Below are 57,509 nucleotides of genomic sequence, written 5' to 3' on the forward strand. Positions count from 1 at the left end.
TTCTCGGCGCCGAAACCGAAGGCATGATTGGCTACATCATCGAACAGGAACTGGGCAACCTGCTGGACTTCGAAGTACCGTTTGCCACCCTGCTGACCCAAGTCGAAGTCGACGCCAACGACCCGGCTTTCCAAAACCCGACCAAGCCCATCGGCCCGGTTTACAGCAAGGCCGAGGCCGAAAAACTCGCCGCCGAAAAAGGCTGGGCGATTGCCCCGGACGGCGACAAATTCCGTCGCGTAGTCGCCAGCCCCAGGCCAAAACGTATTTTTGAAATCCGCCCGATAAAGTGGCTGCTGGAAAAGGGCAGCATCGTGATTTGCGCGGGGGGCGGCGGTATCCCGACCCTGTATGGTGCCAGCGGCAAACTGCAAGGCGTGGAAGCAGTGATCGACAAGGACCTGTGCTCGGCTCTGCTGGCCGAACAGCTGGAAAGCGATCTGCTGGTCATCGCCACCGATGTCAACGCTGCCTACATCGACTTTGGCAAACCGAGCCAAAAGGCCATCGCTCAGGCACACCCCGACGAAATGGAAAAACTCGGCTTTGCAGCAGGCTCCATGGGACCCAAGGTTCAGGCGGCTTGCGAGTTCGCCCGCCACACCGGAAAAGTCGCGGTGATCGGCTCACTGTCGGACATCGAGGCCATCGTTCAGGGCACCGCAGGCACTCGCATCAGCACAGCGAAACCTGGCATCAGCTACCAATAAAGAACGCCGGGACCGGCCTGAGGCCGTTCCTGCTTTACCGTCTTTTTGAAGGAGAGATAACAATGGCTACCTTTGAACCCGGACATCTGCACATCGAACGCCACGCACTCAACAAGTACGATGTGAGTTACAACATATGCATCGACTATGAAGTCCAGCAGGATCCACAGGAAGGTAAAGGCATCCTGTTCAATATGCACGGCACTATCCAGGGCCATGAGATGGAAGAGAAATTCTTCCTGCCCAAGGATCAAGCCTACAATTTTGGTAGAAACGTCACGCGAATCGCAGAGAAGTACGGCATACCGAAGATGTACAGCGCCATCGGTTCAATGCACAAAAATTACGACTCGATGTTCGAGGATGTCAGGGCACAGCTGGGTATGAAGTCGGGGGACCCGGTGAAACCCGAGCATCTGGAATAACCTGATTGTTCTGTGCTTAAAGTACCGCGTCAGCATGGCAATGGTGCCAGTCAATGGGTTTGCCGACTGGCTTGTCGTGCTCATTGACTGTTGGCGAGATGCTAATGCTTGAATGACCCCAGCGATTTCAATCGATCAGCTCTTGAGCGGTGCTCGCCAGTTGAGTTCCCACCCGGGTTTTCAACGCATCGATAAAGCGAGTGATCTTCGCGTCGACAAACTGGCGAGAGGTGTAGACCGCATAAACGTTTCGCTCGAACGTATGATAGTCAGGCAGAACCCGCACCAGCCTCCCAGAGCGTAAATCGTCGATGGCCGTGAACCCGGCCAGCAAACCAATCCCCGCCCCCTCCCTTATGGCAACCGCCATCGCGTCCATGTCATTTACGCTGAACCCTGGTCCTGTAGGGAAAAATGTTGCGTCACCTGACTTGCTCTTGAGTTGCCACTCATCTCGGACATAATCCACGGTTCCCAGCAGCAGGCACTGATGGCCACAGAGTTCTTCTGGCGTCTCGGGCGCCCCATGTCGTGCAAGATAGTCTGGAGACGCCGCCAGTATGCAATGGCTAACGCCTATCTTCTGACTGACATACGCTGAATCCGGCAGCGTTCGTGCAATCAGGATGGAAACATCCAACTGGTCTTCCAGCAGGTTCGGCATGCGTTGCGAGAGCATCAAATCCACGGTCACGTCGGGGAATTGCTTGCGGTACTCCAGCGCCGCGCCGGTTACCAGTTGCCGAGCCAGTCCCGGTACGCAGTGCACGCGTAAGGTCCCTCTGGGTTTCAAGGCCGCATTGCTCGCTTCCGCTTCCGCATTTTCAAGATCAGCCAGAATTTTGATGCACCGTTCATAAAACCGACGACCCACGTCGGTTACCGAAAGCCTCCGAGTGGAGCGCTGCAACAGCCGGGCGTCGAGGCCTTTTTCAAGAGCGGAAACAGCCCGCGATACATTCCCTACCGTGGAGTCCAGATGGTTTGCCACGGCAGTAAAGCTACCCATCTCTACAACCTTTATGAACACCGACATGTTTGAAAGTTTGTCCATCCTGATCGACCTGTAGTCCTGTATTTCACTGGAATATGCCGGATGCTACACCCTGCCCTGTGAGCTCGATATTACCTCTGCGCACAACAATGATTCCCCTTTAGCCGACTAAATCAGAAGGCTGACCTTCCATAGACTGGGTTCCACGGATCGCCTGAATACGCCCGACAGCGCAGCCATCAGGCGCCGAGCTTCAACCGAATCCCTGACATCAAACTAAAGGTCAATCATGAATACTTCCTACGATTCGCTTTATCTTTTCATTGGTGGTGAATGGATTAGTGCCGAAGGGCGCGCTAGCGCCCCTGTCGTCAACCCGGCAACCGGCCGTGAAATCGGTCGAGTCCCGCTTGCTACCGCCGAAGACCTTGATCAGGCGCTGGAAACAGCTCGACTGAGCTTCGAGGAATGGCGTCAGACTACACCTGACAAGCGGGCGAAGATTCTCAAACGGGCCGCCGATCTGATCCTGCAACGAGCCCCAGACATTGCGGCCCAGATGACACTGGAAGAAGGCAAGCCGCTGGGTGAAAGCATGGATGAAGTGACCCGTGCAGCCGAGTACTTCGAGTGGTTCGCCGAAAGCGCTCGCCGTATCGATGGCCGTGTCGTACCAGCGAATCGCCCAGGCGTACTACAACTGGTAAAACGCCAGGCCATAGGTCCTGTAGCGGCATTCACGCCCTGGAACTTCCCGGCTATTACCCCGGCGCGAAAACTCTCGGCAGCTCTGGCCGCAGGTTGCAGCGTGATCCTCAAGCCCGGCGAAGAAAGTCCGGCCACTGCACTGGCCCTGGCACGCGCGCTCGACGATGCAGGATTACCTAAAGGGGTGCTGCAAGTGGTCTTCGGCATCCCGGATCAAGTGTCCAGCCATCTGATAGCCTCCCCGGTCATTCGCAAAGTGACCTTCACCGGTTCAGTGCCCATCGGCAAGCTGCTGTCCGCCCGCGCTGCCGAAGGCGTCAAGCCCATCACCCTCGAACTGGGTGGCCACGGCCCGGTGCTGGTGTTCGAGGACGCTGACGTGAAAAAGGCCGCGGTGGAGGGAGTCGCCAACCGGTTTCGCGGCACAGGTCAGGTGTGCATCTCTTCAACCCGATTCCTGATTCAGCGCGGCGCTTATCAAACGTTCGTCGACCACTTCGTCGCTGCGACTGGAGCCCTGAAAATCGGCAACGGGTTGCATCCGCAAACGCAGGTAGGACCGCTCGCCAATCCACGACAACTGGCGAAGATGGAAGAGTTGGTAGCCGATGCTGTACAGAAAGGCGCACGGGTATTGAGCGGTGGCGAAGCCTTGCCGGGTGAGGGTTTTTTCTTCCAGCCGACAGTGCTGGCGGATGTGCCCATGGATGCCAGGGTTATGCATGAAGAACCCTTTGGGCCCATCGCGCTGCTGATGCCGTTCGACGAACTGGCTGATGGCTTGAAAGAAGCCAACCGTCTGCCCTACGGCCTCTCCGCCTACGCCTTTACCTCCAGCGCGAGAACGGCTATCGACGTCGCTGACGGGTTGGAGGCCGGGATGATCGGAATCAATCAATACCGCATCGTCGCCACTGAGCTCCCGTTCGGCGGGATGAAAGAAAGCGGTCATGGCTCGGAAGGCGGCGTTGAAGGCATTGAGCATTACCTCACCCACAAATTCATCAGCCAGATCTGAGGAGACAGTCCCATGTCCACTATCAACTTCAGCAGCCCTCGTGAAGCTGCGCGAGCATTCACACCCAAGATATCGCAGTTCGTCGATTCAACGCTGTATCCGCAGGTCTGGAACGACCCTGCGTTGTCTCCTCGCGACCGTAGCCTGATCACCTTGGCCGCCTTGATTGCCGGTGGTCACTCCCATGAGTTGCCTGCACATCTGCGGCGGGCAGTCGGTAATGGGCTAAGCCATGATGAGATTGCGGCTGCGATCACTCACTTGGCGTTTTACGTGGGTTTCCCCGGCGCCATTACCGCCTCCGCTATTGCCAACGCTACGCTGATCGAACCGGAGCAGAACTGATATGAAAGCCATCAACATCAAAGCATTTGGCGCGGCAGACGTACTGGAGCTGGCAGACATTTCCAATCCCGAAGTACGTCCCACGGACCTGCTGGTCCGTGTGTATGCGGCGGGCGTGAACCGTGCGGACCTGACCCACCGGACCGGTGGTTATGGTCACCCGAACTTCGGCGACTCGACGGTTATTGGTTTGGAAATCGCGGGGGAGGTTATTGAAAGAGGTAGTGCGGTAATCGGCTTTGAGGTGGGAGATCGAGTCATGGGTGTTGTCGGAGGTGGCGCCTATGCCGAACTGGCACGAATCGACTACCGCATGGCCATGCATATTCCTGCGCAACTCGACTACGTACATGCAGCTGCCATTCCTGAAGTATTCGTCACTGCTCATGAAGCCATGATGCATCTGGCCCGGCTGAAATCCGGCGACTCGGTGCTGATACACGCCGCTGCGGGCGGTGTGGGTTCTGCCGCTGTGCAACTGGCATATGCAACAGGCGCAACGGTGTACGCGACAACCGAAGGCAGCAAGCTTTCTCGCGTAGAGCACTTGGGTGCGGCAATTGCCATTGACTATAAAACACAGGACTTCGCTGAGGTCATTGCCGATAAAACCAATGGTCGGGGCGTCGATGTAGTTATCGACTTTGTCGGCCAGCCATACTTCGCACGCAATATCGCATCGCTTGCTCACGGTGGCCGCATGGTACAGGTCGGTATTCTGGGGGGTGGCGGCAAGGTGACTGTGGAGCTGGAGCAGATCCTCTATCGCCACTTGCAAATTATCGGCACGGTCATGAAGTCTCGCACGCAGCCGGAGAAGCACGACATGATCAGGCGTTTTCGTGAGCATTGGCTTGATCGCTTCGATGGCGGTGGGAGCCTGGAACCGGTGGTCGATAGTACTTTCCCACTCTCCCGTGCCGCTGATGCTCATCGCCGGATGGAGTCTTCGCAGAACGTTGGCAAAATCATCTTGACGATGCAGCCCGAAGATCTGGTTTAGACGGCACAGTGTTGTAGTTGATTCATATAGAAAGGTGCCTCGCGGGCACCTTTCCAGTGGTGCTGCGTGCCGACAGTATTTATCCAGCCTGATAAGCGGCGCTCGCCAGCTACTCTTCAACTCTTCCCGCTCGAATTTCGCCCAAGAGGCACATCACGTGCTCACCGCCCAAGCCGATTTGGTATCTCGAAAGGCGGCGACGCCAGGGACTTTCGCCACAACCACGAGTTGCTATTAACGGGTTGTTGAATTCAATCGTTGATAACTTTCGGGGCACGTTTGTTTGGCGATGTCCTCCGCACAGGGTTAGACCAGTGCGAACTTACTGGTTAATCGTTGTGCACCCAGCTCAGCCGCAGAAAATAAATAAGGATGCATGGCGGAAATCCAGACTGTTTGAAGACGTCACTACTGGTTGGTCGGTGCCCTGGATGGTGCAAAGCAAAATTGACATTTATCAAGAAACGGCCCCCCAGACGAGCTAGCATCTTGCGATAACACACACTGGAATTAAAATCGGAATTCATAGCCTGGCGAATATCCCTACGTTGCACATCCCATTGTACGGATGGAGAGGATCTGGTTGATCATTGCCTGCCGTGTATGAAGCTATGTCAACGAGTTAGCTGCGTCCTGATTATCTGACGGATTCAAGTTGTCATTGCTGTATTTACTGAACTCAAAGGTCACGAACAGAGTAAGTCTCTCGCTTTACGCCCGAGCATCCCTGTTGCTGATTATCGAAGTGGATGAAGCGTTGCAGCCGTAATAGCTAATACAGCTCTTTGGGGCGGCACCGAAGATTGCGACCGACGACTGGAACATCTATTTCAAATGCACACAGGGCATCTGCGCCTCAGGGTGAAAGGCGGGCATCAGAAATCGATATTTAAGATCAGCGACTGACACCGCAATCAACCCATGGGGTTGTTTATGAGTATCCGATCAGGCATACGCTTGCCCAAAACATCAGCTCTCTTGACCATGGTATTGGCCACCGCAAGCCTGCTTTGGGGGTGTGGAAAAGAACCCGCTTCAACCCCGCCCTCGTCCACCGATGTGACGGTAATGACGGTGACTGCCCGCAACACGCCGGTCACGTTTGAGTTTGTTGCCCAAACCCAGAGTTCACGGGAAGTCGAAATCCGCGCGCGAGTGGCAGGGTTTCTGGAAAAACGGATGTACACAGAAGGCTCGCTGGTAAAAGCCGGGCAGGTCTTGTTTCAGATGGATCGTCGTCCCTTTGAAGCGGCGCTGTCATCCGCACAGGGTCAGCTGGCTCAGCAGCAAGCCCGCTGGGAAGTCGCCAAAGCAACACTTGCCCGAGTGCGTCCGCTGGCACAACAGAATGCAGTCAGCAAAATGGACCTCGACAACGCGGTCGGCGACGAGCGACAGACACAGGCTGCCGTACTCGCAGCACAAGGCCAGGTCCGTACTGAGCAGTTGAATCTGGGCTACACCACCATCACCTCTCCGCTGACTGGCCTATCAAGCTTTGCAAAAAAGCAAGAAGGCAGCTATCTGACGCCAGGAGAATCTGGCCTCCTGACGACGGTGGCGCAGATGGACCCGATCTACGTCAACTTCAGCCTCTCTGAGAACGAAACGCTGAAGTACCGCAGCGAAATCGCTGCAGGCCAACTGGAATTTCCGGCTAACCAGAACTTCGAGGTCGAAGTGGTGCTGGCGGACGGGTCGATCATGCCCGACAGAGGTCGCGTTGACTTCACCGCGCCCTCCTTCAGCTCGCAAACCGGCACATTTTTAGTCCGTGCGGTGGTAGCCAATCCTCAAGGCAAGCTGCGTCCTGGCCAGTTCGTTCGCGCGCTCGCGATTGGCGCGTCGAGACCCAATGCGATCCTGGTTCCGCAACGCGCAGTCCTTGAAGGCCCGCGAAGCCATTACGTCTGGGTCCTGGACGCCGATGCAAAGCCTGAGCAACGCATGGTCGAAGTGGGTGACTGGAACAATCAGGACTGGTTCATCACCAAGGGGTTGCAGGTCGGTGAGCGAGTTGTAGTTGACGGGGCCCTTCGCGTCTTCCCCGGCGCCAAACTGAACATCGTTGACAGTGCAGCCGCGCAACCCGCTGCTGATGCCGACTCCACAGGGCAGCCAGCGACAGCAGCGCTGCCAGCTACCGCCACCCCGAATGATGGGGCAGGAACAGACAGTCGGCGGCAGCCATGAGCATCTCTCACTACTGCATAGACCGCCCCATCTTCGCGTCAGTGATTTCCATCGTCCTCACCCTGGCGGGTGCTGTCGCGATGTTTAACATGCCTGTGGCGCAATACCCTGATATCACCCCGCCGCAAATCACCGTGTCGGCCACTTATCCCGGTGCCGATGCGCAAGTGGTGGCAAATAATGTAGCCGCGCCTATCGAGCAGCAAGTGAACGGGGCGGACAACATGATCTACATGAACTCATCAAGCTCGGCGACGGGCAACATGACGCTCAATGTGTTCTTCGAAATCGGTACCGACCCGTCTCTGGCCCAGGTAGATGTGCAAAACCGTGTCAACCTGGCGCTGCCGCAACTGCCCTCCTCCGTGCAGTCTCAAGGGGTTCAGGTACAGAAAAAGTCCTCCGCCTTCATGATGGTCATCGCCGTTTACTCTCCCAGTGAACGCTACGACGCCACCTATATCGCCAACTACGCCAACGTTTATTTGCTCGATGCCATCAAGCGCATACCGGGGGCCAACCAGGCCAGTATTTTTGGGACGCCAGACTACGCCATGCGCATCTGGTTGAAGCCGGACCGAATGGCTCAATTAGGCATCACTGCCGCTGACGTGCAGAAAGCGGTCGCCAACCAGAACCAACAGTTTGCGGTGGGGCGAATCGGTCAATCGCCAACAGGCAAATCAGTCGAACAATCCTTTGCCGTCACCACTAAAGGTCGTCTTACCGAACCCTCAGAGTTTGAAAACATTATCTTGCGGGCCAGTGGTGAGGGTGCAGCGATTGTTCATCTCAAGGACATCGGACGAGCCGAACTGGGGCAAAAAGATTACTCGCTGCGTAGTACTTATCAAGGAAAGCCCGCGACCTTGATGGCGGTTTATCAGCAACCCGGCGCCAATGCTTTGGATGTATCCAATGCGGTGACGGAGACTCTGGCACAGATGAAAAAAACTTTTCCGGAGGGCATCGAATATAAGGTGGTGATGGATACCACTGCATTTACCAGAGCTTCGATCAGCGAAGTAGTGCGAACCTTCTTCGAGGCTCTGGTACTGGTGGTGATCGTGGTTTACGCGTTTTTGCAAAGTCTTCGCGCAACGCTTATTCCGGTATTGGCAGTGCCCGTTTCCATCGTCGGTACATTCATTGGGATGACTGCGCTGGGCTTCTCGGTGAACATGCTGACGCTGTTCGGCATGGTGCTGGCGATCGGTATCGTGGTCGATGATGCGATCGTGGTAGTCGAGAATGTCGAGCGCAATATGCACGTTCACAAGATGAACCCGAAGGACGCAGCAAAGCGCGCCATGGACGAAGTGGCGGGCCCCGTCGTTGCCATCGTGCTGGTGCTCTGCGCGGTCTTCGTCCCGGTCGCTTTCATGGGGGGCATTACCGGACAACTCTATAAACAGTTTGCTATCACCATCGCCATGTCCGTCGTGCTGTCCGGCGTCGTAGCGCTGACGTTATCACCCGCCCTGGCGGCCCTTTTGCTGAAACCTCATGTCGGGGAAAAGCGCCGCTTCTTCCGTTGGTTCGATCGAAGCTTCGAACGTTTGACCGACAGTTATTCCCGCGCAGCGGCCTTCATGATCAAGCGCTTCGTCCTCGCGCTAGTGCTTTTTTTCGGCATGCTTGTGCTGACTGTATTGATCATGCAACGGATACCTGCAGCCTTCCTGCCGCCTGAGGATCAAGGTTACCTGCTAGGCGCGATCATCATGCCGGACGCCGCAAGCCTGGACCGAACGGCGCTAGTCGGCAAAGTCGCCAGTGACTACTTCATGAACAACGAGGCTGTGGAGGGGGTGGCCATTGTCAACGGATACAGCCTGCTGGATAGCCAGAACAAGAACAACGCCAGTGCGTTTTTTGTTGGGCTCAAAGATTTTGAGGAACGTTACCAAGGCGCAGAATCCATAAAGACCCAGAGTGCACCAGCCGTTATCCGCGCAGCCGCCCACGCATTTTCGCAAGTCCAGGAAGGCATCATCCTGCCCATCAATCCCCCTTCCATTCCCGGGCTGGGTACCACCGGCGGGATGGAGCTTTGGGTTCAGAGCAAGGGAGACGCCAGCATCGGCCAACTGGCTGAAGTCGTGAGCGCTTTCAAAGCCAAGGCCGAACAGCGCCCGGAAATTGGCAGCATGACCAGCACCTTCAATGCGTTTTCCAGGCAGTTGCTCGCTGACATTGATCGGGAAAAGGCCGAGACGCTGGGTGTGCCTGTGGAGGATGTGTACAGCACTATGCAGACGATGTTCGGCTCGCTTTACGTGTCCCAGTTCAATAAGTTCAGCCGCCTGTGGCAAGTAATTCTTCAGGCTGAGCCCGCGTATCGCCTGAGAGTCGATGACCTGCAAGAGGTCTATGTGCGCAGCAGCACACAGCAGATGGTCCCACTCAAGGCGTTGCTCACCACCCGCTACATCACCGGCCCGGATCTGTTGACGCGCTTCAACAACTTCCCGGCGGTCAAGATGACAGCCAATGCCGCGCCAGGGTTCAGCTCTGGACAAGCCCTCAAAGCCCTGGACGAGATTGCGACGCAGACGATGACTGGCGACTACGCGATAGCCTGGAGCGGTGAAGCATTCGAAGAACAAAAGAGCGGCTCTACCTCGACCACGGTTTTCGCTTTTGGTCTGGTCATGGTGTTTCTGATCCTGGCGGCTCAGTATGAAAAATGGTCGCTGCCGGTCGGTGTACTACTGGCGGTCCCTTTCGCACTGTTTGGCGCCTTACTGGCCATATTTTTGCGCGGGCTGGAAAACGACGTGTACTTCCAGATCGGCCTCACAATGCTGGTTGCGCTGGCGGCGAAGAACGCCATTCTGATCTTCGAGTTCGCCGTATTGAACCGCGAGGCAGGCCTGTCCATTTTTGACGCCGCCATGACGGCCGCCAGGGAGCGTTTACGTCCCATCGTCATGACCTCTTTGGCATTCATTCTGGGTTGCGTCCCGCTGGCGATCGCTGTGGGGGCCTCTGAGAATAGCCGTCACTCCATCGGGACCGGCGTGATTGGCGGGATGCTTGCGGCAACGGTCATCGCCATATTCTTCATCCCCCTCTTCTATTACCTGGTCGAGCGCATCTCGGAAAAAAGCGTGACCGGCAAAAAGGTCGTGCAGCCTGCCGACCCTGGTGTCGGCCAGGGCGTGGCGCCACAGCAAAGCGAGGGGGAATGACGTGCTCAGACCCTTGCTGTTATTGCTGCTTGCTTTCGCTCTCGGGAGCTGCACCGTCGGGCCCGATTATGAGCGCGCCAATGTCGAGGTACCCGCGACATTCCGGTATGCGGACCGCGAGGCAATGGAGGTGTCCAACACCTTATGGTGGGAGCAGTTCCAGGATCCGGTGTTGAACGCCTTGATTCTCACCGCACTCCACGAAAACAAGGATGTGAAGATTGCCGCCGCCCGCGTCGAGGAATACATGGGGCGCTTCACTGAAAACCACTCACGACGGCTTCCCCAGATTGGCGGCGGGGTTGACGCCGAGCGTTCCAAAGCCCCGGAGAACAGCGGTCCGACGCCACTGGGATCTGGGGTCAATCCGATCTACGAGAATTACCAGGCCGTTCTCGGGGTGAGTTGGGAGCTGGATATATGGGGACGTTTACGCCGTCTCGACGAGGCCGCACATGCAGAGCTTCTGGCATCTGAAGAGGGTCGCCGGGCCGTCATTTTGAGCCTGGTGTCGTCGGTCGCCAGCAGCTACGTCAACTTGCGCAATCTTGACAGGCAACTGGAAATTGCACGGGCCACCGTCAAGCTGCGCAGCGACTCCTATGACATTTTCAAAATGCGCTACACCGCCAGCATCGTCTCCGAAATGGAGTTGGCGCAGAGTCAATCCGAGTATGAGCGGTCCCTGGCTACCGTCCCCAGGCTTGAGTCGCTGGTAGCCCAGCAGGAAAACGCACTCGCGGTACTGCTGGGGCGCAATCCCGGGCCGTTGCGGCGTGGACAGCCCCTCGGACAATTAAGCCCGCCATCAATCCCCAAAGGATTGCCGTCAAGCATTCTGGAGCAGCGGCCGGATCTGCGCCAGGCCGAACTCAACCTGATTGCCGCCAATGCACGGATTGGTGCGGCCAAAGCCCTCTACTTTCCGACGATCTCCCTGACCGGTCTGGTGGGGTCCGTCAGCGGTCAGCTTTCCGATCTCTTTAGCGGGCCGGCCCAGACATGGTCGTATGCCGCAGCAGCCAACTTCCCGATTTTCACCGCCGGCGGGATCGCCGGGCAGGTGCAACAGGCCAACGCGATCCAGCGACAATCGTTGCTGGCCTACCAGCAAGCCATTCAGGCTGCGTTCAAGGACGTGGAGAACGCCCTGATTGCGTCGCAGAAGTCTCGTGAACAGCTGGCTACTCAGGCACGTCAGATAGACGCATTGCGAACCTACTCCCGACTTGCGAGCCTGCGCTACGAGAATGGTTACACCAGCTACATCGAAGTGTTGGACGCCGAGCGTAACCTCTTCGAGGCGGAACTGAACTTCGCCAATACTCAGGGCGCCGTCCTTGGCACGATGATCGATCTGTACAAAGCCACCGGGGGCGGCTGGGTGGAGCAGGCAGAGAACCTGACCCGGCTTGAACCGGCCTCGTCGGGCAGGACAAAGCCATGAACGCTGCGCAGAAGATACTGATTGGATGCCCTGAATGCGACCTTCTGCAATATGCCCCGCCGCTGCCCATTCAAGGAATAGTCCGTTGCTGTCGCTGTGGCGCTTTGCTGTTTCGCCTACATCCTCAAGGGCTGGAGCGCGCCCTGGCTTTCTACCTGGGCACCCTGATCCTGTTCGTGATTGCCAACGTGTTTCCCATCGTCGGCCTCACGATAAACGGCGAGTACATCCAGACCACATTGATCGGCGCGGCAAAGGTCATGTACAGCGCCGACATGGTGCTGGTCGCAGGGCTCGTGCTGGTGACGACTTTCGCCGCCCCGCTGATGCAAATACTGACCATGATCTACCTGCTGCTGCCGGCCTATTGCCGACGTAGACCGCCCCATGCGCAGCTGATTTTCCGCAGCCTGATCATGGTCAGGCCGTGGGGCATGGTCGAGGTATTTGTAGTGGGCGTCCTGGTCTCGCTGGTCAAGCTCGCCCATCTCGCGACCGTCATACCAGGGGTCGCCCTGTGGGCTTTTGCCGGGGTCATGCTCCTGATGGCGGCGGCAGTTTCCTCGTTCGACGCTCGCGAGCTGTGGGCGCGCCTGGAGTCATTTCAATGACCGGGCCAAACACCGCAGCCCGTTTCGGCCTGGTGACCTGCCACGGCTGCGGGCTATTACTCAAAGCGCGCCGGTTAGAGGGGGCTCACTGCTCCCGATGCGGTTGCCGGGTTCATCGCAGAAAACCCAACAGTCTGATGTCCTGCTGGGCATTCGCCATCGCTGCGATGATCCTTTATGTACCCGCCAACACGCTGCCGATCATGGAAACCAGCTCTCTGTTCGGGTCCCAGGACGACACCATCATGAGCGGGGTTGTGTATCTGTGGCGCTCAGGGTCTTGGTATCTGGCGCTGGTGGTGTTCATCGCGAGCATCCTGGTGCCGATGGCCAAGCTGTTGGCGCTGATCGTTCTGCTGGTCACCGTGCAGCTGGGTTCGCGCTGGCAGCCTCTACAGCGCGCAAAGCTGTACAGAATGGTTGAGTTGGTCGGGCGCTGGTCGATGCTGGATGTCTACGTGGTCACCTTACTGGTCGCGTTGGTGCAGCTCGATGCGCTGGCAACGATCAAACCTGGTCCCGGCGCACTGGCCTTTGGGGCTGTGGTGGTGCTTACCCTGTTGGCGGCGATGCATTTTGATCCACGGCTGATCTGGGACTCTCTGGAGAACGCTCATGACTGAAACGCCCCTGCCCCCTGATCTGTCTGGCGTCCCGGACGCCCAGACGTCCCGAAAATCGAGGTGGTCGGTTCAATGGATATGGCTCGTTCCGTTGATCGCGGCACTGATTGGCGGGTGGCTGATGATCACATCAATACTCAATGAAGGCCCTGTCATCAGCATTGTTTTCAAAAGCGCTGAAGGTCTGGAGGCGGGTAAAACCAAGCTTAAGTACAAGGATGTAGAGATTGGCCAAGTGACTGCAGTCACCTTGTCGGGTGATCTCAAGCAAGTGATCGCTACCGCAGAACTGACCAAGGATTTCAAAGCCCATCTGGTCAGGGACACTGCGTTCTGGTTGGTTACGCCACGCATTTCCGGTGGCAACGTTTCAGGGTTGAGTACCGTGCTCTCCGGCGCATTCATCGGCGTTGCCGTGGGTAAGTCCGATGAGGCGCAGCGCTCCTTCAACGCAATGGATGTACCGCCGGTTATTCAAGTCGATACCCCCGGTCGGGAGTTCGTGTTGCGCAGCAACGACTTGGGCTCATTGAGTCCGGGCTCCCCCATTTTCTTTCGTCGCGTCCAGGTCGGTCAGGTCGTCGCATTCGATCTCGACAAGGACGGCATGGGCTTGACCATGCGTATCTTCATCAACGCGCCCTATGACGCGTTTGTCACTGAAAACACCCGCTTCTGGAACGCTGGCGGGATAGATATCAAGCTAAGCGCCAGCGGCATCGAGATGGAAACGCAATCACTTGCCTCTATCCTGCTGGGCGGCATTGCGTTCGAAACGCCTGCGGACTCCGTCGACTCACCGGCTGCGCCGCCCGAAACCCTTTTTGAGCTGTTCAGCGGGCGTACGGCAGCCCTGCACAACCCCGAGCGGGACGTGTTGAAAATGGTGGTGCTTTTCAACGAATCGCTCAAAGGCCTCGTTCCGGGATCTCCGGTTGATTTCCAGGGTATTACGCTAGGTGAAGTATCGAATATCTGGGTGGAAATGGACCCCGCCAAGCACGCGATCTGGATGCCCGTTGAAATCCGCCTTTACCCGGAGCGATTGAAGTTGCGCGCCCGCGACAAGAACCGCACGAAACTTTCAGATGAGGCGCGCAGACAGTTGCTGGATGGCTTGGTGGCAAACGGACTGCGGGCTCAGATGCGCAGTGGAAATCTGCTGACAGGGCAGCTCTACGTTGCGCTGGATTTCTTCCCGAGTGTCGACAAGGCGAGTATCAACTGGGCCAGTGAGGTGCCTGAGCTACCCACGGTGCCCGGTCGCATGGAAGAAATACAGGCATCCCTGAAAAGTATCGCCGGGCGGCTGGAGAAGCTGCCTATCGAGCAGATTGGCTCGGACTTGCGCCAGACATTACAGGCAGCCAGCGGTCTGTTGAATCGCCTGAATACCCAGGTAACCCCTCAAATCACGGCGGCCTTGATCGAGGCGCGCCAGGCCGTGAGCTCAGCGCAAGGGCTTGTCGCAGCCAATAAACCTCTGCTGGAGGACTCTCACGAAGCGATTCGGGAATTGGCAAGGACTGCAAAAACGTTGCGCAGCCTGGCCGATTATCTTGAGCGCCATCCCGAAGCGCTGATTCGGGGCAAGCAGGAGGATAGACGATGAAACGGGTCTGGTTGGGACTGTTAACGTTGCTGACTTTCACGTTGAGCAGCTGTGGCAGCACACCGAAAGAGCAGTTCTACACCCTGCGGCCGCTAGCCGAGCGCGACCCGGCAATAGTGAGTCCTGCATTCTCCGTCAGCGTGGGGCCAGTGACGGTTCCTGAACTGGTGGCGCGACAACAATTGGTGCTGACGCACAGCGACAACCTGGTCGAGATTCTCGAGCAGACGCGTTGGGCTGCACCTTTGGAAAGCATCTTGGGCGATGTCATCGCGAGCAATCTGGGACAGCTGACCGGCAACCCGCAGATCGCCGTCTTCTCACCAGATACCCGCGTGCATGCCGACTACCGAGTAGCGGTAGACGTTTTGCGTTTTGATTCCGTATCAGAAACAGGGGCTGGTCTGGATGCTCGATGGACAATCCGAGACGCTGATGAAAAGGTCCTGAGCACGGGCAGAAGCATCATCAGCGAACCCACCCCTGGCGGGGACGTGACCGCATTGATCATGGCCCATGATCATCTTCTGGCAGGATTGAGTCGCAACATCCTTCAAGCGATCCTCAAGCTCAAACCTTCGCGCTAACCTCCTGCGTTTTGACTACAAAGAGCACCCCTGCCCGATGATCGTTGTATAAGTCACTATTACGGCAGCGCATAGAGTTTGAAGAGCATGGCATTGACTTCATTCATGTCACCAAAATGCTTGGAGTAGAGTTTCAACAGATCTCCTGATTTGTACAAACGACTCAAGCTGCTATCGACCATCAGGCGAAAGTCCTCGTCCTCGCGGGCCAGAGGCATGGCAACAGGTGCGAAGTCATAGAGCATATCGAGCACTTGCAAATCATTGGCGCGATCACTTTTTTCGGCATAGCTGAGTAACAGTCTTCTATCGGCAAAAAAGGCACTGCCTTTGCCCGTGGCGATCAAATCCACACCTTCGGGAATGCTTTTTACCTTGATCACATCAGCAATTACGCCCAGGGTTTTAATCCGCTCATCTATCCATTGTTCAGTGACGCCGCCCTCAATAACGACGTAGGTGTGATGAGAAAGCCCTTGATTCACCGTTGCTCGCCAAGTGGGGCCCGTGCGGGCAACTTCACCATTAAGGACGCGTATCAAATCGTTAGGGGCATCCTTGCGCACAATCGCCGTCAAACCTGCCGTAAATACGGGAATGGAAAAACTCACCGACTTGCGCGCTGCCAGTGTTTCAACGGCAGGTGTACACAGCAGGTCAATCTTGCCCTGGCGAACTTCGTCCAGGCCATTGCCCTGGGCAACTTCAACATAGTGAACAGTCAGGTTAGTCATTTGGGTCTGAGACTTGATGCTGTCGACGATCATTGCGCATAACTCAATCGCATACCCCCCGGCTTTGCCGTCCACGTTAGACGTAAACGGCGAAGCGTTCGGCAGATATCCCAAGTTGATGGCCGAGCTGCCACGAATCCGCGATAACACATCGGCATTGGCCTGTAGAGGCATCATCCCTGCCAGACACAAGAAGGTTACGGTGACGCTGTTGCGCAGACGCTTTTTCATATTCTGTTCCTCGCAGGGTTCGAGTTCAGAGAGCCCGGTTTTCAGAGAGCCACGTTTCAGAGATCCAAATTACGCACTTTGCAGTCCAACCTGACCTGCAATTGGAGCGCTAACCGGCTGCGCACTGACGAAGCTTTTGGCAATGAAACCGTAGATGAGATAGCCCACGGCCAAGACGATGAAGGCGCCAAACACAGCGTCTTTACCTGATGCATAAATGGCGTAATAGGAATAAGCCATTGCCACCATGAGCACCGCTGTATTGCGGCTGTAGACACTGCGACTGACGTTGGCCTTGAACATGATCACCAGCAGGCCAGACAGCGCCGTTACGTAGGGCAACAGATTGGTAACCGCTGCCAGGCTGACGAGTTTGCCGAACTGTTCCCGTGCATCGGGGGAGATCGTCGATAACGCCAGTAATGTCTGCAGTACCCCGCAAACGATCATCCCTGCTATTGGAGCGCCCGCTGAAGTCACGGTGCCAAACAGTTTAGGGAACATCCCCTGATCAGCCGTGACCTTGGCGGTTTGCGCCAAGGTAAACTGCCACCCCAACAGCGAGCCAATGCAGGCTATTACGGCCAATGCCATGATGATTTTGCCAATCAACGGGCTGAACATGTGTGCATATACCAAGGCGAAAGGTGCGCTTGAATTGGCCAACTGCGCGTTGGGGATGATGCCCTGGATAACCGTCGTCGATAGCACATAAACCACCGCGGCACCCAAGGTGCCAAGAAGGCATGCCAGCGGCACATTTCGTTTGGGATCTTCAACCGCGTCGGAGTTCTGCGCCGCTGACTCCATCCCCAGAAAGGCCCAGAGGGTCAGCGGGATACTCTGAGTGATCGCCTCCACGATCGGAATCTGTTTGGGGTTCCAGGCATCAGCAAATACCTGCGGCTCGAACCAGAACCAGCCGATGACACTCAATCCTGCAACGGGAATGATCACACCCCAGACCGTGATAGCCCCCAGCCGGCCAGTGATACTGGCGCCACCGAAGTTTGCGGCAGTGGTCAGCCAGAGCAGACCCACACAGCCAATGAACAGCGGAATCGCGCCAGAACCTAACCAGGGAAAAAACGGTGTCAGATAGCCCACCGCTGAGATCCCGATCGCAACGTTAGCGATGGCCAGGGACAGAAAGTAGAGAAACGAACACAGGAAGAACGCTGACCTACCGTGTGCTTCTTCGCTGTAGGCAGACATCCCCCCCGTACGCGGACAAAAAACCCCGCACTGCGCAAAACAGTACGCGATCGCCATGGACCCAATGGCCGTGATAATCCAGGACAGTAAAGAGACAGCACCTAACTGCGCCATGCTTGATGGGAGCATGATGATGCCGGAGCCCATCATGTTCACTGCAACCAGCGTGGTGAGCCCCACGAGACCCATTTTTTTGTTCGAATCAGTCATTACAGACTCCTCGTGCCCGGTTCGCGCCGGGAGCATCCTCCGGGCGCAGGAGAATGGAGCATCATTTTTTGACGACATAAACCTTGTAGGTCAGCGCGGAAGAGGCGTCGCGTTCGATCTCGATGCCATGGTTGTCGTGTTCAAAGCCCGGGAAGCGGGCATCGAACTGCTCCATTGCCAATAGATAATCAATGATCGCCCGTTTATCGGCAGCGACTGCTTCACCCGGCATCACCAATGGAATACCCGGCGGATAAGGCACGATCTGTACGGCCACTATTCGATCTTGTAAGTCGCGTACGGCGATTTGCTCGATATCGCCTTTGACCAGTTTCGCGTAGGCGGCGCGAGGCGTACTGACCTGATCGGGCAGAAGAGTGAAAGCTTGGTCCATGTTGCGCAGCAGACCACTTCTGGCGATTTCTTCATGCATGCGCTGTGCGAGGTCTTGCAGCCCTACCCCTTCATAAATTCCGGGATACGCTGCGACAAGTTCAGGCATGACTTCTTCCAGTGCAGCATTGGCGTCATAGCGCTTCTTGAACTCCATCATTGCAGCCACCAGAGAGCCCCATTTGCCCTTCGTTATCCCGATGCTGAACAGCACCAGAATGGAGTAAGGCTCGGTTTTTTCTACGACGGTGCCGCAACTGGACAGGAACGAGGACACCAATGGCGCCGGGATTCCACGCACTTGCGGATGGCCTTGCGAATCAAGGCCGGGTGTCAAGAGGGTGACCTTGATCGGATCAAGCATGCAGTAGTTTTCACCCAGATCACCGAAGCCATGCCATGGAGCGTTGGGCTTGAGCACCCATGCATCACTTCGATGCAAGCGTTCGCGCGCCACTTCGGCAAATGGTGTCCCGTCTACCTCGTCCGGTTGCCAGACACCAAACCACCAATCGGCCGCGTTGCGCTGGGCGATCTGCTCAGTGATGCGGACCATGGCCTGGCGAAAGCTGATGGCTTCGTCGATCGATTCGTCGGTCAGATACTCGCCTGCGTCATCCATCATTTTCGCGGATACGTCCGTGGAGGCGATGATGCTGTATTGCGGCGAGGTCGAGGTGTGCATCATGAACGCCTCATTGAACAGCGCTGGTTTGACCGGGATTTTGCCTGAGCGAATATGAATCATTGATGCCTGGGACAGAGCGGCAAGTAACTTGTGCGTGGAATGAGTCACTGTCACGGTGGCATCGTTGGAGTGTCGATCGCCGCGGTGCATGCCATAACGATTTTCATAAACCGTGTTGAAGCGTGCATAGGCATACCACGCCTCGTCGTAATGGATCCGATCGACGCTTTTACTCAATTCGCGGGTGGTGCTTACGACGTGATAACAAAGTCCGTCATAGGTCGAGTTGGTAAGTACCGCGAGTACAGGCCGCGCCTGTTTATTCGCGATCAACGGGCTGGCGGACAGTTTTTCTGCGATAGCCTCCTCCGTTAACTCGCTGAGCGGTACAGGGCCAATCAATCCTCGCTTGTTTCGACGAGGGCGCAGGTATATAGGAATGGCACCCGACATGTTCAGTGCATAGTTCAGCGACTTATGGCAGTTTCGATCCACCAGTACGGCGTCACCATCCGTTACCGCCGAATGCAGGATGATTTCATTGCTCGCCGAACTGCCTCCAACCGAAAAGAATGTGTAATCGGCGCCGAATACGCGCGCGGCATTCTTTTCTGCCAGGGCGACAGGTCCAGAGTGATCGTTGAGTGAACCGAGTTGGCCTACTGAAACGCTCAAGTCAGAGCGCAACATTTGCTCGCCGTAAAAGTCCAGAAAGGTGCGGCCCACTGCCGTTTTCATGAAGGCTGTGCCTCCGGTATGACCCGGCGTGTGCCAAGAGTATTCATGGCTTTGCGCAAAGCTCACCATCGCCCCGAAGAAGGGAGGCAATATCGTCTCCAGATAACGGCGCGCAGCGGCCTCAATGCGCCCAGCGATAAATGCCGGGCTGTCTTCAGGTTGCCAGATGAAACCGTCGACTTCCTCTACAAAGGCCAGGGGTACTGCACTTTGATTTTGACTGGACATACCCAACATGATGGGCAAGTTTTTAGTTCGACGACGGATAAGCTGAATAACCTTCAACGCCTGCTCGATATTCTCGACGCACAGCCCCCAGCCAAGAATTACGCAGCAGTAAGCAGGGTCTGCCGTGAACGCAATTTCGGCATCTTCCAGCGACATCACTCGCTCTATTTCAAAGTCTAGAGCCTTTAGCGCGTCAGAAACCTCAAGGGTGCTGCGCACCACAACGCTTTGGTCCGGCACTTGCGAATTGACCACAAACATCACCGGATAACGTTGTGCAAGATAAGGCGGCAGCTGGGTTCTGGACGTACTCATCAGACTCTCCTTTTTGTAATCGTGAAGCGAGCTATATGCGCGAGTTAACGCAATGAGGCGGGCCGTACGACTGAGAGTTCAAAGCTGCGCCAAAGGGAATAGTGATCGGAACAGTTACTCAAATATTGACTTAGATCAGAAAAGCAAGTCGTCATTCAGACTGTTGGCCTTCGAAACCTGTCGCGCACTTCCAGAATCAAAACTTTGTTCATTTGCAAAAGCAGATCCGGAAGATTGTCTGCTGAACCCTGTATTGCATCCATCCGCTTGCTGAGCAGAGACCAGAGAGACTGGCCCGGCATCAAGTCGCTTCTGATCTTGCCGGCCTGCTGTTAGGCTCAGCCCTTAAACCAGAGTATTGACCAACTGGAGGTGTCATGAGCAACTTTCCCATCGTTGCCACAGTCCTTTCGATGATATTGGGGCTTTCCGTCACGCGCCTTCTTTTGGGGATGTTGACCGTGTTCCGCATTCGTCGCACAGCAGCTCCCGATTGGGTGGCGCTTGTCTGGGCCGCCATGCTTTTTGCGACGCAACTGGAGTTCTGGTGGGCGGTCAACGCACTGCCTGACATAAAAGCGACCTTCACGTTCCCCGAGTTTCTATTGCTGGTGTTGTTAGCGCTGTCGCTGTTTGTATCCGCGGCCTTGTTACTCCCAAGCCGCAATGAGGACGAGCAGAGTGGACTTCGGGTTTACTTCGAACAGGATGGCCGATACGCACTGCTGCCGCTCTCGAGTTATTTCTTACTCGGATTCATCGTGAATATGACGTTCTTCCATGCGTCTCCGGTTGCGCTTTGGGGCGCACTGGACCTGCTCATGATTGTGCTTCCTGTTTGCGCATTCAAAGCCAAATCGCGCCAGTCATATACGAGGATCACGCTTGCCTTTGTCCCCCTCATCGCCATAGACATGGCCATTTCACTGGCCAGCTAGGCAATTCAATTTTCTATGCCCGATCAATACGCCCGGAGTAACAGCCTCGCTTGGCGTTGTGGGCGTGGATGTAACTCACGGCAGGATTTTCAAACATTCGAAGGATTATCGGCTCTATGGCTGTCCCCTCTGCAACATCAGCTTCGATCATCATTCCGTCTTCCGCGTAGGCACGAAGCGACAGCAGACGAATTCGCATTGATTCTGGCACTTCATCAACAGCGTCATAGGTCTGCGTCGCGCCTTCCCTTATGAAAATAGCGTGCGAAGCACGGTAGGGAGTATTGGCGGGCTGGCAAACATGGTTAAGTAACAGCATGCTCTGACCCAACTCTGCATCTTTCATCTCGATGCGGTCTGGAAAACCAGGCTCGCGGTCGACGATGTAACGCTTGATCCCAAGTGATGCCAATTCCTGATCAGGTAATCCGAAAAAAACCTGGAAGGGTTCAGCGCAAAGTCCAGATATCCGAAAGCCCATGGTCCGCTCCAATGAAGGTTGAGCTTCATGCTAAGCGTGGCCGCGAGCTGTTCGCGCTCTGTTTCTTGCTGTCGAAATTGACAACTGTTTTTGATCGGCGCTGAAAAATTTGCCTGGGGAAATGGCTGCTGCGCAGTCGCGACAATGAACCCTGTGCTGTAGCGTAGGTCGACTCCGCAGCCGATGCACTCGATGTAAGCCCCCGCCAGCCAAAGGAACGACTTGATGTTTCACGTAATGTTCAGCTTGCCCTGCCTGTACGCCATCGTCCGCTTTGTCTGGCCGATGCCGTGGAAGCTGACAGCCAGAATTGCGGTTGCCGTGCTGTTCCTGCTTGCATCGCAATATCACCTGTACTCGCGGTTTTCTTCGGGCAGTGTTTTTTCACCAGAGTTTCCACGCGTCATCGTGATGCTGTTCAACTGGGGGTTTGGCGCGATCCTGTTGATTGCCGTGCTGCAAATCATTGTCGATCTGGGGACGTTGCTGGCGATGCTGGTCCGCCGGCAATGGCTGACCATCCCGGCAGGCCTGCGCTATGGCCTGGGCACGGCGGCGGTAGTGCTTTCGGCGATCGGTGTCTCTCAAGCGGTGCGCGTCCCGCCGGTCAAGGATATCGAGGTCGCGATCAAAAACCTGCCCCCACGATTCGAAGGCTACGAGATATTGCAGCTGACAGATCTGCACATCAGCCGCCTTTTTGACGAACCCTGGACCCGAGCAGTCGTCAAGGATTCAAACGCCCTGGGAGTTGACCTGATCGTTGTCACCGGCGATTTGATCGACGGCTCGATCAGCAATCGGACCCTCGACATTGAGGCTCTGCGCGACCTGCATGCTCCGGACGGGGTGTATGTCATCCCTGGCAATCACGAGTATTTCTTCGACAACGAAGCGTGGATGCAGCACTTCGTCTCTCTGGGCATGAAACCGCTGGCAAACAGTCATACCCTGATTGAGCGTGACGGAGCACGGTTTGTGCTGGCCGGGGTCACGGATGTCACTGCACCGAGAACCGGCTTCCCTGCGCCTGACTTGAAACAAGCGCTCAAAGGCGCGCCGAAAGAGGCGCCGATCATCCTGCTCGACCACCAACCCAGGAATGCTGAGTTTTCAGCCACCCAGGGAGTTGCGCTTCAGTTGTCGGGCCATACCCATGGCGGAATGATCCTGCTGCTGGATCGGGTGATCGCCCTGGCAAATGAAGGCTTTGTATCCGGCTTCTACAACGTCGACGGCATGCAACTTTACGTCAACAACGGCACGGCCCTCTGGCCTGGCTTCGCCCTTCGTCTGGGCCGACCGTCGGAGCTGACACGCATCACGCTTCGGCAAGCATCGGGTTCCTAGCGCCAGGATTGTTGCGCTGATTTCTTCCTCAACCTTGGAATCAACCAACTCGCCCTCATAACATCGGCTATATCCCACTCCCTGAGGACCCATCATGACCAGCCAAACCGAAACCGCCATCCTTGCCGGCGGCTGCTTCTGGGGCATGCAAGACTTGCTGCGGCGCTACCCCGGCGTGCTGCACACCAGGGTCGGTTATACCGGCGGCGATGTGCCGAACGCCACTTACCGCAATCACGGCAACCACGCTGAAGCCATTGAAATCGTTTTCGACCCTGCTGTTATCAGCTACCGGCAGATCCTGGAGTTCTTCTTCCAGATCCACGACCCCAGCACGCCCAACCGTCAGGGCAACGACCTTGGCCCCAGCTATCGTTCAGCGATTTATTACCTGACTGAACAGCAACGCGACATCGCCGAAGATACTGCCGCTGACGTCGACGCCTCCAAGCTCTGGCCAGGCCTAGTGGTCACCGAAATCGAACCCGCGGGACCGTTCTGGGAAGCAGAACCCGAGCATCAGGACTACCTGGAGCGCCTGCCGAATGGCTACACTTGCCACTTCATTCGGCCCAATTGGAAACTGCCCAAGCGCGCATAAGACCTGACGATTCTGTCCTGCCTCCCGCAAGGGGGCGTCAACTCAGGTTTTTGAGCACCGCCGCCACTATGACTTCAGGACAATCCTCCTGAACCAGGTGGCCGGCGTTCTGGATCATTCTGCAATCGGAGTCAGAGATCAGCCGCGCCAAGGCCTGGCCCTTGTCAGCTGGAATCCAGTTGTCGTTCTGCCCCCACAGCACCGTGACCGGGCAATCCAGTCGGTCGTAGAGGCCCTCGATCTCATCCGTATATCTCTGATCCATCTGCGCGATCTGGCGATAAAACGCCGGTTGCCCCACCGGCCCGACCCAAGGCGTGCTGTAAATATCCAGCGCCTGTTCCGACAACGGGTGATGCGCCGAGGTTTGCAGATAGGCGCGAAGCAGCGCGCGATGCATGTAATCCGGCATGCCCGAAAACGCCAATTCGTGCTGGCGTACATGCTGCACGAAAGGAGAGCCCCAGGGCGCCAGGGCAACCGCGTCAAAAATAGTCAACGATGCGTAGCGCAAACCGTCCAGATACCAGCCTCGAAGAGCAGTCGCGCCGCCAAAATCATGGGCGAGGACATCCGGTCGCTCAAGCCCCCACTCCGCGAACAAAGCTGCCAGCACTTTGTTTTGCACCGCCAGCGAGACATCCTGCCCCGGGCGCATTTCAGACAATCCATAACCGACCAGATCGAAGTAATACACGGTCCTGCGATCAGTGAAGTGCGGCACTATCCTGCGCCAGACCTGGGATGAGAACGGCGTGCCATGTATCGCCACCAGCGCTGGCCCACTGCCAGACTTACCCCAACGCACGGCATTGCCATCAATGATGGTCGTGTTCGGCAGATCAAGCATCTTGCACCTCATGGAGTTGGTTCGCTAAAGAAGGGCTGGCCCGATGACGCAGGAATCAGGCCGGCCTCTTGATACCTCATTATCAACTCGTCGAACAAGCCGCAGAGCAGGATCGAAATAGTGATCAGTGCCTGACTCTGGACCGGCATTTGCAGGGCGCTGACGCGCTCGTCAAAAACCCCGCGCAGCCGTTAGTGATGGCTCTACGAAATCACTGCCAGCGTTTACAATTCTTCCCCACACAGACCCAGCAGGCCGGCCTTCATGGCGCTCGATCCACCGACACTTTTAGTTCTTTCCATTGCCCTTGCCGCAGCCGCCGCTTTGTACCTGGCGGTGGAGTGGCGCAGCGTTCGCGAACCTTCCCTGCTGTTCTGGAGCGCGGGTTTTGCAACGATTTCGGTGGGTTCGACGCTTGCCCTTTTGCGCATCAGCGGCTTATTGCTGATTGGCATCTGGTTCGCCAACGGCTTATTGGTGACGGCGCACTGGCTTTTCTTACTGGGGGTCGCAAGGTTCACCCAGACCCGGCTGTCTCGTGCCTGGTACCTGATCTTTCTCGCCTGGCTGATGATGTTGTTACTGCCTGCGGAACAACCCTGGCCCAAGGTCATGCTGGCGGTCAATTCGCTGCTGGTTGCAGCGGTGACACTCAGAGCCAGCTTCCTGCTGCAGCCCCATGGCAAGTCGTTGAGCGTTGGCGCAGTACAACTGCGGTATGTGCTTCTGGGGCATGGGCTGTTTTATGTCGCCAAGGCAATCCCGGCAGTGGTGCCTGGCACGCTGATCGACCTTGCCGCGTTTCGTGGGGAAATCATTCAGATTTCTCTGGTGGAAGGCTCCATGGCGATCATGCTGATTGCCCTGTCGATGACCGGCACCAAGCGTCATCGCCGGGAAAAGCGCATCGAGCGCCTGGCCGCACGCGATCCCCTTACCGGCCTGTACAACCGCCGCGCCCTGGATGTACGTGCACCGCGCTTGCTGAATCAGGTTTCACCCAGCCGGCCGGGCGCGCTGCTGCTGATTGATATCGACAACTTCAAGTTGGTGAATGACCTGTACGGTCATACCGCCGGCGACCGGTTGCTGGTGACCCTGAGTGAAATGATTCGCACGGTATTGCCCCCGGGCGCACTGGCCGCGCGCCTGGGTGGTGATGAATTCGTCATCCTGCTGAGCAACGCGTCGACTGAAGACATGGTCGGGCTGGGTAATACCCTCCGCGATCTGTTTCACAACGCAGCCTCCCAGGCCTTCGTCACGCCCGAGGCCGTCACCCTTAGCATCGGCGCCAACCTGTTCGACCAGTCACCTGCCAGCCTCACCGCACTGATTGAACAGGGTGACACCGCGCTGTACGAATCCAAACGAGGCGGACGCAACAGCATCCGCCTGGTCGATCAGACTCTTTCTAACCGCGAGCGTCAGTTGCAGAGGTAACTTGCGCTACAGCGTCCAGCGCTCTCACCGAATACACCAGCGCCGCTCCGGTATTCAGCGCAATGGCAACACCGAGAGCCTCAGCGATTTCCTCGCGAGTGGCGCCCTCCTTCACTGCCTCCGCCGAGTGGACGGCAATACAGCCGTCACAGCGGGTGGTGACGGCTACCGCCAGAGAAATCAGCTGCCGGGTTTTGGCGTCCAGATGATGGGTCTTGCCACCGGCACCACTGGCAAGCAGGTAGCCATTGACTGAATCCGGCGACAGCGCCTTCAACTCGCCAATGCCTGACATTAGCTGCGTCTTGTATTCCTTCCAGTCCAACATGATCAAACCCTCGTCTGTTCTTGTTTTACGGGTAAAGACAAACAACCCACGGCATTTAGCATAGTGCGAACCAGGGCTTCTGCAGGCGCTCACCCAGCCGTGTGAGGCTGGGATGGTGGTGTGTTTTCGCTGCCTTCGGCAGTGCAAGTATCGCGATAGCCCATGGTCCTGTAGGAGCGCACGAGCACCTACACAAAACCATTTCAATTTAGATTTTTTGTCTGTTTGATGAGAGTTGTCGGAGGTTACTACGGCGACGAATACGGGACGTCAGGCACGCCCCGCCCCCTGAAACATATTTAGATACCAACCTGAGTGAACTAAGGCTAAGCCGTTGCGTTCCTTTGCAATGCGCAGTAACGCGACCTTTAGATAAACCCGTACATCCGTGCGGGTAACGATCAAGGGTCGCTTAACAATAAAGGAGCCGTCGTGACCGTTACCACCTACCCCGTTTACCGCAGTACGCCCGGGCCCCTTCACGGGATTTTGCTTGCCGGTACTGTTCCTCTGTTTCTCGGCGGCTTGCTGAGCGACATCGCCTACTACCAGAGCTACCAGATTCAGTGGAGCAACTTCGCCGCCTGGCTTATCGCTGGAGGCTTGGTTTTCTGCGGGCTGGCACTGGTCTTTGCACTGATCAATCTGATCCGGGCCGAACGCAAGACAGGCCGGCCGGTGGTGTACTTCCTGCTGTTGCTGGTCACCTGGGTGCTCGGTCTGGTCAACGCCTTCGAGCATGCAAAAGATGCCTGGGCGGTCATGCCGTCGGGTCTGGTGCTCTCGGTTGTCGTCACAGTACTGGCCATCGTTGCGGCATGGACAGGCTTGAGTAATCTCAACAACGTGCGCTCAGGGGGTGCCGAATGAAATATCCAGGCGCACTGACTGTTCTAAGCGTCGCGCTACTGTTGAGCGCATGCGGGGGTGAAGCTGATAGCACCCAGGCTCGTGGACCGGATCCTAAACTGCCTGACCCGCAGCGAAGCCTGTTGCCGAGTATGAAGATTGCCGAACCGGCGCTCTGGGGCGATCAAAAACCCACAGTGCCTGAGGGTTACAGCATTACAGCGATCGCCACCGAGCTGGCCATTCCGCGTCAGACCCTGGTACTGCCCAATGGCGATATCCTCATTGCCGAAGGCCGTGGCGGCAGCGCCGCTAAACTCAAACCCAAAGATGTGATCGCCAGTTATATCAAGGCCCAAGGCAACACCAAGGTTAAAGGCGGCAACCGTCTGACCTTGCTGCGCGACGCAGACGGCGACGGCACCTACGAGATGAAGACAGTCTTTGCCGACAACCTCAACGCCCCGTATGGCTTGGCGTTTGCCGATGGCAAGCTGTACGTCGCCAATCAGGATGCGCTGGTGCGTTTCGACTATGAAGAAGGCCAGACCAAAGCCAGTGGCGCGCCGACCAAGATCACCGACCTGCCTTCGGCGATCAACCACCACTGGACCAAATCGCTGACCATCAGCCCTGACGGTCGCTCGCTGTTCGTCGGTATCGGCTCCAACAGCAACGTCACCGAGCGCGGCATGGAAGTCGAGCTTGACCGGGCCATGGTCTGGCAGATCGACGCTCAGACCGGCGCCCACAAGCCGTACGCGACCGGCCTGCGCAACCCGACGGCTTTGACCATCGAACCGGTTACCGGGCAACTGTGGACAGTGGTCAACGAACGTGACGAGTTGGGCCCTGACCTGGTCCCCGACTACCTGACCTCGGTGCGCGAAGGCGCTTTCTACGGCTGGCCTTTCAGCTACTGGGGCCAGAACGTGGATACCCGGGCCCAGCCACAGAACCCGGCAAAGGTCGCCGCTGCAATCAAACCTGATTACAGCCTGGGTTCCCACGTAGCTGCGCTTGGCGTGGACTTCTCCATCCCGGAAATGGGCGACAAGTTTGCCAATGGCGCATTCGTGGGCGAACACGGCAGCTGGAACCGCGACAATCCGGTGGGCTACAAAGTGATTTTCGTGCCATTCAACAATGGCCGCCCTGCAGGTGAACCGGTGGACTTCGCCACAGGCTTCCGGGGTGCCGATGGCAAAACCCGCGGCCGTCCCGTTGGCGTGACCGTGGACCCGAAAGGCGCACTGATCATTGCCGACGACCTGGCTAATACTGTGTGGCGGGTCACGCGTAACCGCTAAGCCTGAAAGGTATTCGTCGTTTACTGCAGAGCACTCATGTTGAGCGCGAAGCAGTAAACGGCGGACTCCCCCCGCCGTCAATCCACAACAAACAACTTCGCTCCCGTCACAGTCGACGACCGGTGCCCTTCCATATCATTGCCCACTTGATAACTCATTCCGGGGGTCAGAACGAAGCTTCGGCCATCCTCCAGCTCGGTGTGCAGTTCACCTTCGAGGCATAACAGAACGTGGCCCCGCCAGCACCAATGATCGGCCAGATAACCAGCGCTGTACTCCACCATTCGCACCCGCGTCGTGCCGAAATGGCAGGTTCGCCAATTGGCGCTGCCTGTCTCGCCGGCATAGGTTACCGGCTCGATTTTTGACCAGTCAGTAGTGCCAAACGAAACACCTGTGAGCTCCATTTTTTGCCTCAATGCCAATATCGGGAACGCGGACAGTACCAATCTCAGAAATACGCCGACAGACACAGATCCTGCCCATTCACGGGATACAGCCTTGAGGTCATGACAACGCGGCAACCGCATCGATTTCAATCTGCATCCCGCTCAGCGCCAGGCATGGCACCGGGATCAAGGTACAGACCGGCTTCATCGCCCCGCCCCACGCCTGCTCCAGCGCCTCGACCCAGAGACACAGCTTGGCTTCGTCATGGCCGACAATCAGCAAAGTCAGCTTGAACACGTCAGCAAAACCCGCGCCTCTGGAGCGCAGCGCCGTCCCCAGATTGACCAGCGCCTGCCGCGCCTGCTCGGCAAACTCCGTTGAGAGCTGCCCTTGAGCATTCTCACCGCCCTGCCCGGCAATAAACACAAGTCGTGCTTGGGGTTTAAGTTCAGCGACGTGGGAATAGCCGTTCTGTCTGGGATCGTAAAGCCCTTCAGGGTTGAACAATTCAAAGGCGGGGAAACTGCTGGGATTGGACATGGACCTGCTCCTGAGGAAAGAGCGGCCAGTCTCGGACCTTGGGTTAGGTTGAGGTCAAGCTTGAGGATAGGTGGCTGTGGGCGCCAGTTCCGACCGATGTATTATTTGAGCAGTACCAACGAAGCTCAAGTGGAGCAACAATCATGAAATACGACGAAAAACTGATGGAGGAAGCCGTGCTTGCCCTGCTGGCGACGTTCAGTACAGACAGGGGCAATACCTGGAAAGGGTACGACTTCGAGATCATGAACCGGTTGCACGAACAGGGTTTCATCCAAAACCCGGTGAACAAGAACAAATCTGTTTGGTTGACGGAGGAAGGTCTGGAGCTAGGTCGACAGATAGCCGACAGGATATTTGGGCAGAGAACAGATGGGGAGCAGGAATCCAAACGGCCTACCTGACTTCATGCTGCCGCCGCTCGGGATGTGTCGAGTGACCTTGCCCTCTCTCTGGTAAACTCCATCCTTTCCGCCCCGTGATCAGCACTGACTGACACTGCCCAGAATTGGTACAGATACGTTGAACACCATGTTGCCCGAAGCCATCAACAGCCTTCGCCCCACAAGCCCAGAGCCGTCACGCCGCTTCTCTGTGGCGCCGATGATGGATTGGACGGACCGCCATTGCCGGTACTTCCTGAGACTCCTGTCCAAACGCGCCCTGCTCTATACCGAGATGGTCACCACAGGTGCGTTGCTTAATGGCGATTCTCATCGGTTTCTGCAACATGATGCAGCTGAGTATCCGTTGGCGTTGCAGTTGGGTGGCAGTGTCGCGGCGGATCTGGCGGCGTGTGCGCGGATGGCTGAGGTGGGCGGATATGACGAGGTCAATCTGAATGTCGGCTGCCCGAGTGATCGGGTGCAGAACAATATGATTGGCGCAGTGCTGATGGGCCATCCGCAGTTGGTGGCCGATTGCGTCAAGGCTATGCGCGATGCGGTGTCGATTCCAGTGACGGTCAAGCACCGGATCGGGATCAACGGCCGCGACAGTTATGAGCAGTTGTGTGATTTCGTCGGCACAGTGCGCGACGCCGGCTGTACCAGTTTCACGGTGCATGCCCGGATTGCGATTCTGGAGGGCCTGTCGCCTAAGGAAAACCGCGATATCCCGCCGCTGCGATACGATGTCGCTGCCCAGCTCAAACAAGACTTCCCAGACCTGGAAATCGTGCTCAATGGCGGGATCAAGACCCTTGAGCAGTGCCATGAGCATTTGCAGGTATTTGATGGCGTAATGCTGGGACGCGAGGCGTATCACAATCCCTATCTACTGGCAGAGGTAGATCAGCAGCTTTTTGGCAGCAGCGCGCCGGTGATTTCTCGCGCTGAAGCCTTGGCTGCGATGCGGCCTTATATCGCCGGGCACATTGAGAGTGGCGGCTCGATGCATCACGTCACCCGCCATGTGCTTGGGCTGGGGACAGGTTTCCCTGGGGCGCGGCGCTTTCGGCAGTTGCTGTCAGTGGACATCCACAAGACCCAGGATCCATTGGCACTGCTGGACCAGGCGGCCGGTCTGCTGGAAGGTCGCTAATCCAGGGGAACAAGCAGCCTGTGTGGCGCTCAAACCAGTCAGGATCAGGTTTTCACCTTCCCGAGTAGCCGGACGCCCTGTTCTGGCGCGTCGTTATGCTTTGCGCCCTTGAGTGGCCGGCAACGCTCGGGTAATGTCACTTAACCGCACAGGACAGAGCACGCTCATGACTTCCAAGCTGGATCAACTCAAAGAATTCACCACCGTTGTTGCCGATACCGGCGATTTCGCTGCCATCGAAAAACTCAAGCCGGTCGACGCCACGACCAACCCTTCCCTGCTACTCAAGGCAGGCTCCAGCGACAGCAATGCTGAGCGCCTGAGAGAAGCCTTTAGCGGCAGTAATGGCGATATCGGACTGGCCTCTGACCGTTTCGCGGTTGCCATCTGCCAGGAAATTCTCAAGGTTGTGCCGGGCAGGGTTTCGACTGAAGTCGACGCTCGTCTGTCGTTCGACACCAAGGCCTGCATCGAGCGCGCAGAGCGCCTGATCGAGATGTACGACCAGGCCGGTGTCAGCAAAGATCGTATCCTGATCAAGCTCGCCTCCACCTGGGAAGGCATCCGCGCTGCCGAAGTACTGGAAAAGAAAGGTATTCAGTGCAACCTGACTCTGCTGTTCTCCTTCGCTCAGGCCCAGGCTTGTGCGGATGCTGGCGTGTTTCTGATTTCGCCGTTCGTAGGCCGGATCTACGACTGGTACAAGAAAGCCGAAGGCAAAGATTACGTAGGCGCAGAGGATCCGGGCGTGAAGTCCGTGAGCCGTATCTACAACTACTACAAGGCCAACGACTACAAGACCGTAGTCATGGGCGCCAGCTTCCGTAATCTCAGCCAGATAGAGCAACTTGCCGGCTGCGATCGTTTGACGATCAGCCCGGACCTGTTACAGAAACTGGCCGAAGACACTGGCACTCTGGAGCGCAAACTGGCGCCAGGCAATGCCGGTGAGCCTCGCCAGACGCTGACCGAGAGCCAATTCCGTTGGGCTTCCAACGAGGACGCAATGGCCACTGAGAAACTGGCTGAGGGCATTCGTCAGTTCGCTCGCGATCAGGAAAAACTCGAAGCGCTGCTCCGCGCCAAGGTCTGATCTGCAACGCTGAACGTAAAAGGGCGGCATCCTCGCGGGTGCCGCCCTTTTTGCTGCCTGGGATTCTCTGACTGATCAGTGCCGCTCGAGGGCATTCACCAGGTCATGGAAGGCTTCACGGTTGGAGTCGTTCAGGCCCATAAGGATCTTGTGCGCCTCCAGAACCTTGGCTTTGACCACTTCTTCGCACTGGTCCTGGGACGGCAGGTCCGTCAGGCACTCAGGACGCGGGATCGGCCGGTCAACGATATTGAACACCTGATCGAAACCCATCGACTGCAACAGTCGAGTGATGTCTTCATGGGTGGTTACCAGCGTTGGCAAAAGCCCGACTTTCTGCCGCGACAAGATCGACAGCTTGGCCAGCAAGCCAAGCGTCGTGCTGTCGATGCTGCGGGTTTCGGTCAGATCAATCACCACTGCCGAGAAATTCAGCGCGGTGAAGATCTTTTCAATAGTGGCATCCAAAGCCGAACAGAGGGTCAGACGGACTTCCCCGACGAACTTGAGAACGAACGTCCCGTCTTGCTCGGCGAACTGGATTCTACCGGTACTCATTCAAGGTTCCTGCTCAACACTAACAAGGCGATATCATCCGGCATCTCCCCGAGCGTGGCCAATCCAAAAGTCTGGCGCAAGCCATCCAGGCTGCCACCCGCCGCTTTTACCAGTTCAGGCAATGCGGCCTCTTTCTCTTTAAGTGTATCACCGGGCAACAGATCAAGAATGCCATCAGACAACAGGGTCAAACTGAACGACTCAGGCAAGTCGATCACATGATCCTGATAGGTTGCCTCATTGAACAGACCGACCGGCAGGCCACGGCCTTGCAGATAGCGTGTTTCATCCGGCGTGTAGAGCACAGGCAGCGGTAAATGGCCGCCAACCGCGTAGGTCAGTTGCCCGGACTCTTCATCGATCACACCGCCCACCATCGTCACATGCTTGCCCAGCTTGCAGCTGATCAACCCACGATTGATGTGGCCCAGCACGTCCGAAGGCTTGAATTCAGGCAGGGTACCGCCGCGCTTGGACTCGAACAACAGGCGCGTGGTCATGAACTTCAACAGCACGGTGATGAACGCCGATGAAGCGCCATGTCCGGAAACATCCGCCAGATAAAAAGCCACCCGACGCTCATCAACGCGGAAATAGTCGACGAAATCCCCCGACAGGTACAGCGAAGGAATGATTTCGTGAGCGAAGTTGAATTGATCAATTGACCAGGGCGTTGTCGGCAGCATGTTCATCTGCACCTGACGACCCGCATCCTGGTCTTCCTGAAGCAGATGCAGGCTGGCCTCGAGTTCGCGGTTGGCGGTTTCGAGCTTCTGACGGTACACCTGGTTTTCCAGCATCAGCCGCGCACGATCCAATGCCCGGCGCACGGAATGCTCCAGAACAGCAAGGTCTTCGAGAGGCTTGATCAGGTAATCGGCAGCCCCCAAGCGCAACGCTTCTACGGCATCGTTCATCACCCCAGCGCCGGAAACCACAATCACCGGTGTTTCTGGCGCAATGGCAGTGACCTGACGAATCAGCTCAAGCCCGCCCATCTGCGGCATGCGCAGGTCGCAGATCACCAGATCGGGCTTTTCCTGCTCGAATATCTGTATGCCCTGCAAGCCATTGGTTGCTTGCAGGACGCTGAAGCCACTGTCTTCCAAATAGGCGGCAAGGCTTGCTCGCACTACTTCGTCGTCATCGATTATCAGCAGCGTGGCACTGGTTTTCTGCATGTGGGCAAACGGCGCCAGAGTAGGTTGGCGTAGGCAACCCGGTTCACGGGTCTGCGTACTGGATTCGCTTCTAGCCTCTCTGATCACCAATCGGGACTTTTGATCCGGTACTGGCGTTTCAGAGGTGCCCTTCAAGGCGCAGACGGTACTCCCATCCGACGGGCGTTTCAAGCACGCTCCGGTCGCCGATTTGCGTCTTTACATCGCAAATCGCTCAGAGTTATAAGAACTGTGTATTCAGCAACGAAAACGAAGGACATGACATGAGCCTCAATGATCGAAGCTACGAGGAGAAACGAGACTACATCCGCATGCGCGTGGATGCTGAAATCAGCCTGGTCCACGCAGGCCAGGTCATTACGGCTGTATGCCTTGATCTGTCCAGCTCGGGCATGCAGGTACAGGCACCACGCACGTTCAAGGTGGGCGACAAACTCAGCGTGCGAATCGATTCCGATCACGCTGCACTCAAAGGTCTGGAAGCTGAAACCGAGGTCGTCTGGACGACTGACGAGCCTGAGGGCGGACAAAAGTTGGGCCTGAGCATCGTATCCATGAGCTGAATCAGGCTGGAACTGGTTCACAACTGTAAAAAATAAAGGCGACCACAGGTCGCCTTTATTTTTGCATGCAGCGTGGATCAGAAGTCGTCGGTGACCTGACCATCCTTGACCCGGAATTCGCGGTTCTGCAAGAACGCATTACGGATGAAGATGTACTTGTCACCGTTGATCAAGCGCTCTGCCGACAGCAGGCTGGCGCGGGTATCAATCAGATTCACGCCCAGCGCCGTGTTGCGGGTCGGAACGTGATCAATGTATTTGTACGGTGATGTATAGGTGTCCGGATACTTGGCGATGGCATCACGTACGGTGCTTGGACCCAGCAACGGGATCACGACATAGGGGCCACTCTGCACGCCCCAGTAACCCAGAGTCTGACCGAAGTCTTCATCGCTACGCTGCAAGCCCATCTTGGTGCCAACGTCGATAAAACCCAGCAGACCGAACGTAGTGTTGAAGATCAAACGCGCGGTATCGACGCCAGCCGCGGCAGGTTTGGCCTGCAACACGTTGTTGGCGAAATTGCCTACATCGCCGATGTTATTGAAGAAGTTGTGAACCCCGTCTTCAACAAACTGCGGAGCAATGAACTGATAACCCTGAGCAATCGGCTTCAAGGCATAGGTATCAACGGTGTCGTTGAAGCGGAAAATCACCCGATTGACGCTTTCCCATGGGTCTTCTTCAGCAGCCTGCGCAGCCATTGGCGCCAATGCGACACCGGCACAGAAAAACAGCTTGGCTAGACGATTCAACGAGCCTGCACCGGTCTTGGGCATAGCTGATACTCCTCAAAAGATAATGAAGCGGGTGCTACGCCCCCACACGTCAAGGCCAGCAGTATAAAGGCATATGAACGCATTTAGGCAGCGTCGGGTAGATGGATATCAGTTAGAGCGCCAAAACAGGTTTAAACGCCATCATCAGACATTCATCTTACTGTCACATAGACCTCGTAGCGTTCAGCGTTATTTCAGAGATATCGCCATGCTCGCGCCTGTGACTACCCCCCTTCCCGCCTTCACCGCCGTCCTCTTCGGACTGAGTGGTTGCCTGGTGGATTTCGGAGCACAGGCTGGCAATGCGGTCAGACTCAGCGATGAGCACACACTGGCGACGCCTGGAGCCCTGAAAGTATTAGAAGATCTTCAGAGCCAAGGTGTGCCCTGCGCCTGGCTAGACGAGCTGGCTGGCCACCTGACCGAGAAGCTGGCGCTGCAATTGAACCATCTAATCACCGCGACCCCGCCGGGGCATGCACCATGGCCAGCACCCGATGCCTGCTGGAAGGCGTTGATGGCGCTCGGCGTCAGCCAACTGGAGGGCTGCGTCCTGGTCAGTGGCGAACCACGCTTGCTGCAATCGGGGCTGAATGCGGGCTTGTGGACGGTGGGCCTGGCATCCTGCGGTTCATTGTGCGGGCTGTCCCCGGTCCAATGGCAGGCGCTGACTGACGCCGAACGGGAATACCGCCGTGGGCAAGCCACGCTGCAGCTCTATGCGCTGGGCGTGCATTCGGTTGTTGACCACCTGGGTGATCTGCAGTCCTGTCTCGCAGATATCGCGCTGCGCCGTACCAAGGGTGAAAAGCCTTAGCAGCAGGCGACACCTGTGGGAGCGGTGCTTGCCCGCGATTGAAGCGACGCGGTATGGCAGGTACACCGAGTTGTCCTTATCGCGGGCAAGCACCGCTCCCACAGGTTTACACCGTACGAATGGGTTGTCCTACCTGATGCACGTATTGACCACAATCATGCAAGTCGCGCCGGAGTGGATTAGTCTTGTCACATACCCATGACGAACCTTTAGCGTCACGCCGGGGTCCATGGGACAGACTTATCAAAGAAGGAGCACGCCATGCCTGCCCGCGAACTGCAAGAACAACTCAACACCCTGCGCGAGCAACTGGAGCAGAACCCACCCCTCTCGGAAGCCGAGCGCGAGAATCTGCAGCAACTCATGGAGCAAATCCAGTCGCAGATCGAACTGGAAACTGTCACCCAGGACACCAGCCTGGCTGACGGCGTCAATCTGGCAGTGGAACGTTTCGAACTGGAGCATCCGGGCATTGCCGGCACCCTGCGCAATATCGTTCAAACCCTGGGCAACATCGGCATCTGAAGCAATTAAAAAGCCCGTCATGATCAGTGACGGGCTTGATACAGGCCTGCGATTTACTGCCGGGCCAGCCGGCGATTATCCGGGCTAATCACCTCGGTACTGCGGTACGGATTGATGTCCAGCCCGCCACGGCGCACATAACGCGCATAAACCGTCAACTTCTCCGGCTTGAGCAGCGCTTGCAGGTCCATGAATATCCGCTCGACGCATTGCTCATGGAAGTCCGAATGCTGCCGGAAGCTGACGATGTAAGCCAACAGGCTCGCAGGATCCAGCGCCGCCCCACGGTACTCGACGGCAACGCTGCCCCAATCCGGCTGACTGGTCACCGGGCAATTGGATTTCAGCAAATGACTGTGCAGGCTCTGCTCCACCACCTGTGAATCGTCGCAGCGCAGCAGCTCCGGTTGCGGCCGGTCATAGCTGCTGATAGTCAGGTCCAGATCATCGATGCACGTACCTGGCATGCTCGCCACGCCTTCGCTTTCGATATCCGCAAGGCTGCGAATCCGCACACTCACCGGCTTGCCTGCGGCTGCTGAAAGATCCTTGATCAAGGCCGCGGTCAACGCTTCGCGATCAGCAAAGGCTGTCTGATTGAGTGAGTTGAGATACAACTTGAAGGATTTCGACTCGATGATATTCGGCGAGTCCGCCGGAATGCTGAATTCGGCAATCGCCACGACTGGTTTGCCCGACGGCAACAGCCAGGACAGCTCATAGCAATTCCAGAAGTCCACACCCTTATAAGGCAAGGTTTCAGCAGTCAGGCCCAACTCGGCCCATTTGGTGGCACGCGGGATCGGGAACAACAGCGAAGGCGCGTAAGTGGCAATGTATTCACTGGATTTGCCCAGCGGCGAGTGTTCGGCTGCGGGATGCATGACGGTACCTGAATCACGTGAAGCGGACGGATTAAGGCGTAAGTTTATAGCGTTTGCGCCTCGCTTTCAGCGCCTAGTCGGTAATTGTCAGTTTGCCGACCATCCCCGCCTGATAATGGCCGGGCACGTTGCAGGCGAACTCAAGATCGGCGGCCTTGGCAAATGTCCAGGTCAGCTCGGCGGTTTCGCCCGGCTCCACCAACACACTGTTGGGGTCATCGTGCTTCATCTCCCCACCATGACCCATGTCGTGGTGCTGCATGCCAGTTGGCGTGAGCATGCCGCTCTGCTGCATCTTCAGCATTTCCTGCTGATGACGGGCGTGCATGGCTGTATCTCCCAGATTGAACTCGTGCAACAGCTGGCCCTTGTTGACCAGAACGAAACGTACAGTCTCGCCTGCCTTGACCTGTAAGTTCTTGGGTTCGAAATACATATCGCCCAGAACCAGCTCAACCGTCCGCGACGCCTTGGCCGCAGGTGCAGCATGGCCGAATGGCAAAGAGGCAGCGGGGTCTGCCAGCAAGGGCTGACTCAAGGTCAGCAGCGCAGCAACCAGCGCAAAACGTGCAATGGACGGCATCGTTTTCTCCAAATGAGCGACAATCAATGCTCGCACAGTAGATGCTCCGCACTGCCAGCGAGCTGACGGCAAGATTACAAAATTGTCAGGTTGCGCTCTGCGGCGACCACTCGCGCTATAAAGCATTCATGTCCCACGCCATAGTCATGAGCCATTGATGAAGATTCTGATCGTCGAAGATCAACCAAAAACGGGTCACTACCTGCGCCAAGGCCTCAGTGAAGCCGGGTTCAATACTGAGCTGGAGGCTGACGGCAGTAATGGCCAGCATCTGGCGCTGACGGGTGACTACTCACTGCTGATCCTGGACGTGATGTTGCCTGGCCGCAGCGGCTGGCAGATTCTGCAAGCCGTGCGCAGTGCGGGGCTGGAAACCCCAGTGCTGTTTCTGACGGCCCGCGACACCGTCGAAGATCGGGTCAAAGGCCTTGAGCTGGGTGCCGATGACTATCTGGTCAAACCCTTCGCCTTCTCCGAGCTGCTGGCCCGAGTGCGCAGTCTGTTGCGCCGGGGCAACAGCCCTGCTCAGGAAACCCACCTGCAACTGGCCGATCTGCGCCTGGACCTGCTGCGCCGGCGCGTTGAACGCAGCGGCAAACGTATCGATCTGACCGCCAAGGAGTTTTCGTTGCTGGAGTTGTTGCTGCGCCGTCAGGGCGAAGTGCTCCCCAAATCCCTGATTGCTTCCCAGGTCTGGGACATGAATTTCGACAGCGACACCAACGTGATCGAAGTTGCGATCCGCCGCCTGCGCCTGAAGATCGACGATGAGTTTCCGGACAAGCTGATCCATACCGTGCGCGGCATGGGATACGTCCTTGAAGAGCGCCCGGCATGATCCGTCGCTGGTCGCTGGCAAGCCGGCTGGCACTGCTGTTCGCCGCCTGCACCGCAGTGGTTTCGTTGATTGCCGGGGTACTTTTCAATCAGGCCAGCGAAACTCACTTCATCGAGCTGGATCAGCAACTGCTGGAAAGCAAATTGCCGGGCCTGCGCAGCCTGTTGCAGAACGTGCGCAGCGAGCAGGATTTAGCCGGACGTGCAGCACAGCTCAAGGCCGAGCTGGCCCATCAACCTGACCTGGGATTGCGCATCAGCGGTCCGGGCTCTGAGCCCTGGTTTGACAGTGCAGCGCTCAAGCCATCGCTGCCCGTAACCGATGAGGGACTGCACACCCTGATCAGCGATCAGACCGCGTATCGCACCTATACCGTCAAGCTTGATCCCGCGACACCGGACAGCCCGCAACTGACCCTGCTGCTGGACATCACCCACCACCAACACTTTCTGCAAAGGATGCAGCGCCTGATCTGGCTGACGGTCGGGCTGTCAGCGCTGGCTACGGCGCTGCTGGGGGCCTGGGCGGCACGCAGCGGCCTGCGTCCTTTACACAACATGAGCCGGATTGCTGCCAGCGTTTCTGCCAGCTCCCTCACCACGCGCCTGCCACAAGAGCAAATGCCCGCCGAGCTGGCAGAACTGACTCAGGCATTCAACGGGATGCTGGGCAGGCTCGACGATGGTTTCCAGCGGCTTTCAGCGTTTTCTGCCGATATCGCCCATGAGCTGCGCACGCCGCTATCCAATCTGCTGACCCACACCCAGGTCACACTGACCCGACCCCGAGACATTGAGGACTACCGAGAGGCGTTGTTGAGCAACCTCGAAGAGCTGCAAAGCATGGCGCAGATGGTCAATGACATGCTCTACCTGGCCAAGGCCGAGCACGGCCTGCTCACACCGACCTGCGAGCGGTTGCGGCTGGAGGACGAAGTGCAAACGGTGCTGGAGTTCTTCGCGCCGTTGGCAGAGGACGCGCAGGTCACGCTGAGCAGCGATGGTCATGCCAGTATCGATGGCGACCGAACCATGTTGCGGCGCGTGCTTTCAAACCTGCTGGACAACGCGGTACGCCATACCCCTGCCGGGGGCTACGTAAAGGTGACACTGAGCGAAGTTGATAAACGTGCCCGAATCAATGTCGAGAACAGCGGCGCGGACATTCCGGAGAGCTTGTTACCGCGCCTGTTCGACCGCTTCTATCGCGCCGATCAGGCTCGAAGCGAAAGCAGAGAACACGCAGGCCTGGGTCTGGCGATCACTCGCTCGATCATCCAGGCCCATGGCGGGACTATTCGATGTGAGTCGAAAGAGGGGGTAACGCGGTTTTTGATTGAGTTGCCGATTCAAAAGTGATGCTTGAGCTGTGGGAGCGTAACGTCTGGGCTAGCGTCGTGGGACCGGCTTCAGCCGGGAAGGCGGCATTTCAGACGATACATATCGCATGGATGTACCGGCCTCTTCCCGGCTGAAGCCGGTCCCACGTCGCCACATTCGCCTGCAGGCTAACAGACAATCCCCCACAGGTATCACATCAGGCCAACCTATCACTCATACCGCAATGCATGCGCCGGCTGGATCTGCGCTGCACGCCACGCCGGGTAAAGCGTCGCCAGGAAGCTGAGGATAAAACCGGCACTGCAGATCAGCACTACATCGCCAGCCTGCAACTCGGAAGGCAGGTTGTTGATGAAGTACACATCGGAACTGAAAATGTGCTGGCCGCTGACCCGCTCAACCCAGCCCACCAGACTGCTGACATTGATCGCGGCAATAATCCCCAACACGCCACCAATGATGGTGCCGACGATACCGATCACCGTGCCCTGCACCATGAAAATCGTCATGATCTGCCGCGGCGTGGCGCCGATGGTGCGCAGGATAGCAATGTCTGCGCCCTTGTCATTGACCACCATGATCAGAGTGGCAATGATGTTGAACGCGGCCACGGCGACGATCATCAGCAACAACAGCCCGATCATGGTCTTTTCCATCTTCATGGCACTGAACAGGCTCCCTTGAGTGTGGGTCCAGTCATCCGCTTTGTAATCAGCACCCAGCCCGCCCGCGATGGCTGCGGAAACTTCAGGGGCTTTATACAGATCCTTCAAGGCCAGACGCACACCTTGCACCTGATTCGGCTGCCAGCGCTGAATCTGTGCGGCGTCGGCCACGTTGATCAACGCCATCGAGCCATCCAGCTCGGCACCCACCTTGAAGATCCCGACCACGGTCAACCTTTGCAGACGCGGGGTGATCCCCCCCGGGGCACTGCTGATTTCCGGAACGATCAGGGTCAGCTTGTCGCCGACATTCAGGCGAAAGCGACGGGCGCTCAACTCGCCCAGCACCACGCCGAACTCACCCGCTTTCAGGTCTTGCAGCTTGCCCTGCACGATGTGGTCAGCAACGATGGATACTTGGTGCTCCAGCGCAGGATCAACGCCACTGATCTGGATCGGCTGCATGGCACCTTTGTAGGAGAGCATGCCATCCATCTCGGTGAAAGGTACCGCAGCGGTCACTTCCGGATTTTTCAGGGACGCAGCCGCCACCGGCTTCCAGTCATCAAGGGGCTGAACCCCGGCTATCACCGCGTGGGGCACCATACCGAGGATCCGCGAGCTCATTTCCCGCTGAAATCCATTCATCACCGACAGCACCACGATCATCGCCAGCACACCCAGCGCCAGCCCGATCATCGAGGTCATGGAAATGAACGAGATGAAATGGTTGCGGCGCTTGGCGCGGGTATAGCGCGTGCCAATAAAAATTGATAACGGTCTGAACATGGGTATTGCACCGTGTAAAAAATGCCGCGAAAAAACTATCCCGACGCGATCAACAGCGCCGGGTTAACAATCAGGCTTCGACCAGACGGCCATCTTCCAGGCGCCAGACGCGATCCATCTGCCGGGCCAGATTCATGTCGTGAGTCACCACCAGGAACGCCGTGCGCGAAGACGTGCTCAGCTCCAGCATCAGGTCCTGAATGCCTTGAGCGGTATGGTGATCAAGGTTGCCTGTTGGCTCGTCGAGCATCACCAGCCCCGGCTGGTTGACCAAAGCCCGGGCAATCGCCACACGCTGACGCTCACCACCCGACAATTCCGAAGGCTTGTGCGCCAGACGATGCCCAAGCCCGACCCGCTCCAGCAACGCCGTAGCACGCTTGCGAGCTTCCGGGATGGCAGTCTTGCCGATCAGCAACGGCATGCAGACGTTCTCCAGTGCGGTGAACTCCGGCAACAAATGGTGGAACTGGTAAACGAAACCCAGCGCCCGATTACGCAGCAAGCCACGGGCCTTTTCACCCAGAGCGGAAAGCTCTTCGCCGGCGAGCCAGACGCTGCCCTGCGAAGGCGTGTCCAGACCGCCCAGCAAGTTGAGCAACGTGCTTTTCCCCGAGCCTGAGCTGCCGACAATCGCCACGCGCTCGCCCGGAAACAACTCCAGTTGCAGCCCCGACAGGACCACCACCGACTCAGGACCTTCCTCGTAGGACTTGCCCAGGTTGCGGCAACTCAAAACTGCTTTATCACTCATGCCCGACTCACTCATAACGTAACGCCTCCGCCGGTTGGGTGCGCGCAGCACGCCAGGCCGGATACAGGGTGGCGAGGAAACTCAGGACCAATGCGGCGCCGCAGACCATCAGCACGTCCTCGGCCATCAGCTGAGAAGGCAGGTAGTCGATGAAGTAAACGTCGGCATTGAGAAACTTGTGGCCAATAAGACCTTCCAGTGCGGAGATCGCGGCACTGACATTGAGGGCGGCAATCATGCCAAGCACGGCTCCGATAAAGGTGCCCACCACGCCGATGACCGTCCCCTGAACCATGAAGATCGCCATGATCTGCCCCGGGGTTGAACCCAGGGTGCGCAAGATCGCGATGTCGCCCTTCTTGTCGTTGACCACCATCACCAGCGTCGAAATGATGTTGAATGCCGCCACGGCCACAATCAGCAACAGCAGCAGGCCGATCATGGCTTTTTCCATGCGGATCGCCTGATACAGATTGCCGTGGGTGCGAGTCCAGTCACGGGAGTAATAGTTGTGATCGCCAAGGGTCTGGGCGATTTGATAAGAAGTGCGCGGTGCCTCGAACAGATCCTCGAACTTCAACCGCAGGCCCTGCACCTGATCCGCCTTCCAGCGATGCAGCCGACCCAGATCGTCAAGGTTGGTCAGGCCCAGGTAGCCGTCCAGTTCGCCAGCGCCCACGTGAAAAATACCCACTACGGTAAAACGCTTCATGCGCGGGAACATGCCAGCCGGGGTCACGGTCACCTCGGGGGCGACGAAGGTGACTTTATCGCCCATGGTCACGCCCAGCTTGGTGGCGGCTTTGTCGCCAATCACGATACCGAAGCTACCGGGGGACAGATCGTCCAGCTTGCCCTGCTTCATGAAGTTATCGATGATCGAAACTTTACGTTCCTGAACCGGGTCGATGGCATTGAGCAGGACTTTCTGCACTTGACCATTGTTGGTCAGCAACCCCTGCATCTGGGTGAAAGGCGCAACGGCCAGCACCTGCGGGTTCTGCTTGACCTTGTCGGCCAAGCCCTGCCAATTGCTGATCGGCTCGCCGGATTCGATGGTGGCGTGAGGGACCATGCCCAACACGCGGGTACGCATTTCGTGATCAAAGCCATTCATGACCGATAACACGACTATCATCACCACTACGCCAAGGGCGAGGCCGATCATGGAAGTCAGGGAAATGAAGGAGACGAAATGATTACGCCGTTTTGCACGGGTATAGCGCGTGCCTATGAATACAAAAAGAGGTCTGAACATTTAGGGACTTGTTCGGAGGAATGGGAACGTCCTTGTGGCGGGTCCTGGCAGGCAGCCTTACACTCGAAAACACTCTGAGCACTGCGAGCAACCACTATGACCACCGCCGCTACCATGGGTTCGCCATGTCGACATTAGATGAAGAAGAACGCCGCGAATACTACCGTATCGAGGACAGCGTCGCACTGGAAATTAACCTCCTGTCCGAGAGCGATCTAACCGGCCATGCCGCCATGCGCGAGACCTCGGCACTGTTCGAATTACTCAGCGAACTGCACGTCAACGAGTTCGAATCCCAGCACCTGCTGCGACAGGTGGATGATCGGGATCGAATAGTGAGCGACCTGCTGCGCTCCTTGAGCAAGCGCATCGACCTGCTCGGCCAGGTCGTCGCCCAAACCGCGCTAGGCAAGCTGGGTGCCCCGCAACCAGTGATCATTTCCGAAGGCGGCGTGCAATTCAACAGCGCCCAGTCCTATCCACTGGATGCTCAGCTGTCGATCAAAATGGTCTTGATGCCCCAGGCATCGGCGCTGATGTTGCACGCCAAAGTCATTCATTGCGACGCCCTGGCGGGCGGCCAATTCGAGGTCGGCACTGAGTTTATCAACCTGCCTGACTCCCAGCGCCAGCTCCTCGCTCGATACATTTTGCAACGACAAGCCGCCATTCGACGCCAGGCGCTTGAGGCGAAAGCGCCTGAATGAACACGCTGTGATGCGGCAAAACAGAATCTATGGGAGCGAGCTTGCTCGCGAAGAGGCCAGGACGGCTGAAATATCTCTTCGAGCAGGACCACTGCCTTCGCGAGCAAGCTCGCTCCCACAGAAAAAACATCCCGGAAATAGCACCAAGACCAACGCCTTAAAGGCCACCAGGAGTAAACGTGACCCTTATTTACGGCCACCGCGGCGCCAAAGGCGAAGCACCGGAAAACACTCTGACCAGCTTTCAGGAATGCCTCAAGCACGGCGTGCGTCGCTGTGAACTGGATTTGCACTTGTCTCGCGATGGCGAGCTGATGGTGATCCACGATCCAACCTTGAAACGCACCACGGATCGACGGGGCAAGGTCAACGAGCATGTCGCCGCCGACCTGGTGACTTACGACGCCCGTAAGGGCGGACCTGGCTGGGTTAACCCCTGCCCGATCCCGCGCCTGGACGAACTCTTCGAAAAATGCGACTTCGAGCATTGGCAGCTGGAAGTGAAAAGCGCCTCGCGCACCCGCGCCACCACGACAGTGTTGGCGATTCGCGAATTGGCGCAACGACATGGCCTGCTGGACAAGATCACCATCACCTCCAGCTCCCGGGAAGTGTTGCGCGCCGCTCAGGAGCTGACGCCGGACATCAGCCGCGGGCTGGTTGCCGAATACGCGTGGCTCGACCCGCTGAAAGTCGCGCAAAGCTATGGCTGTGAGATTCTGGCGTTGAACTGGACACTGTGCACCCCTGAGCGCTTGAAGAAAGCCCAGAACCAGGGTTTGCACGTGTCGGTATGGACAGTCAACGAGCCCGCACTGATGCGCAGGCTCGCCGACTTCGGCGTAGACAGCCTGATTACAGACTTTCCCGGTTTGGCCAGCGCCACTCTCGAGAATTACTGAAATCGGTCTCCCCGGCCGGCTCAGGCCTCCGGCCGGAGTCGCTTAAAAAAGCCGGTTGAGGCCATCGTAAGCGGCTACCCGATAGGCTTCAGCCATGGTCGGGTAGTTGAACGTGGTATTGACGAAATACTTGAGGGTGTTGGCTTCACCGGGCTGGTTCATGATCGCCTGACCGATGTGGACAATCTCCGAAGCCTGGTCACCAAAGCAGTGCACGCCCAGCACCTCGAGGGTTTCGCGGTGGAACAGGATCTTCAGCATGCCCACGCGCTCACCGGAAATCTGCGCCCGCGCCATGCCCTTGAAGAACGCCTTTCCCACTTCGTAAGGCACTTTGGCCTGGGTCAACTCGTGTTCGTTTTTACCGATCGAGCTGATTTCCGGGATGGTGTAAATACCCGTCGGGACGTCGTTGACGTAACGCCAGCTGCCATTGTCGACCAGACTGCCCGCTGCCGAACGCCCCTGATCGTATGCAGCACTGGCCAGACTCGGCCAGCCGATCACATCGCCCGCGCCATAGATATTCGGCACGCTGGTGCGATAGTTTTCATCGACTTCGATCTGGCCGCGCCCGTTGGCCTTGATGCCCACGTTCTCCAGACCCAGTTTGTCGGTATTACCGGTGCGACCGTTGCACCAGAGCAAGGCGTCGGCCTTGATCTTCTTGCCGGACTTGAGGTGCAGGATCACACCGTTATCCAGCCCTTCGACCTTTTCATACTCTTCGTTGTGGCGAACCATTACGTTGTTGTTACTGAAGTGATAACTCAGCGCCTGTGAAATCTCAGAATCCAGGAAGCTCAACAGTTGATCACGGTTGTCCACCAGTTCGACCATCACCCCCAGGCCACTGAAGATCGACGCATATTCGCAGCCGATAACGCCGGCACCATAAATGATCAATTTGCGTGGGGTATGGCCGAGGCTGAGGATGGTGTCGCTGTCGTAGATACGCTTGTGGGAAAAGTCGATATCGGCCGGGCGATAAGGCCGCGATCCAGTGGCGACGATAATCTGATTGGCGACCAGCTTTTCTACTACGCCATTGCCACACACCACATCAATGCTGTTCTCATCGGCGAAGCTGCCCGTGCCGAAAAACACGTCAACCCGATTGCGGGCGTAGTAGCCGGTACGCGAAGAGACCTGCTTGGAGATGACGATTTCAGCGTTCTTCAATACATCCGGGAACGAGAACCAGCGCGGCTCGCCAATCGCCCGGAACATCGGGTTGGTGTTGAAGTGGATGATCTGCTTGACCGAGTGACGCAGGGCCTTGGACGGGATGGTGCCCAAGTGTGTGCAGTTGCCGCCAACCTGCCGACGACTGTCGACCATTGCGACCTTACGTCCCGCCTTCGCAGCGTTCATCGCCGCGCCTTCTCCGGCAGGGCCGGAACCCAGTACTACTACGTCGTAGTTGTAGACAGCCATGCGTACTCCTTAAACAGGCCGAACTGCCACTCTGGCAGCTCTGGCTAAATCACGCCGCGGCCAGCGGCATGAAGGATCAAAACCCGAGGCGCAGTCTACACCTGCGCCAAAGCGTGGAACATTAACCGTTGGTAGCGCCGAAGGCCAATTTTGTCTGCGACTAAATGCCGCTCCACCCATCGACTTGGTCGCACAGCATGAACGCTAAGTAGCGAGAGTTGTTTTTAGGGCGTTTTACACATATGGTTACAATTGCGTTGGATACAGGCAAGGAGCCTTGACCTTGCAGCAGAACATACAACTACAACGGATCCTTGAGGCGCTGTCGCCTATTCAGCATGACCGTGCTGGCGCCAGCACCTGACCAGACAGCCTAAGTGAGAAATTTCCATGGCCTCGAATACAGGCAAGGGCAAGGCGATCTTTCGCGTTGTCAGCGGCAACTTCCTTGAAATGTTTGACTTCATGGTCTACGGCTTCTACGCCACGGCCATCGCCAAAACCTTCTTCCCCACCGACAGCGCCTTTGCATCACTGATGCTGTCCTTGGCAACCTTTGGCGCAGGCTTCTTGATGCGTCCGCTGGGCGCCATTTTCCTCGGTGCTTATATCGACCGTCACGGTCGTAAGAAAGGCTTGGTCGTGACCTTGGCGATGATGGCCATGGGTACCGTACTGATTGCTTGCGTGCCGGGTTACGCAACTCTGGGCGTCGCGGCACCGCTGCTGGTCTTGCTTGGCCGTCTGCTACAAGGCTTCTCGGCAGGCGTGGAGCTTGGTGGCGTGTCGGTTTATCTCGCAGAGATTTCCACACCGGGTCGCAAGGGTTTCTTCGTCAGCTGGCAGTCTGCAAGCCAGCAAGCAGCCGTGGTGTTCGCCGGCCTGCTGGGCGTGGCGCTGAACCACTGGTTGAGCCCCGCGGAAATGGGCGATTGGGGCTGGCGTGTACCGTTCCTGATCGGCTGCCTGATCGTACCGGTGATCTTCGTCATCCGCCGTTCGATGGAGGAGACTCCGGAGTTCCAGGCTCGCACTCACCGCCCGACCCTCAAAGAGGTGGTGCGCTCAATCGGTCAGAACTTCGGTCTGGTCATTGGCGGCATGGCACTGGTGATCATGACCACGGTGTCGTTCTACCTCATCACCGCCTACACGCCGACCTTCGGCAAAAACGAGCTACACCTGTCGGACCTCGACAGCTTGCTGGTCACTGTCTGCGTGGGCATCTCGAACTTCATCTGGCTGCCGGTCATGGGCGCGCTTTCCGACCGGATCGGTCGCAAGCCACTGCTGATTAGCGCAACCGTGCTGGCCATTGCGACGGCCTACCCTGCCCTGTCCTGGCTGGTAGCCCACCCGAGCTTCGGCAACCTGCTGATGGTCGAACTGTGGCTGTCCTTCCTCTATGGCTCGTACAACGGCGCAATGGTCGTGGCCCTGACCGAAATCATGCCGGTTGAAGTGCGCACCACTGGCTTCTCCCTGGCCTACAGCCTGGCGACTGCAACCTTCGGCGGCTTCACGCCCGCAGCGTGCACTTATCTGATTCACGTGCTGGATAACAAGGCGGCGCCAGGCATCTGGTTGACCGGCGCAGCGGTGCTGGGCTTGCTGGCGACGCTGGTGCTGTTCCGCAAAGGCGGGCAAAAACTGCAAGCGCCTGAGGCTGTAACTGCCGGCTGAGTTACCCCCTGTAGGAGCGAGCTTGCTCGCGATGGCATTCTGTCTGGCAAGCATTCTTTCGAATGACGGCCCCCATCGCGAGCAAGCTCGCTCCTACAGTTCTTCCGGGTCCCGCACAAAAAAAACGCCCCGACCAGTTACCCGGTCGGGGCGTTTTTCATTTCAGCCTGGAGCAGTAATCAGCGCGGGAATGCCGGAGGGTTAACGCCCGCCATGTCTTCCATTACGCGAACCACCTGGCAACTGTAACCGAATTCGTTGTCGTACCAGACGTACAGGACAACGCGGTTATCGTTGACGATGGTGGCTTCAGCATCCACAACACCGGCGTGGCGCGAGCCAACGAAGTCAGTGGAAACCACTTCCTGCGAATTGACGAAGTCGATCTGCTTGTGCAGGTCCGAGTGCAGCGCCATGTAACGCAGGTACTCGTTCATTTCTTCGCGAGTGGTCGCTTTCTCAAGGTTCAGGTTGAGAATGGCCATGGACACGTTAGGCGTCGGAACACGAATCGCGTTACCGGTCAGTTTGCCAGCCAGCTCAGGCAATGCCTTTGCAGCAGCGGTGGCAGCTCCGGTTTCAGTGATCACCATGTTCAGCGCGGCGCTGCGGCCACGGCGATCGCCTTTGTGGAAGTTGTCGATCAGGTTCTGGTCGTTGGTGTACGAGTGAACCGTTTCAACGTGACCGTTGACGATACCGAACTTGTCGTTGACTGCCTTGAGCACCGGCACGATGGCGTTAGTGGTGCAGGAAGCAGCCGATACGATCTTGTCGTCAGCAGTGATTTCGCCGTGGTTGATACCGTGAACGATGTTCTTCAGCTTGCCTTTGCCAGGTGCGGTCAGAACCACGCGGTCAATACCCGGGCAGGACAAATGCTGGCCCAGACCTTCCGCATCACGCCATACACCGGTGTTGTCCACCAGCAGTGCGTCCTTGATACCGTACTGGGTGTAATCCACCTCGGTCGGATTCTTGGCGTAGATCACCTGAATCAGGTTGCCGTTGGCCGTGATGGTGCTGTTGGCTTCATCAATGGTGATGGTGCCATCGAACGGGCCGTGTACCGAGTCACGACGCAGCAGGCTTGCGCGTTTGACCAGATCATTCTCGGCGCCCTTGCGGACCACGATTGCACGCAGGCGCAGGCCATCGCCGCCACCGGTTTTTTCGATCAGGATGCGCGCCAGCAGGCGACCAATCCGGCCGAAACCGTAAAGCACGACATCAGTGCCTTTGCGCGGGCTGGCGCTTTGCTGACCGACCAGCTCGGCCAGTTCTTCACGCACGAACTGCTCGGCGGTGCGGCCATTGCCTTCAGTCTTGAACTTGACGGCAAGCTTGCCGAGATCCACCGAAGCGGCACCCAGCTTGAGCTCGCTCATCGCCTTGATCAGCGGGAACGTCTCGTGTACGGACAACTCACTTGCATCGGATTGACGATGACGCGCAAAGCGGTGGGCCTTGAGGATCGCAATCACTGAACGGTTGATCAGGCTGCGGCCATAGATCGAACTCACCACATTGTTATTGCGGTAGAGCTGACCGATAAGCGGGATCATCGCCTCGGCGAGGGCTTCACGATCGATCCATTCACCAAGACACTGGTCGGGCTTCTGAGTCACGGGAACCTTCCACATGTAGGGGCTGAAAAAAGGGGCTACATTATGCCGCCGCCTTTGTTTATGAGCAATGCGCGGTTGTCAGATCAGCGTTCACTACATTTTGTTCCGCTGCACGGCAGAAATGCTGCGCGTGGCATTTCTGCTTCATAGCGTAGTCTGAAAACTGACAGCTGCTATCTCTGACCGGTACAATCGCCGCCCCTGTCGCAACGCTTGGAGCTCAATCTTCCGTGCCCGTTCTGCGTCTACCGCTTCTCCCTGCTGCCGCAGGCAAACAACACTGGGGCAACCTTCCCGGTGCCGCCCTGAGCCTGGCCATTGCCGAGGCTGCAAGCGCCGCCAAGCGCTTCACCCTGCTCTTGACCGCTGACAGCCAGAGTGCCGAGCGCCTGGAGCAGGAGCTGAAGTTCTTCGCGCCCGATTTGCCGGTGTTGCATTTCCCGGATTGGGAGACGCTACCATACGATTTGTTCTCGCCGCACCAGGACATCATTTCCCAGCGTATCGCCAGCCTTTATCGCTTGCCTGAGCTGATGCATGGCGTACTGGTAGTGCCGATCACCACAGCCCTACATCGTCTGGCACCGACCAAATTCCTGTTGGGCAGCAGCCTGGTGCTGGACATCGGTCAGAAGCTCGACATCGAAGCAATGCGCACGCGCCTTGAAGCCAGCGGCTATCGCTATGTGGACACGGTGTATGAGCACGGCGAGTTCACGGTACGCGGCAACCTGCTCGATCTGTTCCCGATGGGCAGCAAGCTGCCGTACCGGATCGACCTGTTCGATGACGAAATCGAAACCCTGCGCACCTTCGATCCGGAAAACCAGCGGTCCATCGACAAGGTTGAGTCGGTGCGCCTGCTGCCAGCCCGAGAATTTCCGCTGCAGAAGGAAGAAGTCACCCGTTTCAAGGCCCGCTTTCGCGAGCGCTTTGATGTGGACTTCCGCCGCAGCCCGATCTTCCAGGACCTGAGTAGCGGCATCACCCCGGCCGGTATCGAGTACTACCTGCCGCTATTCTTCGAAGAAACCTCGACCCTGTTTGACTACCTGCCCCAAGACACGCAAGTGTTTTCCCTGCCGGGCATCGAACAGGCGGCCGAAAACTTCTGGAACGACGTCCGCAACCGCTACGAAGAGCGCCGGGTCGATCCGGAGCGTCCTTTATTGCCTCCTGCCGAATTGTTCCTGCCGGTGGAAGACTGCTTCGCCCGGTTGAAAAACTGGCCCCGTGTCGTCGCCAGCCAGCAGGATGTTGATGCTGGCGTCGGCCGTGAGCGTTTCCCGGCACAACTGTTGCCGGAACTGGCCATTGAAGCCAAAGCCAGTCAGCCACTCGCAGCATTGTCGAAGTTCATTGAGGAATTCGACGGCCGCATCCTGTTCACCGCTGAATCAGCAGGTCGCCGGGAAGTACTGCTGGAGCTCCTCGAACGCCTGAAGCTACGCCCAAAAACCGTCGACAGCTGGAATGACTTCGTAATAGGCAAGGATCGACTGTCGATCACCATCGCGCCTCTCGACGACGGTCTGCTGCTTGAACAACCGGCCATTGCGCTGATTGCCGAGAGCCCGTTGTTCGGCCAGCGGGTCATGCAGCGTCGACGTCGTGAAAAACGCACCGACGGCGGCAATAACGATGCGGTGATCAAAAACCTCACCGAACTGCGTGAAGGCGCGCCGGTGGTGCACATCGATCACGGCGTCGGTCGTTACCTGGGTCTTGCCACCCTGGAAGTGGAAAACCAGGTCGCCGAGTTCCTGATGCTGGCCTACGCCGAGGACGCCAAGCTTTACGTCCCGGTGGCCAACCTGCACTTGATCGCCCGCTACACCGGCAGCGACGACGCCTTGGCCCCGTTGCACCGTTTGGGCTCCGAAGTCTGGCAGAAAGCCAAGCGCAAAGCCGCCGAGCAAGTCCGCGATGTGGCGGCCGAGCTGCTGGATATCTACGCCCGCCGCGCGGCTCGGGAAGGTTATGCCTTTGCCGATCCGAAAGCCGACTACGCCACGTTCAGTGCCGGCTTCCCGTTCGAAGAGACACCGGATCAACAAACCACTATTGATGCCGTGCGGGCCGACATGCTCGCCCCCAAGCCCATGGATCGCCTGGTCTGCGGCGATGTGGGTTTCGGCAAGACCGAAGTGGCGATGCGCGCAGCGTTTATCGCCGTGCATGGCGGTCGTCAGGTGGCAATTCTGGTCCCGACCACCCTGCTCGCTCAACAGCACTACAACAGCTTCCGCGACCGCTTCGCCGACTGGCCAGTGAGTGTGGAAGTGATGAGCCGCTTCAAGTCAGCCAAAGAGGTCAACGCCGCAGTGGCGGATCTGGCCGAAGGCAAGATCGACATCGTCATCGGCACCCACAAGCTGTTGCAGGACGACGTCAAGATCAAGAACCTCGGCCTGGTGATCATCGACGAAGAGCACCGCTTCGGGGTACGCCAGAAAGAACAACTCAAGGCGCTGCGCAGCGAAGTCGACATCCTGACCCTGACCGCTACGCCGATTCCACGCACGCTGAACATGGCGGTCTCGGGCATGCGCGACCTGTCGATCATTGCCACGCCGCCAGCGCGTCGCCTGTCAGTGCGCACCTTCGTCATGGAGCAGAACAAGCCCACGATCAAAGAAGCGCTGTTGCGTGAACTGTTACGTGGCGGCCAGGTGTATTACCTGCACAACGATGTGAAAACCATCGAGAAATGCGCGGCCGATCTCGCTGAGCTGGTACCAGAAGCCCGTATCGGCATTGGCCACGGGCAGATGCGCGAGCGCGAACTCGAACAGGTGATGAGCGACTTCTATCACAAGCGTTTCAACGTGCTGATCGCCTCGACCATCATCGAGACCGGTATCGACGTGCCGAGCGCTAACACCATCATCATCGAGCGCGCTGACAAATTTGGCCTGGCGCAGCTGCACCAGTTGCGTGGTCGGGTCGGACGCAGTCACCACCAGGCTTATGCCTATCTGCTCACCCCGCCCCGCAGCCAGATCACGCCGGATGCCGAAAAGCGTCTGGACGCCATCGCCAACACGCAGGACCTGGGCGCCGGCTTTGTGCTGGCGACCAACGACCTGGAAATCCGCGGTGCAGGCGAACTGCTCGGAGATGGCCAGAGCGGGCAAATCCAGGCGGTGGGTTTCACGCTCTACATGGAAATGCTCGAACGCGCGGTGAAATCCATCCGCAAAGGCGAACAGCCGAATCTCGACCAGCCATTGGGCGGCGGGCCGGAAATCAATCTGCGTGTGCCTGCGCTGATTCCCGAAGCGTATCTGCCGGATGTTCACACGCGCCTGATCCTGTACAAGCGCATCGCCAATGCCGCCGACGAAGACAGTCTGAAAGACCTGCAAGTAGAGATGATCGACCGCTTCGGCCTGCTGCCAGAGCCCACCAAACATCTGGTGCGGATCACGCTGCTAAAGTTGCAGGCCGAGCAGTTGGGCATCAAGAAGGTCGATGCCGGACCACAAGGTGGCCGAATCGAATTTGCCGCCGATACCCCGGTAGATCCACTGACGTTGATCAAGCTGATTCAGGGCCAACCCAACCGTTACAAATTCGAAGGCGCCACGCTGTTCAAATTCATGGTGCCCATGGAACGTCCGGAAGAGCGTTTCAACACCATTGAAGCTCTGTTCGAGCGCCTGACCCCGAAAACTGCTTGAAGGATTCATCCATGCGCGTGTTTCATTCACTCATTCTGCTGCTGACCCTGATAGCGCCAGCAGCCTTTGCCGATGGCAGCTATCAGGTCGAAATGATCCTGTTCCGCCAGCAGGGCGAGCCTGCCGCGACCCGGCAGTTCGCACCTGAAGACTGGGCAAAGGGCGCGCAGAAAATCGACGCGAGCAATGAGCGCGGCGTGGCGCTGACGGATCTCGCCAACAAGCTCAATGATGGCGGCACCTATCAGGTGGTCCTGCATCGCGCCTGGCAGCAGATCCTGAGCCCGGAACCGAGCAAAATGGCGGTTACCAGTGGCCAGGAAAAATTCGGGCATTTCCCCATCGAGGGCACCGTCAGCATTGCACTGGCACGCTTTACCGATATTGCGGCAGACTTCTGGGTCAACCAGCTGGATGCCCATGGCGTGCTGACCAGCAGCGAACGCATGAAGCAGACCACTCGGGTGAAAAACGGAGAACTGACCTACATGGACAACGGAAGTCTGGCCATGCTGATTAAAGTATCGCCACTGTGACCACTCAAGGAGCGCATGTGGCGCTTCTTGTCCCTTTTGAGCATCGCTGCGGCGTAGGGCTGTATTGAACTGTGTCGTCCAATCTCGAAAAAGTCCTGGCCTGGTCCTGGACAGATTTGTTTACCAGCAGAACCGTTGAGCGGGGGTTTGACTATGCCCACGAAGAACGCATTACCCTCGAAGAACTCAATCCGGACTCGGCGCGCACGCTGTGCCGGGGCTCTGGCGATGAGGTTTATGTTCAGACCCTGAAATTCAGAGATCCTGAACGCTTCGCCAACGCCCTGATCTGCAAATGCACCTGTCCGATGCGGGAAAACTGCAAGCATTGTGTGGCGGCGCTGTTCTACCTGCACGCGCCGCGCAATCGCGACGCCTTGCGGTCTGCGCTGGATGAGTCCGCTCCAGTCCAGGCACCGCGCATACCGCAAAAGCCCATGCTGCCGGAGCGTCTGGTCGACAACATCGTGCCCAAACCCCGGCTGATTCTGGCCAGCGTCGAATTCAGCGCCTATGAGCCACGCAATGGCCGTATGCAGCGCCACATCCAGCATCGAGCCGCCCTCGCCTTCGGCTACGGCAAGCATTACGCCACCGGCACGGCCAATGTCAGTATTCTGGTCAGCTCTCTGGGCAGCGATCTGGTCAACCAGAAAAGCGACATCATCGAGCATCTGGAAACCGAAACCCTGCGAATCCGTCGCCAGGGCGAACTCGAACGCCAACAACGTCAGGTGTTGCAGGACATGGGCTTCAGAGTGGCGACCCGGCAAAGCAAGGCGCTGCCGGACAGCGCCGGAGACATGTTCGATCTGCCCAACGACAAGGCCTGGCTGCATTTCGTCCTTAACGATTTACCGCTCCTTGAAGCCCAGGGCTGGGAAATCGAAGTCACCGAGGACTTCGCCTTCGACGTCACACCGGTGGACGACTGGTATGCGGTCATCGATGACGAGGCTGAGCGCGACTGGTTCGATCTGGAACTGGGCATCATCGTCAACGGCGAACGCCTGAGTCTGCTGCCGATCCTGATCAACCTGCTGCGCACCCATCCCGAACTGATGAGTGCTGCCGGTATCGCCAAGCGCCGCGATGACGAGCAATTGCTGGTGCAACTCAATCACTTCACGCAAAACGGCGGCGGGCCGGTGCAGATCGCGTTGCCCTATGGTCGGCTGAAGCCGGTGCTGGCCACTCTCGGTGACTTCTACTGGCGCGAGGATGGCAACAATGCCCTGCGCCTGAATACCGCCGACGCCACGCGTCTGGGCAACCTGGATGACCTGCCCCTGAGCTGGCAAGGCGGCGATCGTCTGCGTCAATTCGCGGATCGCCTGGCCAACATCAAAGACGCTCCCGTTGAAGTGCCCGAAGGGCTTAACGCAACCTTGCGGCCGTACCAGCATGAAGGTCTGAGCTGGATGCAATCGCTGCGAGAGCTGGAAGTGGGCGGCGTGTTGGCGGATGACATGGGCCTGGGCAAAACCCTACAGACCCTTGCGCATCTGTTGATGGAAAAACAGGCCGGCCGCTTGGACCGCCCCGCCCTTGCCGTGATGCCCACCAGCCTGATCCCCAACTGGCTGGATGAGGCGGAAAACTTTACCCCACAGCTACGTGTGCTCGCGCTATATGGCGCCAACCGTCATGCCGATTTCGACAATCTGAACCAGTACGACCTTATCCTTACCACCTATGCATTGCTGCCCCGAGACGAAGAAGTGCTGGCCAAACTGCCGCTGCACACCTTGATCCTCGATGAAGCGCAATACATCAAAAACCCGAATAGCAAGGCCGCGCAGGCGGCACGCAACCTCAATGCCCGGCAACGTCTGTGCCTGAGCGGCACACCGCTGGAGAATCACCTGGGTGAGCTGTGGTCGCTGTTCCACTTTCTGATGCCGGGCTGGCTGGGCAGCAGCAAGGAATTCAACAGCAACTACCGCAACCCCATCGAGAAACACGGCAACATGGAGCGCTTGCAGCACCTGAATGCCAGGATCAAGCCATTCCTGTTGCGCCGCACCAAGGAACAGGTTGCTACCGAACTGCCACCCAAGACCGAAATCATCCACTGGGTCGAGCTCAATGACGCCCAGCGCGACGTATACGAAACCGTGCGCCTGGCCATGGACAAGAAAGTCCGCGACGAGATCAGTCGCAAAGGCGTGGCCCGCAGCCAGATCATCATCCTTGAAGCGCTGCTCAAGCTGCGTCAGGTGTGCTGTGATCTGCGCCTGGTCAATAGCGCCCCGGCAAGCCCTCGACAGAGCCATTCGGCCAAGCTGCTCAGCCTGATGGAGATGTTCGAAGAACTGCTCGCCGAAGGACGCAAGATCCTGCTGTTCTCGCAATTCACTTCGATGCTCACACTCATCGAAGCTGAATTGAAGCAGCGAGGCATCGAATACGCCCTGCTGACCGGGGCGACCCGTGACCGGCGAACACCAGTGCAGGCGTTTCAAGCCGGCAAGCTGCCGATTTTCCTGATCAGCCTGAAAGCTGGCGGTACCGGACTGAACCTCACCGCTGCCGACACCGTGATCCACTACGACCCGTGGTGGAACCCGGCGGCCGAGAACCAGGCCACCGACCGCGCCTATCGCATCGGCCAGGACAAACCGGTGTTCGTCTACAAGATGATTGCCCGAGGCACCGTGGAAGAAAAAATCCAGCGCCTGCAGCAGGAAAAATCAGCCCTGGCGTCCGGCGTGCTTGATGGCCGGGTGACCGGCGACTGGAAACTCGACGGAGAAAACCTCGCCGCGCTGTTCGCGCCGCTGCCGGTGCAGGCCAAGAAGGGTAAGAAGTAATAAGAGGTGTTCACCGCTTCACCGCATGGGCGGTCATCTGTGCGAGCCGAGCTTGCTCGCGAAGAACGATGATGCGGTGCCCTGAAGGACCGCAGATACGTGGGAGCGAATTTATTCGCGAAGAGGTCGGCACATTCGATAGACATGCGACGGCTGTAAGTCAGCATTCGCGAATGAATTCGCTCCCACGGGTCATCAGCCTTACAAGCACTCATCAAACCGCAAGAATCAAGCGGCGCCTAACACCCGGGCGAGTATCGCCTTCACCGTCGCCATCCCAGCCTGCAACGCCTGTTCGATCTCGGCCATGGTTATCACCGATGCAGATTTGCCCGCCGCCGGATTGACCACCAACGCCAGGCAGGCGTACTCCAGTTCGATCTCACGGGCCAGCGCGGCTTCCGGCATGCCGGTCATACCGACGATATCGCAGCCGTCACGCTCCAGCCGGATGATCTCCGCCGCAGTCTCAAGCCGCGGGCCCTGGGTGCAGGCATACACGCCACGCTCACTGAAATCGCAGCCTTCAGCGGTCAGCGCCGCAATCAGGCGCCCACGCAACGCTTCGCTGTAGGGAAAGCTGAAATCGATGTGGGTCACCTGTTCAAGATCATCAGCAAAGTACGTGTGCTCGCGACCGCTGGTGTAG

The 57,509-nt window shown here is 57.5% G+C and carries 52 protein-coding genes (2 of these 52 cut by a window edge); 32 read left to right on the plus strand and 20 right to left on the minus strand.

The window, feature by feature from the left end; all coding sequences use genetic code 11:
* Window positions 1-710 carry the 3' portion of a carbamate kinase gene (gene arcC, locus IV01_RS06475; RefSeq protein WP_032630359.1) on the plus strand. 220 nt of this gene lie to the left of the window's left edge, so 710 of the gene's 930 nt are visible here — the last part of the coding sequence; its start codon lies beyond the left edge, outside the window; it ends in the stop codon at window positions 708-710.
* A gap of 62 nt (window positions 711-772) precedes the next feature.
* Window positions 773-1,135 carry a DUF5064 family protein gene (locus IV01_RS06470; protein ID WP_032630360.1) on the plus strand — a complete coding sequence of 121 codons (363 nt, stop codon included), beginning with the start codon at window positions 773-775 and terminating at the stop codon, window positions 1,133-1,135.
* A 127-nt stretch (window positions 1,136-1,262) separates the two neighbouring features.
* On the opposite strand, the gene IV01_RS06465 is transcribed toward IV01_RS06470, so the two are convergent.
* Window positions 1,263-2,189, minus strand: coding sequence for a LysR family transcriptional regulator (locus IV01_RS06465; RefSeq protein ID WP_032630361.1), 927 nt, complete (start codon window positions 2,187-2,189; stop codon window positions 1,263-1,265).
* A 229-nt stretch (window positions 2,190-2,418) separates the two neighbouring features.
* On the opposite strand from IV01_RS06465, the gene IV01_RS06460 reads away from it, so the two are divergent.
* From IV01_RS06460 to IV01_RS06420, 10 genes are all read left to right on the plus strand, one after another.
* Window positions 2,419-3,855, plus strand: a complete 1,437-nt coding sequence (locus IV01_RS06460) for an NAD-dependent succinate-semialdehyde dehydrogenase (RefSeq protein ID WP_032630362.1) — start codon at window positions 2,419-2,421, stop codon at window positions 3,853-3,855.
* A 12-nt stretch (window positions 3,856-3,867) separates the two neighbouring features.
* Window positions 3,868-4,200, plus strand: coding sequence for a carboxymuconolactone decarboxylase family protein (locus tag IV01_RS06455; protein ID WP_032630363.1), 333 nt, complete (start codon window positions 3,868-3,870; stop codon window positions 4,198-4,200).
* A gap of 1 nt (window position 4,201) precedes the next feature.
* On the plus strand, window positions 4,202-5,203 hold the full coding sequence (locus IV01_RS06450) for an NAD(P)H-quinone oxidoreductase (RefSeq protein ID WP_032630364.1): 1,002 nt from the start codon (window positions 4,202-4,204) through the stop codon (window positions 5,201-5,203).
* 1,068 nt (window positions 5,204-6,271) lie between these two features.
* Entirely contained in the window at window positions 6,272-7,396 is a 1,125-nt protein-coding gene (locus IV01_RS0125390; RefSeq protein ID WP_080290368.1) for an efflux RND transporter periplasmic adaptor subunit, read from the plus strand.
* Window positions 7,393-10,590 (plus strand): efflux RND transporter permease subunit, encoded by a 3,198-nt coding sequence (locus IV01_RS06445; RefSeq protein ID WP_032630365.1) that lies wholly within the window; start codon window positions 7,393-7,395, stop codon window positions 10,588-10,590. The genes IV01_RS0125390 and IV01_RS06445 overlap by 4 nt, the downstream gene beginning before the upstream one ends.
* A 1-nt stretch (window position 10,591) precedes the next feature.
* Complete coding sequence (locus IV01_RS06440; RefSeq protein ID WP_032630366.1) at window positions 10,592-12,037, plus strand: efflux transporter outer membrane subunit; 1,446 nt, start codon at window positions 10,592-10,594, stop codon at window positions 12,035-12,037.
* Entirely contained in the window at window positions 12,034-12,648 is a 615-nt protein-coding gene (locus IV01_RS06435) for a paraquat-inducible protein A (RefSeq protein ID WP_032630367.1), read from the plus strand. Before IV01_RS06440 ends, IV01_RS06435 begins: the two co-directional genes overlap by 4 nt.
* The gene (locus IV01_RS06430) at window positions 12,645-13,271 is read left to right on the plus strand and encodes a paraquat-inducible protein A (protein ID WP_032630368.1); all 627 of its coding nucleotides are present in this window, start codon (window positions 12,645-12,647) and stop codon (window positions 13,269-13,271) included. Before IV01_RS06435 ends, IV01_RS06430 begins: the two co-directional genes overlap by 4 nt.
* On the plus strand, window positions 13,264-14,883 hold the full coding sequence (locus tag IV01_RS06425) for an intermembrane transport protein PqiB (RefSeq protein WP_032630369.1): 1,620 nt from the start codon (window positions 13,264-13,266) through the stop codon (window positions 14,881-14,883). The genes IV01_RS06430 and IV01_RS06425 overlap by 8 nt, the downstream gene beginning before the upstream one ends.
* Entirely contained in the window at window positions 14,880-15,470 is a 591-nt protein-coding gene (locus tag IV01_RS06420; RefSeq protein ID WP_032630370.1) for a PqiC family protein, read from the plus strand. Before IV01_RS06425 ends, IV01_RS06420 begins: the two co-directional genes overlap by 4 nt.
* A gap of 59 nt (window positions 15,471-15,529) precedes the next feature.
* Here IV01_RS06420 and IV01_RS06415 read toward each other — a convergent pair whose 3' ends face one another.
* The 3 genes from IV01_RS06415 to IV01_RS06405 form a co-directional block, all read right to left on the minus strand.
* Window positions 15,530-16,435: an amino acid ABC transporter substrate-binding protein gene (locus tag IV01_RS06415; RefSeq protein WP_032630371.1), complete on the minus strand. Its 906-nt coding sequence runs from the start codon at window positions 16,433-16,435 to the stop codon at window positions 15,530-15,532.
* A gap of 69 nt (window positions 16,436-16,504) precedes the next feature.
* Window positions 16,505-17,860 carry a putrescine-ornithine antiporter gene (gene potE, locus IV01_RS06410; RefSeq protein WP_032630372.1) on the minus strand — a complete coding sequence of 452 codons (1,356 nt, stop codon included), beginning with the start codon at window positions 17,858-17,860 and terminating at the stop codon, window positions 16,505-16,507.
* Window positions 17,861-17,921: 61 nt separating this feature from the next.
* The gene (locus IV01_RS06405; protein ID WP_229636143.1) at window positions 17,922-20,168 is read right to left on the minus strand and encodes an Orn/Lys/Arg decarboxylase N-terminal domain-containing protein; all 2,247 of its coding nucleotides are present in this window, start codon (window positions 20,166-20,168) and stop codon (window positions 17,922-17,924) included.
* 431 nt (window positions 20,169-20,599) lie between these two features.
* Between IV01_RS06405 and IV01_RS06400 the strand changes: the two genes are divergently transcribed.
* Entirely contained in the window at window positions 20,600-21,160 is a 561-nt protein-coding gene (locus IV01_RS06400) for a hypothetical protein (protein ID WP_032630374.1), read from the plus strand.
* Between the two features lie 13 nt (window positions 21,161-21,173).
* Here IV01_RS06400 and IV01_RS06395 read toward each other — a convergent pair whose 3' ends face one another.
* The gene (locus tag IV01_RS06395) at window positions 21,174-21,641 is read right to left on the minus strand and encodes a DUF1203 domain-containing protein (protein ID WP_032630375.1); all 468 of its coding nucleotides are present in this window, start codon (window positions 21,639-21,641) and stop codon (window positions 21,174-21,176) included.
* Between the two features lie 225 nt (window positions 21,642-21,866).
* Here IV01_RS06395 and IV01_RS06390 point away from each other — a divergent pair, with 225 nt between their 5' ends.
* Window positions 21,867-22,991, plus strand: coding sequence for a metallophosphoesterase (locus tag IV01_RS06390; protein WP_032630376.1), 1,125 nt, complete (start codon window positions 21,867-21,869; stop codon window positions 22,989-22,991).
* A gap of 94 nt (window positions 22,992-23,085) precedes the next feature.
* Window positions 23,086-23,592: a peptide-methionine (S)-S-oxide reductase MsrA gene (msrA, locus tag IV01_RS06385; RefSeq protein WP_032630377.1), complete on the plus strand. Its 507-nt coding sequence runs from the start codon at window positions 23,086-23,088 to the stop codon at window positions 23,590-23,592.
* 37 nt (window positions 23,593-23,629) lie between these two features.
* On the opposite strand, the gene IV01_RS06380 is transcribed toward msrA, so the two are convergent.
* Window positions 23,630-24,442 (minus strand): alpha/beta fold hydrolase, encoded by an 813-nt coding sequence (locus tag IV01_RS06380; RefSeq protein ID WP_032630378.1) that lies wholly within the window; start codon window positions 24,440-24,442, stop codon window positions 23,630-23,632.
* Window positions 24,443-24,706: 264 nt separating this feature from the next.
* Between IV01_RS06380 and IV01_RS06375 the strand changes: the two genes are divergently transcribed.
* Window positions 24,707-25,885: a GGDEF domain-containing protein gene (locus IV01_RS06375; RefSeq protein WP_032630379.1), complete on the plus strand. Its 1,179-nt coding sequence runs from the start codon at window positions 24,707-24,709 to the stop codon at window positions 25,883-25,885.
* Here IV01_RS06375 and IV01_RS06370 read toward each other — a convergent pair.
* A complete protein-coding gene (locus IV01_RS06370; protein WP_032630380.1) occupies window positions 25,857-26,219 on the minus strand; it encodes a carboxymuconolactone decarboxylase family protein in 363 nt (120 codons plus the stop codon). The two genes, IV01_RS06375 and IV01_RS06370, sit on opposite strands and share 29 nt — an antisense overlap.
* A gap of 426 nt (window positions 26,220-26,645) precedes the next feature.
* On the opposite strand from IV01_RS06370, the gene IV01_RS06365 reads away from it, so the two are divergent.
* Both IV01_RS06365 and IV01_RS06360 read left to right on the plus strand, forming a co-directional pair.
* Window positions 26,646-27,083: a DUF2231 domain-containing protein gene (locus tag IV01_RS06365; protein WP_032630381.1), complete on the plus strand. Its 438-nt coding sequence runs from the start codon at window positions 26,646-26,648 to the stop codon at window positions 27,081-27,083.
* The gene (locus IV01_RS06360) at window positions 27,080-28,372 is read left to right on the plus strand and encodes a PQQ-dependent sugar dehydrogenase (RefSeq protein ID WP_032630382.1); all 1,293 of its coding nucleotides are present in this window, start codon (window positions 27,080-27,082) and stop codon (window positions 28,370-28,372) included. Before IV01_RS06365 ends, IV01_RS06360 begins: the two co-directional genes overlap by 4 nt.
* A gap of 77 nt (window positions 28,373-28,449) precedes the next feature.
* Here IV01_RS06360 and IV01_RS06355 read toward each other — a convergent pair whose 3' ends face one another.
* On the minus strand, window positions 28,450-28,779 hold the full coding sequence (locus IV01_RS06355) for a DHCW motif cupin fold protein (RefSeq protein ID WP_032630383.1): 330 nt from the start codon (window positions 28,777-28,779) through the stop codon (window positions 28,450-28,452).
* 100 nt (window positions 28,780-28,879) lie between these two features.
* A complete protein-coding gene (locus tag IV01_RS06350; RefSeq protein WP_032630384.1) occupies window positions 28,880-29,302 on the minus strand; it encodes a RidA family protein in 423 nt (140 codons plus the stop codon).
* Window positions 29,303-29,445: 143 nt separating this feature from the next.
* Here IV01_RS06350 and IV01_RS06345 point away from each other — a divergent pair, with 143 nt between their 5' ends.
* The 3 genes from IV01_RS06345 (at window position 29,446) to tal (ending at window position 31,937) form a co-directional block, all read left to right on the plus strand.
* Window positions 29,446-29,706: a DUF6429 family protein gene (locus tag IV01_RS06345; protein WP_032630385.1), complete on the plus strand. Its 261-nt coding sequence runs from the start codon at window positions 29,446-29,448 to the stop codon at window positions 29,704-29,706.
* Window positions 29,707-29,833: 127 nt separating this feature from the next.
* The gene (dusA, locus tag IV01_RS06340; protein WP_032630386.1) at window positions 29,834-30,844 is read left to right on the plus strand and encodes a tRNA dihydrouridine(20/20a) synthase DusA; all 1,011 of its coding nucleotides are present in this window, start codon (window positions 29,834-29,836) and stop codon (window positions 30,842-30,844) included.
* A 166-nt stretch (window positions 30,845-31,010) separates the two neighbouring features.
* Complete coding sequence (tal, locus tag IV01_RS06335; protein ID WP_032630387.1) at window positions 31,011-31,937, plus strand: transaldolase; 927 nt, start codon at window positions 31,011-31,013, stop codon at window positions 31,935-31,937.
* Window positions 31,938-32,012: 75 nt separating this feature from the next.
* Here tal and rssC read toward each other — a convergent pair whose 3' ends face one another.
* Both rssC and rssB read right to left on the minus strand, forming a co-directional pair.
* Entirely contained in the window at window positions 32,013-32,495 is a 483-nt protein-coding gene (gene rssC, locus IV01_RS06330) for an anti-sigma factor antagonist RssC (protein ID WP_032630388.1), read from the minus strand.
* Window positions 32,492-33,676: a two-component system response regulator RssB gene (gene rssB / locus IV01_RS06325; RefSeq protein WP_032630389.1), complete on the minus strand. Its 1,185-nt coding sequence runs from the start codon at window positions 33,674-33,676 to the stop codon at window positions 32,492-32,494. The genes rssC and rssB overlap by 4 nt, the downstream gene beginning before the upstream one ends.
* Before the next feature lie 263 nt (window positions 33,677-33,939).
* Here rssB and IV01_RS06320 point away from each other — a divergent pair, with 263 nt between their 5' ends.
* Entirely contained in the window at window positions 33,940-34,239 is a 300-nt protein-coding gene (locus IV01_RS06320) for a PilZ domain-containing protein (protein WP_032630390.1), read from the plus strand.
* Window positions 34,240-34,316: 77 nt separating this feature from the next.
* Here IV01_RS06320 and IV01_RS06315 read toward each other — a convergent pair whose 3' ends face one another.
* Window positions 34,317-35,018: a VacJ family lipoprotein gene (locus IV01_RS06315; protein ID WP_032630391.1), complete on the minus strand. Its 702-nt coding sequence runs from the start codon at window positions 35,016-35,018 to the stop codon at window positions 34,317-34,319.
* A 208-nt stretch (window positions 35,019-35,226) separates the two neighbouring features.
* On the opposite strand from IV01_RS06315, the gene IV01_RS06310 reads away from it, so the two are divergent.
* Both IV01_RS06310 and IV01_RS06305 read left to right on the plus strand, forming a co-directional pair.
* Window positions 35,227-35,835, plus strand: a complete 609-nt coding sequence (locus IV01_RS06310) for a phosphatase (protein WP_032630392.1) — start codon at window positions 35,227-35,229, stop codon at window positions 35,833-35,835.
* A 261-nt stretch (window positions 35,836-36,096) separates the two neighbouring features.
* On the plus strand, window positions 36,097-36,360 hold the full coding sequence (locus tag IV01_RS06305) for a DUF4404 family protein (RefSeq protein ID WP_032630393.1): 264 nt from the start codon (window positions 36,097-36,099) through the stop codon (window positions 36,358-36,360).
* A gap of 53 nt (window positions 36,361-36,413) precedes the next feature.
* Here the strand turns inward: IV01_RS06305 and queF are convergent, their stop codons facing one another.
* Window positions 36,414-37,244 (minus strand): NADPH-dependent 7-cyano-7-deazaguanine reductase QueF, encoded by an 831-nt coding sequence (queF, locus tag IV01_RS06300; protein WP_032630394.1) that lies wholly within the window; start codon window positions 37,242-37,244, stop codon window positions 36,414-36,416.
* A 73-nt stretch (window positions 37,245-37,317) separates the two neighbouring features.
* Entirely contained in the window at window positions 37,318-37,827 is a 510-nt protein-coding gene (locus IV01_RS06295; RefSeq protein ID WP_032630395.1) for a cupredoxin domain-containing protein, read from the minus strand.
* Between the two features lie 157 nt (window positions 37,828-37,984).
* Here IV01_RS06295 and IV01_RS06290 point away from each other — a divergent pair, with 157 nt between their 5' ends.
* Window positions 37,985-38,665 carry a heavy metal response regulator transcription factor gene (locus IV01_RS06290; RefSeq protein WP_032630396.1) on the plus strand — a complete coding sequence of 227 codons (681 nt, stop codon included), beginning with the start codon at window positions 37,985-37,987 and terminating at the stop codon, window positions 38,663-38,665.
* Window positions 38,665-40,023, plus strand: coding sequence for a heavy metal sensor histidine kinase (locus IV01_RS06285; RefSeq protein WP_032630475.1), 1,359 nt, complete (start codon window positions 38,665-38,667; stop codon window positions 40,021-40,023). The genes IV01_RS06290 and IV01_RS06285 overlap by 1 nt, the downstream gene beginning before the upstream one ends.
* Before the next feature lie 191 nt (window positions 40,024-40,214).
* Here IV01_RS06285 and IV01_RS06280 read toward each other — a convergent pair whose 3' ends face one another.
* From IV01_RS06280 to IV01_RS06270, 3 genes are all read right to left on the minus strand, one after another.
* On the minus strand, window positions 40,215-41,459 hold the full coding sequence (locus IV01_RS06280) for a lipoprotein-releasing ABC transporter permease subunit (protein ID WP_032630397.1): 1,245 nt from the start codon (window positions 41,457-41,459) through the stop codon (window positions 40,215-40,217).
* Window positions 41,460-41,529: 70 nt separating this feature from the next.
* On the minus strand, window positions 41,530-42,213 hold the full coding sequence (gene lolD / locus IV01_RS06275; protein ID WP_195758808.1) for a lipoprotein-releasing ABC transporter ATP-binding protein LolD: 684 nt from the start codon (window positions 42,211-42,213) through the stop codon (window positions 41,530-41,532).
* A 7-nt stretch (window positions 42,214-42,220) separates the two neighbouring features.
* Window positions 42,221-43,471, minus strand: a complete 1,251-nt coding sequence (locus tag IV01_RS06270) for a lipoprotein-releasing ABC transporter permease subunit (RefSeq protein WP_032630399.1) — start codon at window positions 43,469-43,471, stop codon at window positions 42,221-42,223.
* A 125-nt stretch (window positions 43,472-43,596) separates the two neighbouring features.
* Between IV01_RS06270 and IV01_RS06265 the strand changes: the two genes are divergently transcribed.
* Complete coding sequence (locus IV01_RS06265; RefSeq protein WP_032630476.1) at window positions 43,597-44,178, plus strand: PilZ domain-containing protein; 582 nt, start codon at window positions 43,597-43,599, stop codon at window positions 44,176-44,178.
* Window positions 44,179-44,357: 179 nt separating this feature from the next.
* Window positions 44,358-45,080, plus strand: a complete 723-nt coding sequence (locus IV01_RS06260) for a glycerophosphodiester phosphodiesterase (protein WP_032630400.1) — start codon at window positions 44,358-44,360, stop codon at window positions 45,078-45,080.
* A 42-nt stretch (window positions 45,081-45,122) separates the two neighbouring features.
* Here the strand turns inward: IV01_RS06260 and sthA are convergent, their stop codons facing one another.
* Window positions 45,123-46,517 (minus strand): Si-specific NAD(P)(+) transhydrogenase, encoded by a 1,395-nt coding sequence (sthA, locus tag IV01_RS06255; protein WP_032630401.1) that lies wholly within the window; start codon window positions 46,515-46,517, stop codon window positions 45,123-45,125.
* A 390-nt stretch (window positions 46,518-46,907) separates the two neighbouring features.
* Here sthA and IV01_RS06250 point away from each other — a divergent pair, with 390 nt between their 5' ends.
* Entirely contained in the window at window positions 46,908-48,200 is a 1,293-nt protein-coding gene (locus IV01_RS06250) for an MFS transporter (RefSeq protein ID WP_032630402.1), read from the plus strand.
* 179 nt (window positions 48,201-48,379) lie between these two features.
* On the opposite strand, the gene IV01_RS06245 is transcribed toward IV01_RS06250, so the two are convergent.
* Window positions 48,380-49,843, minus strand: a complete 1,464-nt coding sequence (locus tag IV01_RS06245) for a glyceraldehyde-3-phosphate dehydrogenase (RefSeq protein WP_032630403.1) — start codon at window positions 49,841-49,843, stop codon at window positions 48,380-48,382.
* Between the two features lie 215 nt (window positions 49,844-50,058).
* On the opposite strand from IV01_RS06245, the gene mfd reads away from it, so the two are divergent.
* From mfd to IV01_RS06230, 3 genes are all read left to right on the plus strand, one after another.
* The gene (gene mfd / locus IV01_RS06240) at window positions 50,059-53,511 is read left to right on the plus strand and encodes a transcription-repair coupling factor (protein WP_032630404.1); all 3,453 of its coding nucleotides are present in this window, start codon (window positions 50,059-50,061) and stop codon (window positions 53,509-53,511) included.
* An 11-nt stretch (window positions 53,512-53,522) separates the two neighbouring features.
* Window positions 53,523-54,047, plus strand: a complete 525-nt coding sequence (locus IV01_RS06235) for a CsiV family protein (RefSeq protein WP_032630405.1) — start codon at window positions 53,523-53,525, stop codon at window positions 54,045-54,047.
* A 71-nt stretch (window positions 54,048-54,118) separates the two neighbouring features.
* Entirely contained in the window at window positions 54,119-56,860 is a 2,742-nt protein-coding gene (locus IV01_RS06230) for a DEAD/DEAH box helicase (protein WP_032630406.1), read from the plus strand.
* A 228-nt stretch (window positions 56,861-57,088) separates the two neighbouring features.
* Here the strand turns inward: IV01_RS06230 and IV01_RS06225 are convergent, their stop codons facing one another.
* A protein-coding gene (locus IV01_RS06225; RefSeq protein ID WP_032630408.1) for an S-methyl-5'-thioinosine phosphorylase crosses the window boundary here: on the minus strand, window positions 57,089-57,509 show its 3' portion. It continues 320 nt past the right edge of the window; only the last 421 of its 741 coding nucleotides appear in the window; its start codon lies beyond the right edge, outside the window; its stop codon occupies window positions 57,089-57,091.

The organism is Pseudomonas syringae, from assembly GCF_000737245.1.
Lineage (GTDB): Bacteria > Pseudomonadota > Gammaproteobacteria > Pseudomonadales > Pseudomonadaceae > Aquipseudomonas > Aquipseudomonas syringae_J.

Bases quoted from the DNA above. Each gene is read 5' to 3' on its own strand.
- tal (WP_032630387.1), top strand. From the start codon at position 31,011: ATGACTTCCAAGCTGGATCAACTCAAAGAATTCACCACCGTTGTTGCC.
- IV01_RS06425 (WP_032630369.1), top strand. From the start codon at position 13,264: ATGACTGAAACGCCCCTGCCCCCTGATCTGTCTGGCGTCCCGGACGCC.
- IV01_RS06315 (WP_032630391.1), bottom strand. From the start codon at position 35,018: ATGCCCAAGACCGGTGCAGGCTCGTTGAATCGTCTAGCCAAGCTGTTT.
- IV01_RS06310 (WP_032630392.1), top strand. From the start codon at position 35,227: ATGCTCGCGCCTGTGACTACCCCCCTTCCCGCCTTCACCGCCGTCCTC.
- IV01_RS06350 (WP_032630384.1), bottom strand. From the start codon at position 29,302: ATGTCCAATCCCAGCAGTTTCCCCGCCTTTGAATTGTTCAACCCTGAA.
- IV01_RS06465 (WP_032630361.1), bottom strand. From the start codon at position 2,189: ATGGACAAACTTTCAAACATGTCGGTGTTCATAAAGGTTGTAGAGATG.
- IV01_RS06415 (WP_032630371.1), bottom strand. From the start codon at position 16,435: ATGAAAAAGCGTCTGCGCAACAGCGTCACCGTAACCTTCTTGTGTCTG.
- IV01_RS06400 (WP_032630374.1), top strand. From the start codon at position 20,600: ATGAGCAACTTTCCCATCGTTGCCACAGTCCTTTCGATGATATTGGGG.
- IV01_RS06435 (WP_032630367.1), top strand. From the start codon at position 12,034: ATGAACGCTGCGCAGAAGATACTGATTGGATGCCCTGAATGCGACCTT.
- IV01_RS06250 (WP_032630402.1), top strand. From the start codon at position 46,908: ATGGCCTCGAATACAGGCAAGGGCAAGGCGATCTTTCGCGTTGTCAGC.
- potE (WP_032630372.1), bottom strand. From the start codon at position 17,860: ATGACTGATTCGAACAAAAAAATGGGTCTCGTGGGGCTCACCACGCTG.
- dusA (WP_032630386.1), top strand. From the start codon at position 29,834: ATGTTGCCCGAAGCCATCAACAGCCTTCGCCCCACAAGCCCAGAGCCG.
- IV01_RS06360 (WP_032630382.1), top strand. From the start codon at position 27,080: ATGAAATATCCAGGCGCACTGACTGTTCTAAGCGTCGCGCTACTGTTG.
- IV01_RS06280 (WP_032630397.1), bottom strand. From the start codon at position 41,459: ATGTTCAGACCGTTATCAATTTTTATTGGCACGCGCTATACCCGCGCC.
- IV01_RS06295 (WP_032630395.1), bottom strand. From the start codon at position 37,827: ATGCCGTCCATTGCACGTTTTGCGCTGGTTGCTGCGCTGCTGACCTTG.
- IV01_RS06390 (WP_032630376.1), top strand. From the start codon at position 21,867: ATGTTTCACGTAATGTTCAGCTTGCCCTGCCTGTACGCCATCGTCCGC.
- IV01_RS06455 (WP_032630363.1), top strand. From the start codon at position 3,868: ATGTCCACTATCAACTTCAGCAGCCCTCGTGAAGCTGCGCGAGCATTC.
- IV01_RS06470 (WP_032630360.1), top strand. From the start codon at position 773: ATGGCTACCTTTGAACCCGGACATCTGCACATCGAACGCCACGCACTC.
- IV01_RS06450 (WP_032630364.1), top strand. From the start codon at position 4,202: ATGAAAGCCATCAACATCAAAGCATTTGGCGCGGCAGACGTACTGGAG.
- sthA (WP_032630401.1), bottom strand. From the start codon at position 46,517: ATGGCTGTCTACAACTACGACGTAGTAGTACTGGGTTCCGGCCCTGCC.
- IV01_RS06375 (WP_032630379.1), top strand. From the start codon at position 24,707: ATGGCGCTCGATCCACCGACACTTTTAGTTCTTTCCATTGCCCTTGCC.
- IV01_RS06305 (WP_032630393.1), top strand. From the start codon at position 36,097: ATGCCTGCCCGCGAACTGCAAGAACAACTCAACACCCTGCGCGAGCAA.
- IV01_RS06430 (WP_032630368.1), top strand. From the start codon at position 12,645: ATGACCGGGCCAAACACCGCAGCCCGTTTCGGCCTGGTGACCTGCCAC.
- IV01_RS0125390 (WP_080290368.1), top strand. From the start codon at position 6,272: ATGACGGTGACTGCCCGCAACACGCCGGTCACGTTTGAGTTTGTTGCC.
- lolD (WP_195758808.1), bottom strand. From the start codon at position 42,213: ATGAGTGATAAAGCAGTTTTGAGTTGCCGCAACCTGGGCAAGTCCTAC.
- IV01_RS06395 (WP_032630375.1), bottom strand. From the start codon at position 21,641: ATGGGCTTTCGGATATCTGGACTTTGCGCTGAACCCTTCCAGGTTTTT.
- rssB (WP_032630389.1), bottom strand. From the start codon at position 33,676: ATGCAGAAAACCAGTGCCACGCTGCTGATAATCGATGACGACGAAGTA.
- IV01_RS06445 (WP_032630365.1), top strand. From the start codon at position 7,393: ATGAGCATCTCTCACTACTGCATAGACCGCCCCATCTTCGCGTCAGTG.
- IV01_RS06320 (WP_032630390.1), top strand. From the start codon at position 33,940: ATGAGCCTCAATGATCGAAGCTACGAGGAGAAACGAGACTACATCCGC.
- queF (WP_032630394.1), bottom strand. From the start codon at position 37,244: ATGCATCCCGCAGCCGAACACTCGCCGCTGGGCAAATCCAGTGAATAC.
- IV01_RS06345 (WP_032630385.1), top strand. From the start codon at position 29,446: ATGAAATACGACGAAAAACTGATGGAGGAAGCCGTGCTTGCCCTGCTG.
- IV01_RS06265 (WP_032630476.1), top strand. From the start codon at position 43,597: ATGTCGACATTAGATGAAGAAGAACGCCGCGAATACTACCGTATCGAG.
- IV01_RS06420 (WP_032630370.1), top strand. From the start codon at position 14,880: ATGAAACGGGTCTGGTTGGGACTGTTAACGTTGCTGACTTTCACGTTG.
- IV01_RS06270 (WP_032630399.1), bottom strand. From the start codon at position 43,471: ATGTTCAGACCTCTTTTTGTATTCATAGGCACGCGCTATACCCGTGCA.
- msrA (WP_032630377.1), top strand. From the start codon at position 23,086: ATGACCAGCCAAACCGAAACCGCCATCCTTGCCGGCGGCTGCTTCTGG.
- IV01_RS06235 (WP_032630405.1), top strand. From the start codon at position 53,523: ATGCGCGTGTTTCATTCACTCATTCTGCTGCTGACCCTGATAGCGCCA.
- IV01_RS06245 (WP_032630403.1), bottom strand. From the start codon at position 49,843: ATGTGGAAGGTTCCCGTGACTCAGAAGCCCGACCAGTGTCTTGGTGAA.
- rssC (WP_032630388.1), bottom strand. From the start codon at position 32,495: ATGAGTACCGGTAGAATCCAGTTCGCCGAGCAAGACGGGACGTTCGTT.
- IV01_RS06405 (WP_229636143.1), bottom strand. From the start codon at position 20,168: ATGTTTGTGGTCAATTCGCAAGTGCCGGACCAAAGCGTTGTGGTGCGC.
- IV01_RS06380 (WP_032630378.1), bottom strand. From the start codon at position 24,442: ATGCTTGATCTGCCGAACACGACCATCATTGATGGCAATGCCGTGCGT.
- IV01_RS06355 (WP_032630383.1), bottom strand. From the start codon at position 28,779: ATGGAGCTCACAGGTGTTTCGTTTGGCACTACTGACTGGTCAAAAATC.
- IV01_RS06290 (WP_032630396.1), top strand. From the start codon at position 37,985: ATGAAGATTCTGATCGTCGAAGATCAACCAAAAACGGGTCACTACCTG.
- IV01_RS06460 (WP_032630362.1), top strand. From the start codon at position 2,419: ATGAATACTTCCTACGATTCGCTTTATCTTTTCATTGGTGGTGAATGG.